This window comes from Microlunatus ginsengisoli, from assembly GCF_039537205.1.
Classification (GTDB): Bacteria; Actinomycetota; Actinomycetes; order Propionibacteriales; family Propionibacteriaceae; genus Microlunatus; species Microlunatus ginsengisoli.
In genome coordinates, this window is record NZ_BAABAB010000007.1 from 230,322 (window position 1) to 287,549 (window position 57,228).

General features: G+C 70.9%; 46 protein-coding genes. 24 read left to right on the forward strand and 22 right to left on the reverse strand.

The window, feature by feature from the left end; translation table 11 throughout:
- Both ABD747_RS06090 and ABD747_RS06095 read left to right on the forward strand, forming a co-directional pair.
- Positions 1–215, forward strand: a 215-nt coding sequence (locus tag ABD747_RS06090; RefSeq protein WP_344802413.1) for a hypothetical protein, incomplete at its 5' end; no start/stop codon positions are given.
- Positions 215–706 (forward strand): hypothetical protein, encoded by a 492-nt coding sequence (locus tag ABD747_RS06095; RefSeq protein ID WP_344802415.1) that lies wholly within the window; start codon positions 215–217, stop codon positions 704–706. The genes ABD747_RS06090 and ABD747_RS06095, both read left to right, overlap by 1 nt.
- 19 nt (positions 707–725) lie before the next feature.
- Here the strand turns inward: ABD747_RS06095 and ABD747_RS06100 are convergent, their stop codons facing one another.
- Genes ABD747_RS06100 through ABD747_RS06110 form a run of 3 tightly spaced genes read right to left on the reverse strand, consistent with a single transcriptional unit; the run spans position 726 to position 5,240 of the window.
- Positions 726–1,934 (reverse strand): alkaline phosphatase family protein, encoded by a 1,209-nt coding sequence (locus ABD747_RS06100; RefSeq protein WP_344802417.1) that lies wholly within the window; start codon positions 1,932–1,934, stop codon positions 726–728.
- Positions 1,931–2,509 (reverse strand): DUF5998 family protein, encoded by a 579-nt coding sequence (locus ABD747_RS06105; protein WP_344802419.1) that lies wholly within the window; start codon positions 2,507–2,509, stop codon positions 1,931–1,933. The genes ABD747_RS06100 and ABD747_RS06105 overlap by 4 nt, the downstream gene beginning before the upstream one ends.
- A gap of 10 nt (positions 2,510–2,519) precedes the next feature.
- Positions 2,520–5,240, reverse strand: coding sequence for a GNAT family N-acetyltransferase (locus tag ABD747_RS06110; protein WP_344802421.1), 2,721 nt, complete (start codon positions 5,238–5,240; stop codon positions 2,520–2,522).
- A gap of 83 nt (positions 5,241–5,323) precedes the next feature.
- Between ABD747_RS06110 and ABD747_RS06115 the strand changes: the two genes are divergently transcribed.
- A complete protein-coding gene (locus ABD747_RS06115) occupies positions 5,324–7,030 on the forward strand; it encodes an AMP-binding protein (protein WP_344802423.1) in 1,707 nt (568 codons plus the stop codon).
- A complete protein-coding gene (locus ABD747_RS06120) occupies positions 7,024–7,890 on the forward strand; it encodes a CHAD domain-containing protein (protein ID WP_344802425.1) in 867 nt (288 codons plus the stop codon). The genes ABD747_RS06115 and ABD747_RS06120 overlap by 7 nt, the downstream gene beginning before the upstream one ends.
- 19 nt (positions 7,891–7,909) lie before the next feature.
- Here the strand turns inward: ABD747_RS06120 and ABD747_RS06125 are convergent, their stop codons facing one another.
- From ABD747_RS06125 to ABD747_RS06135, 3 genes are all read right to left on the reverse strand, one after another.
- Positions 7,910–8,536, reverse strand: a complete 627-nt coding sequence (locus ABD747_RS06125) for a hypothetical protein (protein WP_344802427.1) — start codon at positions 8,534–8,536, stop codon at positions 7,910–7,912.
- Positions 8,533–8,709 carry a hypothetical protein gene (locus ABD747_RS06130; protein WP_344802429.1) on the reverse strand — a complete coding sequence of 59 codons (177 nt, stop codon included), beginning with the start codon at positions 8,707–8,709 and terminating at the stop codon, positions 8,533–8,535. Before ABD747_RS06130 ends, ABD747_RS06125 begins: the two co-directional genes overlap by 4 nt.
- 74 nt (positions 8,710–8,783) lie before the next feature.
- Positions 8,784–11,429 (reverse strand): CHAT domain-containing protein, encoded by a 2,646-nt coding sequence (locus ABD747_RS06135; RefSeq protein ID WP_344802514.1) that lies wholly within the window; start codon positions 11,427–11,429, stop codon positions 8,784–8,786.
- Positions 11,430–11,510: 81 nt separating this feature from the next.
- Here ABD747_RS06135 and ABD747_RS06140 point away from each other — a divergent pair, with 81 nt between their 5' ends.
- The 5 genes from ABD747_RS06140 to ABD747_RS06160 all read left to right on the forward strand — a co-directional run bounded on the left by ABD747_RS06140 (position 11,511) and on the right by ABD747_RS06160 (position 17,381).
- On the forward strand, positions 11,511–12,650 hold the full coding sequence (locus ABD747_RS06140; RefSeq protein ID WP_344802431.1) for a S8 family peptidase: 1,140 nt from the start codon (positions 11,511–11,513) through the stop codon (positions 12,648–12,650).
- Between the two features lie 10 nt (positions 12,651–12,660).
- Positions 12,661–13,233 (forward strand): RNA polymerase sigma factor, encoded by a 573-nt coding sequence (locus tag ABD747_RS06145; RefSeq protein WP_344802433.1) that lies wholly within the window; start codon positions 12,661–12,663, stop codon positions 13,231–13,233.
- Positions 13,234–13,237: 4 nt separating this feature from the next.
- Positions 13,238–13,705, forward strand: coding sequence for a hypothetical protein (locus ABD747_RS06150; RefSeq protein ID WP_344802435.1), 468 nt, complete (start codon positions 13,238–13,240; stop codon positions 13,703–13,705).
- A gap of 99 nt (positions 13,706–13,804) precedes the next feature.
- A complete protein-coding gene (locus ABD747_RS06155) occupies positions 13,805–14,872 on the forward strand; it encodes a VIT1/CCC1 transporter family protein (RefSeq protein ID WP_344802437.1) in 1,068 nt (355 codons plus the stop codon).
- Positions 14,873–15,017: 145 nt separating this feature from the next.
- Positions 15,018–17,381 carry a DNA gyrase/topoisomerase IV subunit A gene (locus ABD747_RS06160; protein ID WP_344802516.1) on the forward strand — a complete coding sequence of 788 codons (2,364 nt, stop codon included), beginning with the start codon at positions 15,018–15,020 and terminating at the stop codon, positions 17,379–17,381.
- Positions 17,382–17,628: 247 nt separating this feature from the next.
- On the opposite strand, the gene ABD747_RS06165 is transcribed toward ABD747_RS06160, so the two are convergent.
- Positions 17,629–18,954: a C40 family peptidase gene (locus ABD747_RS06165; RefSeq protein WP_344802439.1), complete on the reverse strand. Its 1,326-nt coding sequence runs from the start codon at positions 18,952–18,954 to the stop codon at positions 17,629–17,631.
- Positions 18,955–19,168: 214 nt separating this feature from the next.
- On the opposite strand from ABD747_RS06165, the gene ABD747_RS06170 reads away from it, so the two are divergent.
- Positions 19,169–19,687, forward strand: coding sequence for a beta-class carbonic anhydrase (locus ABD747_RS06170; protein WP_344802441.1), 519 nt, complete (start codon positions 19,169–19,171; stop codon positions 19,685–19,687).
- A 117-nt stretch (positions 19,688–19,804) separates the two neighbouring features.
- Positions 19,805–21,730: an LTA synthase family protein gene (locus ABD747_RS06175; protein WP_344802443.1), complete on the forward strand. Its 1,926-nt coding sequence runs from the start codon at positions 19,805–19,807 to the stop codon at positions 21,728–21,730.
- 16 nt (positions 21,731–21,746) lie between these two features.
- Here ABD747_RS06175 and ABD747_RS06180 read toward each other — a convergent pair whose 3' ends face one another.
- The 3 genes from ABD747_RS06180 to ABD747_RS06190 are packed head-to-tail and all read right to left on the reverse strand — an operon-like array spanning position 21,747 to position 24,907.
- Positions 21,747–22,646 (reverse strand): carbohydrate ABC transporter permease, encoded by a 900-nt coding sequence (locus ABD747_RS06180; RefSeq protein ID WP_344802445.1) that lies wholly within the window; start codon positions 22,644–22,646, stop codon positions 21,747–21,749.
- Positions 22,643–23,587, reverse strand: a complete 945-nt coding sequence (locus tag ABD747_RS06185; protein WP_344802447.1) for a carbohydrate ABC transporter permease — start codon at positions 23,585–23,587, stop codon at positions 22,643–22,645. The genes ABD747_RS06180 and ABD747_RS06185 overlap by 4 nt, the downstream gene beginning before the upstream one ends.
- Before the next feature lie 3 nt (positions 23,588–23,590).
- A complete protein-coding gene (locus tag ABD747_RS06190) occupies positions 23,591–24,907 on the reverse strand; it encodes an ABC transporter substrate-binding protein (protein WP_344802449.1) in 1,317 nt (438 codons plus the stop codon).
- A gap of 211 nt (positions 24,908–25,118) precedes the next feature.
- Between ABD747_RS06190 and ABD747_RS06195 the strand changes: the two genes are divergently transcribed.
- Positions 25,119–26,438, forward strand: a complete 1,320-nt coding sequence (locus ABD747_RS06195) for an ROK family protein (RefSeq protein WP_344802451.1) — start codon at positions 25,119–25,121, stop codon at positions 26,436–26,438.
- Between the two features lie 32 nt (positions 26,439–26,470).
- Here the strand turns inward: ABD747_RS06195 and ABD747_RS06200 are convergent, their stop codons facing one another.
- Complete coding sequence (locus tag ABD747_RS06200; RefSeq protein ID WP_344802453.1) at positions 26,471–28,024, reverse strand: APC family permease; 1,554 nt, start codon at positions 28,022–28,024, stop codon at positions 26,471–26,473.
- A 119-nt stretch (positions 28,025–28,143) separates the two neighbouring features.
- Between ABD747_RS06200 and ABD747_RS06205 the strand changes: the two genes are divergently transcribed.
- Together ABD747_RS06205 and ABD747_RS06210 are read left to right on the forward strand one after the other, a co-directional pair.
- Entirely contained in the window at positions 28,144–29,559 is a 1,416-nt protein-coding gene (locus ABD747_RS06205; RefSeq protein ID WP_344802455.1) for an NAD(P)/FAD-dependent oxidoreductase, read from the forward strand.
- Positions 29,560–29,606: 47 nt separating this feature from the next.
- Positions 29,607–30,965, forward strand: a complete 1,359-nt coding sequence (locus ABD747_RS06210; RefSeq protein ID WP_344802457.1) for a flavin monoamine oxidase family protein — start codon at positions 29,607–29,609, stop codon at positions 30,963–30,965.
- A gap of 128 nt (positions 30,966–31,093) precedes the next feature.
- Here the strand turns inward: ABD747_RS06210 and ABD747_RS06215 are convergent, their stop codons facing one another.
- Together ABD747_RS06215 and ABD747_RS06220 are read right to left on the reverse strand one after the other, a co-directional pair.
- The gene (locus tag ABD747_RS06215; protein ID WP_344802459.1) at positions 31,094–31,651 is read right to left on the reverse strand and encodes a TIGR03086 family metal-binding protein; all 558 of its coding nucleotides are present in this window, start codon (positions 31,649–31,651) and stop codon (positions 31,094–31,096) included.
- Positions 31,652–31,825: 174 nt separating this feature from the next.
- Positions 31,826–33,964 (reverse strand): DNA gyrase/topoisomerase IV subunit B, encoded by a 2,139-nt coding sequence (locus ABD747_RS06220; RefSeq protein ID WP_344802461.1) that lies wholly within the window; start codon positions 33,962–33,964, stop codon positions 31,826–31,828.
- 285 nt (positions 33,965–34,249) lie between these two features.
- Between ABD747_RS06220 and ABD747_RS06225 the strand changes: the two genes are divergently transcribed.
- The 5 genes from ABD747_RS06225 to ABD747_RS06245 all read left to right on the forward strand — a co-directional run bounded on the left by ABD747_RS06225 (position 34,250) and on the right by ABD747_RS06245 (position 39,567).
- Positions 34,250–34,450 carry a DUF7455 domain-containing protein gene (locus tag ABD747_RS06225; protein WP_344802463.1) on the forward strand — a complete coding sequence of 67 codons (201 nt, stop codon included), beginning with the start codon at positions 34,250–34,252 and terminating at the stop codon, positions 34,448–34,450.
- A 100-nt stretch (positions 34,451–34,550) separates the two neighbouring features.
- Positions 34,551–36,146, forward strand: a complete 1,596-nt coding sequence (locus ABD747_RS06230; RefSeq protein ID WP_344802465.1) for a cellulase family glycosylhydrolase — start codon at positions 34,551–34,553, stop codon at positions 36,144–36,146.
- An 87-nt stretch (positions 36,147–36,233) separates the two neighbouring features.
- The gene (locus ABD747_RS06235; RefSeq protein WP_344802467.1) at positions 36,234–36,821 is read left to right on the forward strand and encodes a TetR/AcrR family transcriptional regulator; all 588 of its coding nucleotides are present in this window, start codon (positions 36,234–36,236) and stop codon (positions 36,819–36,821) included.
- On the forward strand, positions 36,818–37,495 hold the full coding sequence (locus tag ABD747_RS06240) for a P-loop NTPase family protein (RefSeq protein WP_344802469.1): 678 nt from the start codon (positions 36,818–36,820) through the stop codon (positions 37,493–37,495). The genes ABD747_RS06235 and ABD747_RS06240 overlap by 4 nt, the downstream gene beginning before the upstream one ends.
- A gap of 2 nt (positions 37,496–37,497) precedes the next feature.
- The gene (locus ABD747_RS06245) at positions 37,498–39,567 is read left to right on the forward strand and encodes a YhgE/Pip domain-containing protein (protein ID WP_344802471.1); all 2,070 of its coding nucleotides are present in this window, start codon (positions 37,498–37,500) and stop codon (positions 39,565–39,567) included.
- 33 nt (positions 39,568–39,600) lie between these two features.
- Here the strand turns inward: ABD747_RS06245 and ABD747_RS06250 are convergent, their stop codons facing one another.
- The 3 genes from ABD747_RS06250 to ABD747_RS06260 all read right to left on the reverse strand — a co-directional run bounded on the left by ABD747_RS06250 (position 39,601) and on the right by ABD747_RS06260 (position 43,306).
- Complete coding sequence (locus ABD747_RS06250) at positions 39,601–40,974, reverse strand: RNA polymerase sigma factor (RefSeq protein WP_344802473.1); 1,374 nt, start codon at positions 40,972–40,974, stop codon at positions 39,601–39,603.
- 443 nt (positions 40,975–41,417) lie between these two features.
- Complete coding sequence (locus tag ABD747_RS06255) at positions 41,418–41,816, reverse strand: universal stress protein (RefSeq protein ID WP_344802475.1); 399 nt, start codon at positions 41,814–41,816, stop codon at positions 41,418–41,420.
- A 14-nt stretch (positions 41,817–41,830) separates the two neighbouring features.
- Positions 41,831–43,306: a glutamate--cysteine ligase gene (locus ABD747_RS06260; RefSeq protein WP_344802477.1), complete on the reverse strand. Its 1,476-nt coding sequence runs from the start codon at positions 43,304–43,306 to the stop codon at positions 41,831–41,833.
- Between the two features lie 94 nt (positions 43,307–43,400).
- Between ABD747_RS06260 and ABD747_RS06265 the strand changes: the two genes are divergently transcribed.
- Both ABD747_RS06265 and ABD747_RS06270 read left to right on the forward strand, forming a co-directional pair.
- Positions 43,401–45,566, forward strand: coding sequence for a S9 family peptidase (locus tag ABD747_RS06265; protein WP_344802479.1), 2,166 nt, complete (start codon positions 43,401–43,403; stop codon positions 45,564–45,566).
- Between the two features lie 172 nt (positions 45,567–45,738).
- On the forward strand, positions 45,739–46,692 hold the full coding sequence (locus ABD747_RS06270; RefSeq protein WP_344802481.1) for a sigma-70 family RNA polymerase sigma factor: 954 nt from the start codon (positions 45,739–45,741) through the stop codon (positions 46,690–46,692).
- Positions 46,693–46,758: 66 nt separating this feature from the next.
- Here ABD747_RS06270 and ABD747_RS06275 read toward each other — a convergent pair whose 3' ends face one another.
- Entirely contained in the window at positions 46,759–47,982 is a 1,224-nt protein-coding gene (locus ABD747_RS06275; RefSeq protein ID WP_344802482.1) for an alpha/beta fold hydrolase, read from the reverse strand.
- A 95-nt stretch (positions 47,983–48,077) separates the two neighbouring features.
- On the opposite strand from ABD747_RS06275, the gene ABD747_RS06280 reads away from it, so the two are divergent.
- Complete coding sequence (locus tag ABD747_RS06280; RefSeq protein ID WP_344802484.1) at positions 48,078–49,049, forward strand: GlxA family transcriptional regulator; 972 nt, start codon at positions 48,078–48,080, stop codon at positions 49,047–49,049.
- 10 nt (positions 49,050–49,059) lie between these two features.
- Here ABD747_RS06280 and ABD747_RS06285 read toward each other — a convergent pair whose 3' ends face one another.
- Positions 49,060–49,590, reverse strand: a complete 531-nt coding sequence (locus ABD747_RS06285; protein WP_344802486.1) for a putative immunity protein — start codon at positions 49,588–49,590, stop codon at positions 49,060–49,062.
- Positions 49,591–49,863: 273 nt separating this feature from the next.
- Complete coding sequence (locus ABD747_RS06290; protein ID WP_344802488.1) at positions 49,864–50,364, reverse strand: hypothetical protein; 501 nt, start codon at positions 50,362–50,364, stop codon at positions 49,864–49,866.
- Here ABD747_RS06290 and ABD747_RS06295 point away from each other — a divergent pair.
- Both ABD747_RS06295 and ABD747_RS06300 read left to right on the forward strand, forming a co-directional pair.
- Positions 50,339–53,773: a hypothetical protein gene (locus ABD747_RS06295; protein WP_344802490.1), complete on the forward strand. Its 3,435-nt coding sequence runs from the start codon at positions 50,339–50,341 to the stop codon at positions 53,771–53,773. The genes ABD747_RS06290 and ABD747_RS06295 overlap by 26 nt on opposite strands.
- An 8-nt stretch (positions 53,774–53,781) precedes the next feature.
- A complete protein-coding gene (locus ABD747_RS06300; RefSeq protein WP_344802492.1) occupies positions 53,782–54,195 on the forward strand; it encodes a DUF5655 domain-containing protein in 414 nt (137 codons plus the stop codon).
- Between the two features lie 75 nt (positions 54,196–54,270).
- Here ABD747_RS06300 and der read toward each other — a convergent pair whose 3' ends face one another.
- The 3 genes from der to cmk are packed head-to-tail and all read right to left on the reverse strand — an operon-like array spanning position 54,271 to position 57,016.
- Positions 54,271–55,641 carry a ribosome biogenesis GTPase Der gene (gene der / locus ABD747_RS06305; RefSeq protein ID WP_344802494.1) on the reverse strand — a complete coding sequence of 457 codons (1,371 nt, stop codon included), beginning with the start codon at positions 55,639–55,641 and terminating at the stop codon, positions 54,271–54,273.
- A 5-nt stretch (positions 55,642–55,646) separates the two neighbouring features.
- Positions 55,647–56,375, reverse strand: coding sequence for a lysophospholipid acyltransferase family protein (locus ABD747_RS06310; protein WP_344802496.1), 729 nt, complete (start codon positions 56,373–56,375; stop codon positions 55,647–55,649).
- Positions 56,372–57,016 carry a (d)CMP kinase gene (gene cmk / locus ABD747_RS06315; protein ID WP_344802518.1) on the reverse strand — a complete coding sequence of 215 codons (645 nt, stop codon included), beginning with the start codon at positions 57,014–57,016 and terminating at the stop codon, positions 56,372–56,374. Before cmk ends, ABD747_RS06310 begins: the two co-directional genes overlap by 4 nt.
- Between the last annotated feature and the right edge of the window lie 212 nt (positions 57,017–57,228).

A 57,228-nucleotide genomic window follows, 5' to 3' on the forward strand; every position in this document is an offset into this window, starting at 1 on the left:
CGGGCCAGACGGCGGCCTACATCGCCAGCGCGCGGCGTACCGTCGCCGAGGGCACGTTCCTGGGCGCCACATCGAACGAGGGAGCCATGTCGTACCTGTTCGCGCGTTCGGTCGCCGGTCCCGGCGGCGTGGTGACGAAGCTGGAGACCAGGGTCATCGTCCGCGAGAACTGGGCGCTGATCGCAACCCACGGCAAACCGCTCGGCGGCGGCTGATGGCCGGCGACGACGACGCGGAACGGAGCCCCGAGGACCGGCTGACCACGGTGGCAGCACTGCTGGATCGGGCTCGGACGGCCGACGAGCCGGCGCGGGCCGTGCAGGCGCTGGTCGAGATCGCCCAGGCGGCCGGCGCACTCGGCTGGGACCTGGACGGATCGGACGCCGAGCCGGTCGCGGCGACCCTGCGGGCGATGGCGACACGCGACCGGCAGCTGGTCGACTGGGCCGTGCTCACCGTCACCAACCTGCTCTACGACGACGATCCGGGCGAGGTCGTCGACGCGCTGCTGGCCCGGTCGGGCTACCAGCTGCTGCGCGATCTCGGCGACGATGCGGACAGCCGTCTCGACCCCGGGCATCTGGCCGACGTCGACGCCGAGCTGGCCGAGGTGGTCGAGGAGCGCGGCCTGGCCGCGCTGGTGGCGCAGCGGCGCCCCACCGCGATCCCGCACAGCCACAGCTGGTGGTTCGAGCCCGCCGACTGAGTTCAGGCACGACCCGCGCTCAGTCGCGGAACAGCGGCACCAGCATCTCGTCCGGGGTGAGCGAGCCGTGCATGCCGACCAGCGTGAGCTCGCGCGGGAACTGCCGGGTCATCACCGCCCACGGTGCGCGCATCGCCACCAGCAGGTGGCCGTAGCGCTCCGAGATCTCCGGGTCGACCGGACCGAACCAGCCCTCGTCGATCGCCTCGGCCCGGGTACGTACCCAGGCCCGGTCGCCGAGCAGGCCGCGCCAGCGCGCGGCGACGGCGTCCACCGGCTGGCCGCCGGCCTCGGCGTCGACGTACAGCTGCCGGAACCGGCCCTCGCCGGCGATCGCCGACACGCCGGCCATCAGGTCGGGTACGTCCTCGGCGACGATCTGCCGCTCCGCGGGCACGTCGACCATCCCGTGGTCGCCGGTGATCAGCAGCCGGACGTCGTCGTCCAGGGCGTCGCGCAGCCGCTCGCACAGCGCGTCGATCCGGCCGAGCTGGGCCAGCCAATCGGCGGATTCCCAGCCCTGGACGTGGCCGGTGTGGTCGAGCTCGCGCTCGTAGGCGTAGACGATGCTGCGCGAGCCGGCCAGCGCGGCCTCGGCGACCAGCGCGATCCGCTGCTCCTCGTCCCGCTCGTGCTCGAACGCGGCGAACGCGGGGCCGCGGAGTACGGCCTCGGTCAGCCCGCTGACGGCGAACCGTTCCAGCCCGACGGAGGTCACGCTGACGCCGGCCTCGACCGCGCGCTCGAAGAAGGTCGGCTTCGGCTGGTAGGCGCGGGCCACCAGGTCCGACTCCCAGGTCAGGGCGTTCAGGATCTCGCCGGTCTGCGGCACCCGGGAGGTGTAGCCGACCAGCCCGTGCAGGCCGGGCGGGAGCCCGGTGCCGAGGCTGGCCAGGCTGGTCGCCGTCGTGCTCGGCACGCCGGAGGTGATCGCCGTCGCGTCGCCCAGCAGCGAGGCGAGGTAGGGCGCCCGGCGCAGGTTCCGGCGGACCGCATGCCAGCCCAGGCCGTCCACCAGCACGACCACATAACGCCGGGCGTCCGGCAGGCCGAGGATGTCGTCGTGGTAGCCGGGCACGCCGAGCCGGGCGCCGACGCCCGGCATCAGCTCGGCCAGGGTCGAGGTTCCGTAGTCCGGCACGACCATCGGCGGCAGGGGCGAGCCGACCGGCAGGGGCGAGCCGACCGGCAGGGGCGACGCCACCATCTCCCCCGACGCCGGCGTCATACGTTGGCCGCTCGCTGCAGGGAGCCGCCGAAGCGGACCAGCCGAGCGACCCGCTCGGCGCCGTCGCCGCCGGTGCTCATCCGCACGGTCAGGTCGTCGCCGACCATCGTCCCGGTGAAACCGTGGTCGGCCTCGCACTGCGGGTCGCTGCAGCTCGCCGGCTCCAGATCCACCCGGCGCACCGCGCCCCAGCCAACCGTCAGCCACGCCTCGTCGGAGCCGGTGTCGCCGGTGCGAAAGCTCTGCGGCTGCCCGACCACCCGGGTGACCACCACGCTGTTGATCTTGGACAGGGCCACCGACTCGGTCGACGATGCGGCGAAGGTGCCGGACTGCGGCGGCTCGGCCGGCTGGTCGTCGGTGTGCCCCACGATCAGCCGGGTCGGGGTCAGCGCCAGCACGGTGATGTGGCGGTGGATCTCGTCGTGGTTGAAGGTGGGCTCGTGGTGCACGACGAAGTCGACCAGGTCCTCGCTGCCCAGGGCCAGCCGGATCGCGTCCTCGACGAGCTCAGGAAAGTACCCACACGCGTCGATCTCCGCGCGCAGCTCCCTGCGCGTCGCGTCCAGCCTCATGGGAGGAACCCTACAGACCCCGGGCGAGCGGATCGCGCTGCGCGCTGGTCGGCGCGATGGTCACCGTGCCGCCCAGCACGGCGATCCCGTTGACCGAGGCGATGCAGGGTCGCAACGACACCGACGCGAGCTGGGGCAGGTCGTCGGCGAGCTGGGCCATCCGGTGCAGCATGTCCTCGACCGCGCTCACGTCGATCCCGCGACTGCCGTGCCGGCCGAACAGCGCCGGCGCCGCCTTCAGGTCGCGCACCATGCCGGCCGCGTCGGCGGTCAGCAGCGGTGGAACCCGGTAGGCGACGTCGCCCAGCAGCTCGGTGGCGATGCCGTCCAGACCGACCGAGACGATCGGGCCGAACGCCGCATCCTCCCGGCTGGTCAGCGCCAGCGCGACGCCCGGCGGCGCCATCGCCTGCACCACCGGAGCCGCGCTCGCGGCCGCCGCGTCGGCGCCTCCCCCCGGCTGCCGGCTCACGCCCAACTGCTCGACCAGCCGGCCGAGATCGGCCCAGGCCTCGGCCATCTCGTCCTCGTCGTCGATGTTGCGATACACGCTCGCCTGGTCCGGCCGCCCGCGCACCGCGAGCGACGTCGCCTTCAGCACGACGTTCCAGCCGAGCCGTTGCGCGGCCGCCGTCGCCTCCTCCAGGGTCGCGACCGCGACACTCGGCACGACCTTCACGCCGTAGGTCCGCAGCAGTTCGGCGGTCTCGTCCGGCTCGAGCGTCCGGCCGTCCGGTTCGGCGCCCAGCCAGCTGTTCACCAGCTTCCGGGCGGCGGCCTGGTCCACCTCGAGCAGCGGGACGGCGCCGGCATCGCGGTCGCGCCAGTGGGCGTACGCCGTCAGTGCCGCCAGCGCGTGCACCGCGTCGACCGTGGCGTCGAAAGTGGGCAGCGAGCCCATCAGGTCCGGCCCGTGCCCGGCGTGCTCCGGCGTCTCGAAGTCCAGCAGCACCGCGATGACCGGTTTGCTCGCCCCGGCGGCGACGCCGGACAGCGCGGCCTGGGTCTGCTCGGTGCCACCGGTGTAGGCGTAGACCGCGGCGACCAGCACCGAGCCGCAGCGGTCGTCGTCCATGGCCGCCTGGGCCGCCGCGCGGAACTGCTGCGGATCCGCCGCCGGGTCCAGCAGCACCGCCTCGCCGTCCAGCAGCAGCCCGACGCCGGCGATGGTGTGCGACATCTGCACCGCCAAGGTGGGCGAGTTGGTGATCAGCCGGACCCGCGGCCCACGCGGCAGCGGCTGCCTGGACGCGATCTTGGCGATGTCGAACATCGCGCCGCGGCGGTGCACCACCATCACCCCGGCCTGCCGGAACAGCGAGTCGACCGCCTCGTCCGGGGCGTGTCCGAGGCCACCGCGGACGCCGTAGTGGGCCGCGCGGTGGGTGCGGCCGGGATCCAGCACGACGACCGGCTTGCGATTGGCCAGCCGGCGCGCGATCCGGGAGAACTTGCGCGGGTTGCCGATCGAGTCCAGGGCCAGCAGGCAGACCCGGGTGGCCTCGTCGTCCTCCCAGTACTGCATCACGTCGTTGGCGGTGATGTCGGCGTACTCCCCGCTGCTGATCACGCTCGACATCCCGATGTCGTGCCGGTTCGCGTAGTTGAGCAACCCGATCCCGACCGCAGCGGACTGGCAGTACAGGCCGACGCCCCCGGTCCGCGGCATCGGCCCGGGGGTGGCGTTCAGCGAGCAGTGGGGATCGGTGTTGATCACCCCGAGCGCGTCCGGGCCGAGGGCCCGGATGCCGTACGCCCGGGCCAGGTTGACCACCGTCCGGGCCGCGTCGATCGGCGAGTCGGTGCCGGTCAGCACCACCATCGCGTGCGCGCCCTTGTGCGCCGCGTCGATCACCACCCCGCCGAGCACCCGGGTCGGCACCGACACCACGGCCAGGTCGATCCGGCCCGGCACCGTCGCCACCGAGGCCGCGGTGCGGACCCCGACCACCTGCACGTCGTCGGTGCTGACCGCGGTGATGTCGCCCCGGAAGCCACCCTCGATCAGCGAGCTGATCAGGCCCTGCACCCGGGCGCCCGGACCGAGCACGACCAGCCGCTCCGCGGTCAGCAGCCGGCGCATCGAGGCGCTCTCGGCCCGGTGCTCGCGGCGCTCCATCACCCCGACCGAGGTGTCGGTCGGCAGGATCGGGAACTCGACGTGCAGCACGCCGTCGTCGAAGCCCTTGGACACCTTGTAGCCGGCGTCGGCGAAGACGGACGCCATCCGGGCGTTCTGCGGCAGCAGCTCGGCATAGAACCGGACGATGCCGCGCTCGCGCGCGGCCTCGGCGAGGTGCTCCAGCAGCAGCTGCGCGATCCCGCGGCCCTGGTGCGCGTCCTCGACCAGGAAGGCGACCTCGGCGTCGTCGCGGTAGGCCCGGTCGTAGCGGCCGACGGCGATCATCTGGGTCCCGACGGTGAGGATGAAGGCGACCCGGTCGACGTAGTCGACCTCGGTGAATCGCTTCACGTCGCGCTGGCTCAGCTTCGGATACGGCGCGAAGAACCGCAGGTACTTCGACTCCGGCGAGACCCGGTCGTAGAACTCGACCAGCATTGACGCGTCGTCGGGCCGGATCGGTCGCAGGTGCGCGACACCGCCGTCGGTGAGCAGGACGTCGGCCTCCCACTCGGTGGGATAGCCGGGCGGCAGGCTGTCTCGGGGAAGCACCGAGTCCAACGCGCTGCCGGCGGTGATCTCGGTCCGGTTCCCGGGGGCAGGCAGCACGAGGGCAAGCCTACGCATCCGCGCGGGCAGTGTTCGGCCGGTGACCACTAACCTGTGCCAGGAGACGATGCAGGAGGCCAGCAGTGAAGCTCAACCCCCATGTCCGGGCGGCCCGGGACTTCCTTCTCCGCTATCGGGACGACTACGACACGGCGTACGCGGGATTCGCGTGGCCCCAGCTGCCCCGCTACAACTTCGCGACGGAGTGGTTCGACGGCCTCGCCGAGGAGAACCCGGACGGGATCGCGCTCTGGCTGATCGAGCCTGACGGCGCCGAGACGAAACTCACCTTCGCCGGGCTGCGCGACCGCTCCCTCGCGGCCGCCCGGCTGCTCGCCGACGCCGGGCTGGGCCGAGGCGACCGGGCGCTGGTCGTGCTCGGCAACTGCGTCCCGCTCTGGGAGATCATGCTCGGTGCGATCCGGCTCGGCGTGGTGGTCATCCCGGCCACCCCCCAGCTGTCGCCGGCCGACCTGGCCGACCGGGTCGAGCGCGGGGCGGCCCGGCTGCTGGTGGCACACGGCGCCGACGCGGCGAAGTTCGCCGAGGTCGAGGTGGAGCTGGGCAAGATCGCGGTCGGCGAGGATGACGTACCGCCGGGGTGGCGGGGCTATGCCGAGGTGGACCGGTTCGGCGACGGCGACCCGCTGCCGGTCGGCGGGACCAAGGGCAGCGACCCGATGCTGCTCTACTTCACCTCCGGCACGACCGCCCTGCCCAAACTGGTCGAGCACACCCACACGTCCTATCCGATCGGTCACCTGTCGACCATGTACTGGATGGGCCTGCAGCCGGGCGACGTCCACCTGAACATCTCCTCGCCGGGCTGGGCCAAGCACGCCTGGAGCAACTTCTTCGCCCCCTGGCTGGCCGGGGCGACGGTGCTGGTCTACAACTTCGCCCGGTTCGACGCCGGGGCACTGCTGGACGTCCTGCAGCGCGCCCGGGTGACCACGTTCTGCGCGCCGCCGACGGTCTGGCGGATGCTGATCCAGGCCGATCTGGGTTCGGCGAGGGTCGAGATCCGGGAGGCGCTGTCGGCGGGCGAGCCGCTGAACCCGGAGGTGATCGAGCAGGTCCGGGCGGCCTGGGGCGTGACGATCCGGGACGGCTACGGACAGACCGAGACCAGTGCCCAGGTCGGCAACCCGCCGGGCGCGGCGATCAAGCTCGGCTCGATGGGCCGGCCGCTGCCCGGCTATCGCGTGGTCCTGGTCGATCCCGCCAGCGGTGAGGTCGGGACCGACGAGGGCGAGCTGTGCCTGGAACTGGAGCCCAGGCGACCGGTGCCGTTGATGACCGGCTACAAGTCCGACGCGGACACCTTCGATCCCGAGCTGAACGAGCACGCCTTCGCGGGCAACCGCTATCACACCGGCGACGTGGTCGGACTCGACGCCGACGGCTATCTCACCTACGTCGGCCGCGCCGACGACGTGTTCAAGGCCAGCGACTACCGGATCAGCCCGTTCGAGCTGGAGTCGGTGCTGATCGAGCATCCCGCGGTGGCCGAGGCCGCGGTCGTGCCGGCGCCGGACCCGATCCGGCTGGCCGTGCCCAAGGCGTACGTCGTGCTGAGCGCCGGGCACGAGCCCGACGCCGACACCGCCCGGTCGATCCTGGCCTATGCCCGCGAGCACCTGGCGCCGTACAAACGGGTGCGCCGGATCGAGTTCGGTGAGCTACCGAAGACCATTAGTGGGAAGATCCGGCGAGTAGAGTTGCGGGCCCTGGAGGACGACGACCGGACCGGCGCGCGCGAGTTCAAGGAGACCGACTTCGAATGGTGAAGGCCGAGCCACCCACCCTGCGCGGCCTGGTGAGCGCGTACGTCGTCGAGCAGGTGACCGTGATCGTCGAGGCGCCGGCCCAGCTGCGCGCGCACGAGCCGGTGATCCACCCGACCCGCGTCGCCGTCCGCCGGCTGCGCAGCACTCTCCGGGTGTTTCCCGACCTCTTCGACGACGCGGCGGCGGCTCCGCTCGAGAGCGAGCTGGTCTGGTGGGCCGGCCTGCTCGGCGAGGTGCGCGACCTGGACATCTTGGAGAAGCGGCTCACCGAGGCCGTGGCGGCGCTGCCCCCCGAGCTCGTGGTCGGCCCGATCAGCTCGGCCCTCCAGCGCGAGATCGGGCTCCGGCGCAAGGCGGCCTGGACCGAGGTCGAGACCGCGCTGGACGGCGACCGCTATCGCGCCCTGTCCGCGGTGCTGCACGGCTGGCGTGCCGACATCCCGTTCACGCCGGCCGCGGACCGTCGCGGCAAGGCCGTCGAGCGCTACGTCGAGCGGGCGGACAAGAAGGTGGAGAAGCGGCTGGCCGCGGCCGGCAAGGCGTATGCCGCCGGCGACCCGGAGGCCGACCATCTCGCCCATGCCGCTCGCAAGGCCGGCAAGCGGCACCGCTATGCGGCCGAGCTGGCCGAGCCCCTGTGGGGCAAGAAGGCCCGCAAGGTGGTCAGCCACCGCAAGGACCTGCAGGACGTGCTCGGCAACCACCAGGACGCGGTGGTCAGCGAGGCCTTCCTGCGCGACTTCGGCATCCGGGTCGGGGCCCGTCGCGACCACAACGGCTTCACCTACGGGGTGCTGTTCGCCCAGGAACGGGCCGAACTCGCCCGGCTCCCCGAGCAGCTCGCCCCGTTCCTGGCCTGACTCTCCCCCGCCAGGTCACTCAGCCCCGGACGCCGGGAATGTCTCCCGCCGGCGGCATGTCGCCGGCCCAGCCGGCATAGACCAGACCCCAGCGCTTCTGGATGTTGTCGATCTTGGTCTCGCTGACCATGCCGCGCTTGGGGAAGTCGGTGGTCCGGATCCGTCCGTTGCCGACCGAGAGCGCGATGTGGCCGAACTTGCTGCCGCCCGGCCGCGGGTGCCAGAAGACCGGTACGCCCGCCGGCGGGTTCTTGTCGCCCGGATGCTTCTGCTTGCTGGCGTCCCAGGCCGCCGCGGCGAACGGGATCCCGTGCACGCCGCCGAGCCACTCCTGGACGTAGCTCAGGCACATCCCGACCTTGCAGGTCAGCTGCCGCCGGGCGGCAGCGACCGACGCCTTGGGGCTGCGCAACCGCTTGTCCGAGGCGGCTCCGGCCGGCGCCAGGAAGTCCACCGAGTACCACTTGTTGATGGCCCGGGCCCAGCGTCGGTCGCCGCTGAGCTGGCGGACCTTGAACCGGAAGCCCCGCGGGCGGAGGATCTGCCGACCCTTGTCGTCCTTGGCGATCGGACCGCCGGGTGAGGTCCGTGCCCGGAGTCCCCCGTGTGCCGTCGTCTCGACGACCTGACCTACGTGGATGCTCATCCCTCCACCGCCTGGTCGTCGTCGGTGTCGGAGACGTCGGAGACGTCGATGTCGGCGTCCTCGTCCAGGTCCGGCTCACCGATGTCGGCCGGATCGTCGCTCTCGGGGGCGGGATACTCCTCCTCGAACTCGATCTCGTCGTCCGTCGGCGCGGCAACCCCAACTGCTGTCATGATCAACTCCTTCGTGAGTCGAGTGAACCGATGTTGGCGGTCGGATGCACGGCGATGCGGCGTGATACAGCCAGTCAGACGCCGAAGCAGACGAAACCGGCGGCAGCGGCCAGCTGTTCACCACCCAGCGGCAGCAACGCGGCCTGCGCGGCGGCCAGCGCCTCGGCTGCGGGCAGGCCGGCAGCCAGCCGCTCGTGCAATGCGATCATCACCGGCACGGTGGGCGCGTCCGGAACGGACAGCACCGAAGCGATCAACTGGGTCGTGCCGCGTTCCAGGAACGCCACCGCGAGCCCGATCAGCTCGTCACCCGCCCGGACCGCCGATCGTCCGCTGTCGCAGGACGCCAGCACGAGGGTGTCCGGCACCCGCGGCAACCGCTCGACGTCGAAGATCATCAGCGGCCCGTCGACGAGCTCGAGATGGGAGAAGAGCGGATTCTCCGCCGACAGCCGGCCATGGGTCGCCAGGTGAACGAGCTCCGCTCCGCCCAGTGCCGATCTGACCGCCTCCACGGTGGAGGCCTGGCCGACCAGCGCAGAGCACCGATCGGCGTGGAGCCGCGCGACCGCCAGCGCCTCCTGGTGTGCGGCACTCAACCGCGGACCGGCCACGACGACCACCGCCGGAGCGGAGGTGCGGTCCACCGGCACGAATCGAGCCGCCGCAGCCCGCCAGAGGGTGGCGGACGGCGAGACAGTGACCGCACGCCCGACGCACGACGGCAGCAGCGCCCACGGCACGCTGTGCAGGGGCCCGGTGGGGACGATCACCAGTGGCCGGCCGGCCGTCTCGGGCGGCCCGCCGAGCAGGGTCGTGTCGAGCTGGCCGGCCGCCGAGGCGAGCAGCTGCGCCGAGGCGTCCCGAACCGGACCGTGCGCCGGCCGGGCGTGGCGACGGAAGGCGAACTCGAGCCGATCCACCAGGTCGGCGACGATGCGGGTCGGGGCGACCGGCCGGATCGACAGCCGCCGGTCCACCACGGTCAACGCGTGAATCTGCCCCTGCCACTGCACGAACCCCACCAGCGCACGCCGGCCGAGCACGTCGGCCAGCTCGGCGAGCCGGACCGGGCCGCGCACGGCCGCCGATCCGCCCGCCAGGTATCGCGCCCGGTCGCGGATCCTGCGCTCCAGCTGGGCCTGTCGGGCCACCAGCTCCGGCTGGCCCGGTCCCGGGTCCGCGGCCGTCTTGGTGACCGACCGCAATTCGGCGAGTGCTGCGGCCAGCTCGGGGTCGTCCGGCGGCTGCACCGGCGCGGTCAGCAGCCGGCTCGCGCGGGCCCGCTCGGACCACTCCAGGAGGCGCCCGGCACGGCGCGACCGGAACGACACCCTCAGGCCCAGATCGACGAGATCGCTGCGATGCACGGCCGCATGGACCCGCAGATCGCTCGCCCCCATGGTGGCGGCATGCTCGTCCAGGATGCGCAGGCCGGCCCGGGCGGCGCGGAGCGACCCGGTGTCATCGCCGGCCGCCTCGGCGGCCAGTGCCCGCGCGTACCAGCCGCGGGCCCGGAGCAGCGCCGGGCCACGCGAGGTGGCGGCAGCGGCGGCCTCGTCCAGCCGCGCGCGTACCGGCGCCGACTCCGCCCCCCGCCGCCGGGTTCCGATCTCGACCGCAACCAGGGACGCGTCGAGTGCGGCGCCCGGCCAGCCCGCCGCCCGAAGCGACCCGACCATCGCGTCCAGCGTTCGATCCGCGACCCGAGGTCGTTCACCGGCGCGCAGCTGGGCGCGGAGCCGGCCGAGCCGTGCCAGCTCGCGCCACTCCGGCCGGGACTGGGCGCGGAACCGGTCGAACGCGGCGCCGGCGTGATCGGCCGACAGCCGCACCCGGCCGGTCAGCAGCGCGGCTTGGGCGAGCAGGAGCTGGACCTCGGGCACCTTGAGCCCGCGCCCTTCCCGGTTGTAGGCCACGATCGCCCGGGTGGCGGCCTCTTCGGCCTCGGCGACCAGCCCGACCGTGAGCAGCAGCTGCGCCCGATCCTGATGGAGGGTGCCGAGCTGGGCCCCGTGCGCGCCGATGATGGCCTCGGCCCGGTCCAGCTGGCGCAGCGCGGCGGGTACGTCGCCGCGCAGCGTATCCAGCGCGCCCAGGTTGTTCGCGATCAGCCCGATGGTGAGCCGACGGTCCAGCTCGGTGGCGAGGGTCGCCGCCTCGAGCAGGTCCCGCTCGGCGGCACCGAAGGCGTACCGGTCGGAGTGGACCAGCGCGCGGTTGATCAGCATCCGTTGCACGCCGAGCTTGTCGTCGTGCCGGCGGAGCACGCGGAGGGCGCGCTCGTAGTCGTCGAGCGAATCGTCCAGCCGGCCCATGATGTGCAGCACGATGGCGCGCTGGGCTCGGGCTCGGGCGGCCGGAACGCCGTCGAGCTGCGGAATCGCCGCCTCGACCTCCCGCAGCGCGGCCCGCGGACGACCCTGCTGCACGAGCGCGAACGCGAGCTTGGAGCGGGCCTCGCCGACCAGCTCGGGCGCACCGGCGCGCTCGCCCAGGAGCGCTGCCCGGCGCAGGTGGCGGGCGGCGTCGTCGAGCTCGCCGACATGGAGCAGCGCGTGGCCCCAGGCTCGCTCGCCGATCGACGCCGCCGCGGGCTCACCGGCCCGGGCGGCCGCGCGGACGACCTGCCGGGCGGCGGTGATGCCCGAGCCGGGATCGCGATCGACCATGGCGAGGGCTGCGTCGGCCCGGGCTCGCAGGGCCGGAATCGGCTGCATCACGCGACGTTCCTCGTGCTCCGGATGAACAGATGGTCGAGCTGGCAGACAGCGCGACCGTCCTGAGAGGAGTATGAAGCAATGCCCGATGCCGACCCCGGATCCGTGCGACCGCAGCCCGACGACCTCGTCGTCGATCTGGCCGACCTCGAGGGCGTCAGACCGTTGCTCGCCCAACTCGCCGTCGATTTCGTCGAGACCAGCAACGACCACCTCGGTCTGGCACGACTGTCGGAGCTCATGCTGGCCGGGGACGACCCCGCGAACCCTCGCCACCCGATCGACGCCGACGGGCTGGCCTCGATCCTGCGCCGGCGCGCCGCGGCCGCTCGCGACGGCTGGCTGCCCCAGATCGCCGTGAACCGGACGGCGGACGCCATCATCGGCGACGGGGTGGTCGGGCTGAAGTCGCACAAGCCGATGGACTTCGGCGATCCGGCGGTCCCGGGCCCGTCGGTGATGGTCCCGCCTGCGCCCACGGGGTCACTGGGCGCGGGGGTCACGGTGGGTGTGGTCGACACCAAGCCGGCCGCCGCCGGCGCCTCGCCGGTGGGATTCAGGTCCGGCCACGGCACGTTCGTCCGGAGCCTGATCAGACGGCAGGCCCCGGGTGCCACGATTCGACTCGAGGGGGTCATCGATGCCACTCCCGGGCGGGCGCGTTCCTGGGAGGTGGCCGAGGCCATCGCGCGGCTGACCACGGGGGACGACGCCGTGGACGTGCTGAACCTCTCCCTCGGGACGTACTCGACGGTGGGCGGGCCGCCGCTGGCGATCGCGCGCGCCGTCGAACGCGTCGCCGACGGCGTGCTCGTCGTGGCCGCGGCCGGCAATCACGGCGACCTGCCGGGCCTGGTCGACGGCCGGACGAAGGACTCGGCCTGCTGGCCGGCCGCGATGCACCAGGTCGTCGCCGTCGGCGCGGTCGACGGGGACGGGGTCCGCCCGCCGTGGAGCCCGAACGCGGGCTGGATCGCGTGCACGGCGCCGGGAGTCGCGATCGTCGCGGACTATCTCCAGGGCGTGGTCACCATGAGCGACGGCTCCATCGTCGAGTTCACCGGGCACGCGGTGTGGAGCGGGACGTCGTTCGCGGCAGCGACCGTCTCGGGTGCGCTGGCCGCGGCGATGTCGGGGCCCGGCCGGCGGACCCCACGGCAGGCCCTGGACGCGCTGCTCGAGAGCTCCGACCTGGTCCGGCCGTTCGCGGTCACACCCTAGGATCCCGCGCATGCGCGACGATCCGGAGGTCATCGACCTGGTGCGGCGTGCCCGCGACGGCGACACCGCGGCCTGGGACGGGATCGTCGAGCGGTACACCGCGTTGCTCTGGGGCATCTGTCGCCGCTACGGCCTGAGCGGCAGTGACGCCGACGACGTCGCCGCCAGCGTCTGGCTGCGCCTGGTCGAGCGGCTGGAGACCCTGCGCGAGCCGGCCGCGCTGCCCGGGTGGCTGGTGGTCACCACCCAGCACGAGTGCCTGCAGGTGCTCCGGGGCCGCAAGCGCCAGCTGTTGTCCGACGACCCGGAACTCAACGCACGGCGCCCGAGCGAGACCGTCTCACCGGAGATGGAGGCCGGCCTGGTCGTGGAGGAGCGACACCACGCGCTGCGGCTGGCGTTCGCCGAGCTGCCGGAGCGCTGCCGCGAGCTGCTGCGCCTGCTCTTCTCCGACCCACCGCCCTCGTACGCCGAGATCGCCGAGCGGCTCGGCATCCAGATCGGTGCCATCGGACCGAACCGGGGACGATGCCTGAACCGCCTGCGCCGGACGTCGGCAATGGCCCGGCTCGCGTTGGAGTGATGTGATGCCCGATCAGCCCGAGTGGTATGCCGAGGACGAACGACTGCTGGCCGAGCTGGGAACGGCGGTCCGGACCGGGGACGAGGTGCCCGCGTCGTTCACCAGGGTCGGCAAGGGGGCGATCGTTTGGCGGACCGTCGACGCCGAGCTCGCGGCCCTGCAGTTCGACAGCGCTGCCCCGGCCGCCGGGCCGACCGGACTCCGCTCGGCCGAGAGCGGGCCGCGGGAACTGAGCTTCACGGCTCCCCGGCTGGCGATCGAGCTGGAGATCCACCCCGACGCGGTCCGCGGCCAGCTGGTCCCGCCGGGTCCCGGTCTCGTCCTGGTCCGGCTCGCGGAAGGGCCCGGGCCGACGGCCGAGGCGGACGAGGTCGGTTGGTTCCTCGTCGCGCCCCGGCCGGAGGGCCGCTTCCGGCTGCAGGTGCGCACGCCGGACGCGAGCATCCTCACCGACTGGATCGACCAGCCCTGATCCGGAAAACTGTGCCGTAGCTGCAGCGACACGCCGACGGAGACTGTCGTACCTGCACAGTTGCCGGAGTTGGCCCCCATGGAAACGAGCGAGCCGCTAGTGACGATCACTGCCCCCACCGGTCGCGAGCTGCGCCGGTGGCGCCGCTACCTGGCCGAGGAGCGCGCCGAGGCGCAGACCTACCGTGCGCTCGCCGCGCGCCGGACCGGCGAGGAGCGGGAGATCCTGCTCGGCCTGGCCGAGGCCGAGGGCCGGCACGCCCAGCACTGGATCGACCTGCTCGGCGACCAGGTCGGTCGGCCGGCGCGGGTCGACCTGAGCACCAGGATCCTCATCTTCTTGGCCAAGCACTTCGGCTCGGTCTTCGTGCTGGCGTTGGCCCAGCGGGCGGAGGACCGCTCGCCGTACGCGACGGACGCCCACGCCACCGATGCGATGGCGGCCGACGAGATGATCCACGCCGAGGTGGTCCGCGGGCTGGCCGAGCGGGGCCGCAACCGCCTCTCCGGCACGTTCCGGGCGGCGGTGTTCGGGGCCAACGACGGCCTGGTCAGCAACCTGGCCCTGGTCCTGGGCATCGCGGCCAGCGGCGTCTCCAACCACACCATCCTGCTCACCGGCCTGGCCGGACTGCTCGCCGGGGCGTTGTCGATGGGAGCCGGGGAGTACGTCTCGGTCAGGTCCCAGCGCGAGCTGCTGGAGGCATCCACGCCGAGCCCGGAGGCCGGGGCGGCCGTCCCGGCCCTGGACGTGGACGCGAACGAGCTGGCGCTGGTCTATCGGGCTCGTGGGATGACCCCGGTCGAGGCGGACGTGCGGGCGGCCGAGGTGCTGGCCGGCGCGGCGCTCGCCGAGGCCCGGCTGGACGGGGTGGACGAGCACGAGGCGGTCGGCAACGGCTTGTCCGCCGCCTTGTCCAGCTTCTGCTTCTTCGCCTCCGGGGCGATCATCCCGGTGCTGCCGTTCCTGTTCGGTATGTCGGGCTATCCAGCCATCGCCGTCTCGGCCGTGCTGGTCGGGCTGGCCCTGCTGGGCACCGGCGCCGTCGTCGGGCTGCTGTCCGGGGCACCGCCGCTGAAGCGGGCGCTGCGCCAGCTGGCCATCGGCTACGGTGCCGCCGCGGTCACGTACGTCCTCGGCCTGCTCTTCGGCGCGTCGGGAGGCTGACCCCACCCCGACTTGTCAGACTCTCTGCACTACATATGGTGCTGAGGTCTGATCACTCGGGGAGAAGGAGGAGGTAGTGGCGCGGAGCGCACCACCGGACGACGACTTCACCGAGCACATCGTCGACGTCGACGTCACCTCGGAGATGCAGACCAGCTTCTTGGAGTACGCCTACTCCGTCATCTACTCCCGCGCGCTACCCGACGCCAGGGACGGGCTGAAGCCGGTGCAGCGCCGGATCCTGTACTCGATGCAGGAGATGCGCGTGCTGCCCGACCGGGCCCACGTCAAGTGCGCCCGGGTGGTCGGCCAGGTGATGGGTCTCTACCACCCGCACGGTGACACCGCGATCTACGACGCGCTGGTTCGCACCGCCCAACCCTGGTCGATGCGGCTGACCCTGGTCGACGGTCACGGCAACTTCGGCTCGCTCGACTCCGGCCCGGCGGCCATGCGCTACACCGAGTGCCGGATGGCCCCCGCAGCCCTGGCGATGACCGACGGCCTGGACCAGGAGACCGTCGACTTCAAGCCGAATTACGACGGCAAGGACGTCGAGCCGATCGTGCTGCCGGCGGCCTTCCCCAACTTCCTGGTCAACGGGGCCACCGGGATCGCGGTCGGGATGGCGACGAACTGCCCGCCGCACAACCTGGTCGAGGTGATCCAGGCGCTGCGGCACCTGATCCGGCACCCGGACGCGAGCATCGACGAGCTGATGCGGTACGTCCCCGGGCCGGACCTGCCGACCGGCGGCAAGATCATCGGGCTGGACGGGATCAAGGACGCCTACCACACCGGTCGCGGCTCGTTCCGGATCCGGGCGACCGCCCGGATCGAGCAGGTGCACCCGCGGCGCAAGGGCATCGTGGTGACCGACCTGCCCTATCTGGTCGGTCCGGAGCGGGTGATCGAGCAGATCAAGAACGCCGTCCAGGCTCGCAAGCTGCAAGGCATCGCCGACGTGAAGGACCTGACCGACCTCGCCAACGGCACCCGGCTGGTGATCGAGGTGAAGAACGGCTTCAACCCCGACGCGATCTTGGAGCAGCTCTACAAGCTGACCAAGATGGAGGACTCGTTCTCCATCAACTGTGTAGCTCTGGTGGAGGGTCAGCCCCGTACCCTCACCCTGAAGGACGCGTTGACGGTCTATCTGGACCACCGCTTCGATGTCACCCGACGGCGCACCCAGTTCCTGCTGACCAAGGCCACCGATCGGCTGCACCTGGTCGACGGCCTGCTGATCGCCATCGTCGACATCGACGACGTGATCGCGATCATCCGCGGCTCCGACGACGCGGCGTCGGCCCGGGCCCGACTGATCGAGGTGTTCGAGCTGACCGAGGTCCAGGCCAACTACATCCTGGACATGCAGCTGCGCCGGCTGACCCGGTTCTCCACCATCGAGCTGGAGGCGGAGCGCGACCGGCTGCGTGACGAGATCGCTGCCCTTCGGCAGATCCTGGACGACGACGAGCAGCTGCGCAGCCTGGTCGGCAACGAGCTGGCCGAGATGGCGCAGAGCCACGGCACCCCGCGCCGGACCATCCTGCTGGCCGCCAGCGGGGTCGCGACCACCGCCGCCTCCGCTCCGCTGGAGGTGGCCGACGACCCGTGCTGGGTGCTGCTCTCCTCCGCCGGCCTGCTGGCCCGCACCGGCACCGACGACCCGCTGCCGACCGGCGGGCCACGGGCCAACCACGACGTGATCGTCTCCCGGGTCCGCGGCACCGCCCGTGGCGATCTCGGCCTGGTGACCAGCGCCGGCCGGCTGATCCGGATCAACGCTCTCGATCTCCCGACGGTGCCGAGCACCGCCAACGCGCCCAATCTGCAGGGCGGCACACACCTGTCCGAGCTGGTCACCCTGGAGCGCGACGAGCGGGTGCTGGCGCTGACCACCCTCGCCGCGGACTCGCTCGGACTCGCGCTGGGCACGTCGCAGGGCGTGGTGAAGCGGGTCAACCCGGAGGTGCTGGGAAGGGACTCCTGGGAGGTGATCCGGCTCGATCCCGGCGACGTGGTGGTCGGTGCGGTCGAGCTGACCACCGCCGAGCAGGAGCTGGTGTTCGTCAGCAACGACGCCCAGCTGCTGCACTTCCCCGCCGCCGCGGTCCGTCCCCAGGGCCGCTCCGGCGGCGGGATGGCCGGGATCAAGCTGTCGGTCGGCGCCCGGGTGGTGTTCTTCGGGTCGGTCCCCGCTCAGGGGTCGGTCGTGGTCTCGGTCGCCGGCTCGTCGAAGGCGCTGCCGGGCACCGACGCCGGCAGCGTCAAGGTGACCCCGTTCGAGGAGTATCCGGGCAAGGGCCGGGCCACCGGCGGCGTACGGTGCCAGCGCTTTCTCAAGGGCGAGGACACCCTGCTGCTCGGCTGGGTCGGACCGGCCCCCGCGCTGGCCGCCGCGGCCAGCGGCTCACCGGTCGAGCTGCCCGCGCCGGACCCTCGCCGTGATGCCTCCGGCGTGCCGGCCGGCCAACCCATCGCCGCCGTCGGCAGCCGCGCCTGAGCGATAACCGGGCATTGCGCTCGCCTCCGCGCAACGTCGGCGCAGGCCGAGTCCGCGCCGACAGGGACCTGGGCATGCTCGCTTGGCACTCCGCTGCGCTGGCATCCACGCGGCCCGCTGCGGTTCGACTCCCCTTCGCTCGGCCAACGGCGACTCCGCTCACCGTCGCCGGCTAGCGGAGTCGCTGTTGGATGAGCGAAGTGGAGGGAGGGGCCTCGCCGTCAGCTCGAGCGGAGCAATCGGGCGCTCAAACCCGACCGAAGTAGGACGGCGAGATCCAGTAGTAGACGCTCTGCACCTCCACCGATCGGCCCGGTCGCGGTGCCTGGATCATCTTGCCGTTGCCGATGTAGAGGGCGACGTGGTAGATCGAGCTCGGCGAGCTGCCCCAGAACAGCAGGTCGCCGGGCCGGAGGTCCCCGGACGAGATGTGCTGGGTGGCGAAGTACTGCGACGCGGCCAGCCGGGGAATGCCGCGGCCGGCGGCCTCCCAGGCGCGCATCGTCAGCCCCGAGCAGTCGTACGATCCCGGTCCGGTCGCGCCGAACACGTACGGCTTGCCGATCTGGCTGCGGGCGAAGGCGATGGCGTGCTGCGCGGCGGACCGCGAGTAGCCGTGATGGGCGATCGGGGCCGCGACCCGGCGCGGGGCGGACGAGTGGGACGGCCGGGACGGGCTGGGTCGGGACGCGTGTGAGCGGGCGGCCGCCCTGGCCTTGCGTGCCCGCTCGGCCGCAGCTGCCGCCCGGGCCCGAGCGGCGGCTGCCGCCCTCGCCTCGGCGGCCCGCCGAGCAGCCTCCCGGCGCTTCATCGCGGCCTCGGCGGCCCGCCGCTTGGCCTCGGCGCGTGCCCTCGCCAGCGCCTCCAGCCCTGCCTGCCGCTGGCGAACCAGGGAGACGGTGACCTGCTCCGCCCGGGCCAGCTCGACCAGCAGTTGGTCACGCCGGCTCGCGTAGTCCGAGACCGTCTGCTGGGCGAGATCCGCGGCCCGCTCGGCGGCCGCCTTGGAGTCGGCGGCCTCCTTCGCCGCCTGCTGGACGGCCGCCTCGGCGGTGGTCGCCGCCTGCTGCCGGGCGGCGGCGACCTGCTGGGCCTTGACCAGCTTGCGCTTCAGCCCGTCCAGGCTGGCCGACACCGTGTTGAACACCGACGCCTGGTCGATCAGGTCCTGCGGGGTGGCGCCGTTCAGCAGGCTGGCCCACTGCAGCAGCCCGGCGTCGCCCTGGACCTGGCTGCGGACGAGGGCACCGACCGCGCGCTGGGCGGTCGCGACCTCGGCCTGCGCTGCCCGGTTGGCCGCCTGTGCCTTCCGCAGCGTGGCGCGGGCTGCGTCGAGCTTCAGCAGGGCGGCGTCATAGGCCTGCCCGGCCGTCGCCATCGCGATCTGAGTGCGGTCGAGATCGGCCTGGGCATCGGCCAGCTCGGCCTTGATCGCACCAGCCTGTTGCGCCTTGGTCGCGGCGGCCTGCCGCGCCTGGGCGATCTGGCCGGTCGAGGGAATGACCGGATCGGCCACGGCCGGCGCCTGCGCGGTCAGCGACACGCAGAGGCCGACCACAAGGGCGACGCCCACCGATCGGCACCGCATCCCACGATTCACAGCAGCAACATAAGTGCAGTTTGGTCACAAATGGAACACAAATCTCAAGAATTGCGCGAATTACAAGCGTGTCGTCTTGACAGACGAACATCTGGCGCACTCGAACTACACCCGTGTGATTCTGCTCGGGCGGTGCCGATCCGGACGTCCGAACACCGGCGTAACACGGCGGCCCTACGCTGGCGGCGTGACCGAAGACGCTGCCACCGACGTCCATGCCTTCGACGATCTGCTGGCCAAGAACCGCGAGTTCGCCGCGCACTTCGACCAGGAGGGGTTCGACGGCGTCGCCCATGCCGGCGTGCTGATGGTGACGTGCATGGACTCCCGGATCGTTCCCCTGGAGATGGTCGGTCTCACCTTCGGGGATGCCAAGATCATCCGCACCCCGGGCGGCCGGGTGACCGACTCCGCACTGGCCGGTTGCGTCGCCGGCGTTCACCTGCTCCGGGTCGACCGGATCATGGTGGTCCCGCACAGCCGGTGTGCGATGGCGGCCGCTGACGACGACGTGATCATCGAGAAGATCCGCCAGGCCAGCGGCGCGGACGCCTCCTGGGTCCGGTTCGGAGCCTCGGCCGACCAACGCCGCACCCTGCAGCGCGATGTCGAGAAGCTCCGGCACCATCCGCTGGTGGGCGACCGGGCCACCGTCGGTGGCTTTTACTACGACGTCGACACCGGCTTGTTGGAGCGCTGGGTGTGACCGGCAGGGACCCGTTCGGGCGGCTGGGCCTGAACGGACGGTAAGTCCGGCTCCGCAAGTTATCCAATCTTGACCGACAACGTTTTCTCGGTGAACACGAGTTGATAACTTCGTGACATGCCGCCCCGCCCCGCCCGCTTCCGGCATGCGATGGCAGGGTTCTCCCGGAGCGACCGGATCCGCCTGGTCACCGTCGTGGTTTCCCTGCTGACCTATCTGCTGACCCTCAAGCTGCTCAGGATCGCGAGCCGCACGGATGCCACCGGCGTGCTCGGGTTGCTCGACCTCGTTCGATCCGACATCGCCGTAGCTGCCGCGATCGGTGCCGGCGCCGTGGCTGTCGTCGGGCTCGCCCGTCCGGGTCGGGGCCGGCAGATCGCCTTCGCGCTGGTCGGACTCGTGGTCGCGGCGATCGCGGTCGTGGAGACGATCGCGCACCTGTTCTACGTCGAGACCGGGTCCGCGCTGGACCTGGCCGTCGTCAACGCCGCCTGGAGCACCCGGAGCGAGATCGGCGACCTCGTCGACTCGCAACTGTCCACCGCCTACATCGCCTGGCTCGCCCTCGTCGGCGTCTGGTTCCTGCTCGGTCCACCGCTGGTCGCGGTGCTGATCGGGCGGCCGTGGCGGACCGGACGGGACGAGCCGCCACGGTCGCAGCCGGCTGCGGCCCGGCAGCGGCTCGGCCTGGTCGCGGCAATGCTCGGTGTGGTCCTGCTCGGCCTCGCCGGCCTGCCCACCGCGAACGGCACCAGCTTCGGTCGCGACCCGCTGCTGAACGCAGCGCTCTCCCCCCTCGAGGCGCGCCGCTATGCCCATGCCGCCGATGCCTCGGCCGCCGACCCGCCGATCGACACCCGGCTGGTCCGGACCGGCAACGGCAAGCCGCGCAACGTCGCGCTGATCTTCCTCGAGTCGGTCCGGGACATCTCGACCACGCTGGCCGACCCCGATCTGTCCACCACGCCCTACCTGGCCCGGCTGGCCAAGACCAGCCTGGTCGCGGAGAACGCGTACACCGTCGTGCCGCACACGTCGAAGGCGCTGACGGCCGGGAACTGCGGCGTCGTCCCGCCGCTGGACATGAATGTGACCGAGGCCAAGGAGCACGGCATCAACGGGCGCTGCCTGCCCGAGCTGCTGACCGAGCAGGGCTACGCGAGCGCGTTCTTCCAGTCCGCTACCGAGCACTACGACGACCGGCGCGAGCTGGTTCGCAACTTCGGCTACGACTCGTTCTACCCGGTCGACGTGCTGGACAAGACGGGCTATGTCGAGGCGAACTACTTCGGCTGGGAGGATGACATCCTGCTCGGCCCGAGCAAGCGCTGGCTGACCGCCCACCGCAGCGAGCCGTTCGTCACCGGCTATCTGACGGTGACCAGCCACCACGACTACAAGGTGCCGACCACGATCGACAGCGAGCACCTCAGTGACGACCCGGAGCTCAACCGGTATCTCAACACGGTCCGCTACGGCGACCGGTTCGTGGCTCGGCTGATCCAGCAGTACAAGGATCTCGGGCTCTACGACAACACCGTTTTCGTGATCATGGCCGACCACGGCGAGGGGTTCGGTGAGCACGGCCTGCGCCAGCACGACAACACGATCTACACCGAGGGCGTCAAGATCCCGCTGATCGTGCACGATCCGCGGCACCCGAAGGCCCGCCGGGTCGAGCAGCCCGTTCAGCTCACCTCGGTGCTGCCGACAGTGGTCGACGCGCTCGGGTTCCGGGTCAGTGGCGGCAGCTATCCCGGCGAGTCGCTGCTCCAGCTGGCCGGCTCGGATCCGCCACCGGCCCCACCGGTCCGGCTCGCCTGCTATGTGGACAACCGCTGCCTGGCCTCGATCGAGGGCAGCCAGAAGTACGTCTTCCACTTCGGTCAGCAGCCGGACGAGTTCTTCGACCTGGCGACCGACCCGGGCGAGCGGCACAACATCATCAGCGCCCAGAATCCGGACACCATCGCTGCGCTGCGGGCCGACCTGCTGGCCTGGCGGGCCGAGGTCCGGGCACAGACGGCGCACCGCCGCCGCTAGCCCGGACCTCGGCGCCCTAGCCCTTGATGCCGGTCTCGGCCACGCCCTGGACGAGATAGCGCTGCAGGAACACGAACACCAAGACCAGCGGCGCGATCGAGACGGCTGCGGCCAGGAACAGCTCGTGCAGGTTGATCGTCTGCGCGGTCAGGAAGGTGGACAGCGCGACCTGCACCGTCCACATCGAGGAGTCCTGACCGATCACCAGCGGCCACAGGAACGCGTTCCAGCTCGCGATGAAGGTGATCACCGCGATCGCCGCGAAGAAGGCGCCGGAGTTCGGCACCACCACTCGCCAGAAGGCACCGAAGTAGCCCAGCCCGTCGACCCGGGCCGCCTCCTCCAGGCTGCGCGGGAACGCCAGGAAGTACTGCCGGAACAAGAAGGTGGTGAACCCGGAGAAGAGCACCGGCACGATGATCCCCTGCAGGGTGTCCACCCAGCGCAGCTGCGAGACGATGATGAACGACGGGATGAAGGTCACCGCCGGGGGGATCATCAGCGTCACCAAGATGGCGTAGAAGATCGGCGTGGCGTAGCGATACGGGATCCGCGCCAGCCCGTAGCCGGCCATCGAGCAGATCAGCAGCTGGCCGGCGGTCTGAACCACGGCGATGATCGCCGAGTTCGCCAGGCTGCGCAGCAGGTTCACCGCCGGGTCGCTGAACAGCTCGGTGAAGTTCTCCCAGTGGATCGTGCTCGGGAACAGCGTCCAGGTCGCCGAGGTGATCTCGAGGTCGCTGGCCAGCGCGTTCCGCACGATCAGATAGAACGGCAGCAAGAACAGCACCGCCGCGACGATCAGCGCGAGGTAGCGCAGGATGTCCACCACGACCGAGCCGGGCGTACGCCGCCGGTGCCGGCGCCGCGGCGCCGGCTGCGTCCGGTCGGCGACCGGCGCGGTGACCGTACTCACTCCGCTCTCCCGAAGCCGAAGATGCGGCCCTGGGCCAGAGTGACGATCATGATCAGCAGCGCCAGGATGACCGCACCCGCGGTGCCGTGGCCGAAGTCCTGATTGCCCTGCGCGGTGTAGTACAGATACACCAGCGGCGGCCGGGCGAACGAGGAGTTCCCCAGCAGGTTGAAGAACTCGTCGAACGCCTGGTAGGCGTTGATCAACAACAGCAGTAGCACCGCGACCGAGGTAGCGCGCAGCTGCGGCAGGGTGATGTAGCGGAAGGTCTGCCAGGCGTTGCGGGCGCCGTCCACGGCGGCGGCCTCGTACAACTCCGGCGAGATCCGCTGCAGGCCAGCCAAGAACAAGATCATGTAGAAGCCGATCTGGAGCCAGAGCCGGACGGTCACGATCACCAGCCAGTACCAGGGTGGGTCGGTGGTGGCCAGCCAGGCGATGTTGTCGACACCGAACACGCCGATCACCTTGTTCGCCAGGCCGAAGCGCACGCCGTTGAAGATCGACAGCTTCCAGATCAGCGAGGCGACGACGTAGGAACAGGCGGTCGGCAGGAAGAACACCGACCGGAAGAAGGCCCGCATGAACCTGATCCCGTTCAGCAGCAGGGCGAGGCCGAGGGACAGCGCGAAGGTCAGCGGCACGATGAACGCGGCGAACACGGTGAAGGTGATCAGACTGTCCAGGAACGGTCCCGGCTGGAGCAGGTCCAGGTAGTTCTGCAGACCGACCCAGTCCCCCGGCCGGACGGTGTTCTGCGCCCGCGAGAAGCTGAGCACGACCGACCAGACGATCGGTACGTAGACGAAGATCACCAGTCCGGCGAGGAACGGGCCGACGAACAGCCAGAAGGCCCCGGTCACACCGGCGAGACCATGGCGGCGCCGCCGGGTCGGCGGCGCCGCGGCGACCGCCGACTCCGTAACGGAGGGAGCGGACACGGCTCAGCCGAACAGGCGCTGGAGCTCGGCGTCGACGGTCTTCTCGGCCTTGGCCAAGTTCTCGTCGATGTCGCCACCCTTGCGCACGATCGCCGTGGCCGCATCGGCGTACGCGTTGCCCATCTTCGGGGTCCAGGCCGGGTTGGCCGCCACGGCGTCTTCGTTGAAGATCTTCAGCGCGTCCGCAGCCGGACCGGACTGCAGCTTCTCCGCCTTCGCCGCCAGCGACTTGCGCGGCGGGATGTGGAAGCCGTAGCTGAGGTTGAAGTCCTCCTGGTCCTTGGTGTTGTCCACCCACAGCCACTTCACGAACGCCTTGGCCGCATCGACGTCGGTCGCCTTGGCACTGACCATCGCGCCCCAGCCGCCGGCGAACGTGGACGGCTTGCCGACGCTGGCGCTGAACTTCGGCCAGGCAACCACCCCGAAGTCGTCACCGATCGCCTTCTGGATACCGGGCATCGCCCACAGGCCGCACCACTGCATGGCGGCGAGTCCCTGGGTGAAGGACGACGGGTCCCACCAGTCCGTCGGTGCGCCGAGCAGCAACGACTTGCTCAAGAAGAGCTCGCGCATCTTCTCGAAGGACTGCTTCACCTCGGGCGTGGTGAAGCCGGGCTTGTTGTCGGCGGTCAGGTAGTCGCTGCCGACGGTCCACAGGATCGGGCCGAGCAGCGATCCGCCGCCGAACGACGGAGTGACCCCCGCGTCGTTGCCGATGAACAGACCCTTCTGATCCTTGGTGGTGAGCGCCTTCGAGGCGGCGATCAGCTCGTCGACCGTCGTCGGCGGCTGCACGCCCGCCTTGTCCAGCACGCTCTTTCGGTAGTAGAGCACACCCATGTCGTCGACCATCTTGACCTGGTAGATCTTTCCGTCGACGGTGGAGGACTTCAGATCGGCGTCGGTGTAGTCGCTCTTCACGTCCGCGAGGATGTCGTCGAGCGCGACCACCTGACCGCTCTTCACCTGGTCGATGTTCACGCTGGACTCGAACACGTCCGGACCGGAACTGGACAGCAGGCCGCTGTTCAGCTTCGAGGTGTAGTCACCGGGGGTCCACTGCACCTTCACCGTGGCGTCGGGGTATTCCTTCGCGTACCGCTCGACCGCCTGCTGGGTGCCCGCCTCGCCGTATTGGTGGTACCACTGGTTGATCGTCGGCTTCCCGCCGCTCGCACCGCCGCCGCCACCCTGGTCGCCGGAAAGCCCCGAACTCCCACCGCCGCACGCCGAGAGCAGCGGCGCGGTGCCGATCGCGGTAGCGGTCAGACCCAGGCCGGCGAGGATCTGTCGCCGGCTGAACGTGCGATTGGACATGTCACTCCTTCGTGATCGTCGTGGCGAGGTCGCCGCGCCCGGGTGCGCAACCCGCAGCCGCCCCTCCATCGCAACGTAATCGCTTCCTCTTGGGCTTGTCAAAAGGTCTGCAGCGAGTCGTAACACAATTTTCGTTCACTGCTTTTTTCGCCTGAAACCACTATGGTGAGGCTTATTCTTGCCCCTGGGAGAAGGATCGAGGGCCGAGACGATGAGCCCTGCACGGCCGGGCCCTGCACCAAGCGGTGGTGCACCAAGGAGTGCTCCACCGAGAGGTGCTGCACCGAGGAACCCTGCACCCGACACGCTCGTCATCCGGCGCCAGACGGCGCGAGACATCCGCAACACCAGTAGATTCGCAGTTCTGCGCGGCATCTACACCCTCGGCACGCCGACGCGTCAAGAACTCGTCGCACTGACCGGGCTCAGCTTCGCAACGGTCGCCAACGTCGTCACGGAACTGATCCGGGTCGGCATGCTGGTGGAGGCCGAACGCGAGCAGTCCAACGGTGGTCGCCCCCGGGCCCGGCTGCGGGTGCCCGCGGAGCGCGGCGTGCTGATCGGCGTGGACGTCGCCGAGACGTACGTCCACGTGGACGCGTTCGACGCGGCGCTGACCCGGCTCTCCAGGCACCAGCGTGACCTCGTCGATCGGTCCGAGCCGGGCTACGTGCTCGGTGAGGTCGCCGACTGCATCCGCGAGGCGATCGTGGCGAACCCACGCCAGGTCCTGGGAGTCGGCGTGAGCATGCCCGGGCAGGTCGAGCCGTCGGCCGGAGTGTCGGTGTTCGCACCCAACTGGCGCTGGGCCGACGTACCGGTGCAGCGGATGCTGCGCGACCTGCTGCCCGTGCCGATCAACGTCGACAACCCGCTCAAGGCGACCACCGTGGCCGAGCTCTGGTTCGGCGCCGGCCGGGGCGTCTACGACCTCGTCACCGTGAATCTCGGCACCGGGGTCGGCGCCGGGATCGCGTTCGGCGGCGAGCTGATCAGAGGCGTCAGCAACAACGCCGGTGAGTGGGGTCACACCACGCTGATCATGGACGGCCGCCGGTGCCGCTGCGGTCGGCGCGGCTGTGTCGAGGCGTACGTCGGTGTGCCTGGCATCATCGCCACCCTGACCGAGGAGTTCCCCGAGCATCGCTACGGCGGCGACGACCAGCAGCGGTTCGTCGCGAACGTCCGTGCCGGGCTCGAGGCGGGCGATCCCGAGGCCGGCTGGCTGATCGAGCGGCTGTCGCACCAGCTCGGCGAGGCGCTGGCGAACCTGGTGAACCTGCTCAATCCCGAGCGGATCATCCTCACCAGCTGGACCGCGACGGCGCTGGGCGCGTGGCTGCTGCCACCGACCGCGTCACGGATGCTGGCTCAGAGCATCGCCGGCTCGGCGACCGCCAGCCAGCTCGTGGTGAGCGAGATCGGCGAGAACCCGGTCGGTCTCGGGATGGCCACCCTGGCTCTCGAGCACTACCTGGAGGAGGTCGGCTTGCCGGCCCGCCGCGGCTTCTCGGCCCGCAGCGACGGCTGAGCTCGGCCGCGGGCGCGCGGCCGCGCTAGCTCCTACTCGGGCGCGAGCACCGGGGTGTCGTGATGGAGGGACTCACCCCGGAAGAACGGCTTCTGCTCACCGCGCCGGGCGATCAGGAACATCACCGGGATGCCGAGCACGATCGAGCCGATGCCGAGCAGGAAGACACTGCCGACCTCGACCTCGGTGCCCGGAATCGTCCAGCCACCCAGATAGCCGTAGTCCGGCGACCACATGTCGATGGCGCTCTTGACCAACGCGAACAGCAGCATCAGACCGCCGATCAGCGGCAGGATCCCCTTCACCCACAGGTCCTTGCCGCCCTGGGCGACGTCCTTGCGGAAATACCACACGCAGGCGAACGCGGTGATGCCGTAGTAGAACGAGATCTGCAGTCCGATGGCCAACAGCACGTCGCCGTAGGCGTTCTCGCCGAGCAGGCTGAGCAGGACGTACAGCACGATCGCGACGCCACCGATGAAGAGCGTCGACACCGTCGGAGTCTTGTACTTGCGGTGGATCTTCGCGAACTGGGTCGGGAGCGCCTTGTAGACGCCCATCGCGAGGGTGCCGCGCGCCGCGGGCAGGATCGTGGTCTGGGTGGACGCGACGGCGGACACGAGAACGGCGAGGATCACGATCCAGCTCCACTGACCGAGCACCGGCTCGGCGATGGCGCGGAACACGTCGTCGGCGTTGTCGGGGTTGCCGAGCCCGATGCCGTCGGTGCCGACGCCGGCGTAGGAGACCGCGGCGACCGTCGTCAGCAGATACGTCGCGAGCAGGATCAAGGTGGCCGCCACGGCCGCCCGGCCGGGCGTCTTCTCCTTCTCCGCGGTCTCCTCGTTCAGGGACAGGATGGTGTCCCAGCCCCAGTAGATGAAGACCATCAACAGCATGCCCTCGGTCATCGCCCCGAACCCGCCGCCGCCCTCGGCGAAGAAGTTCAGCGGGTTGAACCAGCCTGCCTCGACCGGGATCGCGGTCGGCGGCGGGTGCGGACCGGCGACGGCGATCAGGGCGACCACGACGAGCACGGCGAGAGCGACGTACTGGATGCCGACCAGCACGTTCTGCAGCCAGTTGGCGATCTCGATGCCGCGGTAGGAGACCCAGCACATCACCGCGATGAAGATCACCCCGAGCGTGGTGACGTAGAGCGGGTTGTCGGCGAGCGAGTCGGCCCCGAACAGCAGGAACGTGTACTGGGCGGCGATCTGCGCCAGGTTGGCCAGCACGATGATGCCGGCCAGGGTGAGGACGTAGCCGCTGAACCAGCCGGACCTCGGCCCGAATGCCTTGGTGACCCAGGTGAAGGTGGTGCCGCAGTCCGGGATGACCCGGTTCAGCTCGCGGTAGGCGAACGCCGTGAGCAGCATCGGGATGAAGCCGAGCATCACGGCGACCGGGGCCAGCACGCCGTCCGCGGCGACGACGTACCCCAGGGTGGCGGCCAGCGAGTAGGCCGGTGCGACCGACGCCAACCCGATCATCAGCGTGCCGGTGAAGGTGAGCGCGCCCTCGTTCAGGCCCTTGTGCTCGGACAGGTCGTGTGAGGCAGGTACCTCGTGGCCAGCATGACTCATCGCGCCTCGATTCTGACGGCAAGTCACGGCGCCGACGCACCGCTACGTCGAAGGCTAGGACCAAACCGACCGCACGACATCCATTTACGGCAAAAGTCGCCGACGATACAGTCTCGATCATGCCGACCGGCCGCTGGACGTCGCGCGCGATGCTATCGCTGGCCGAAGCCGAGCCGGCGGTCTTCTGGCTCGACGATCTTCCCGCGGAGCCGCTACTGCCCGCGCTGACCGGAGCGGTCGAGGCGGACCTGGTGGTGGTCGGCGGCGGCTACACCGGATTGTGGACCGCGCTCCAGGCCAAGGAGGACGATCCCGACCGCGATGTCGTGCTGGTCGAGGCGCGGACCATCGGCTGGGCCGCGTCCGGCCGGAACGGCGGCTTTTGCGCGTCCAGCCTGACCCATGGCGAGGCCAACGGGATCGACCGGTTCCCCGACGAGTTCGCCACCCTGGAACGGCTCGGCCGGGAGAACCTCGACGGCATCGCCGACACCATCACCCGGCACCGGATCGACGCGGAGTTCGAGCGCACCGGCGAGCTGGACATCGCGGTCGAGGACTGGCAGCTGGAGGACCTGCGCGCGTTCGCCGGGCTGCTCGCCGAGCACGGCAGCGACCCGGTCCTGCTCGACCGGGAACAGACCCAGGCACTGGTCCACTCGCCGACGTACCTCGGCAGCCGGTGGGACGCCGACGGCGTCGCGCTGGTCCACCCCGCCAAGCTGGCCCGCGGGCTGGGGCGGGCCTGCCAGGAGCTCGGGGTGCGGGTCTTCGAGCACACCGAGGTCAGCTCGATCGCCACCGACGGCGACGGCCTGAGGCTGCGTTGCCCGTTCGGCACGGTCCGCGCCGGACAGGTCGCGCTGGCGACGAACGCGTTCACCGGCCTGTTGCGCCGGCTGGGCAACTACATCGTGCCGGTGTACGACTATGCGCTGGTCACCGAACCGCTGTCGGCGGAGCAGCGCCGGTCGATCGGCTGGGAGGGCCGGCAGGGCCTGGCCGATCTCGGCAACCAGTTCCACTACTACCGGCTCACCGCGGACAACCGGATCCTGTGGGGCGGGTACGACGTGATCTATCACTTCGGCAACCAGATCCGCGCCGAGCACGACCAGCGGCTGGACACCTTCGCGGCGCTCGCCGAGCAGTTCTTCGACACCTTTCCCCAGCTGGAGGGGCTGCGCTTCAGCCACCGCTGGGGCGGGGTGATCGACACCTGCAGCCGGTTCACGACGTTCTGGGGCAAGGCGTACGGCGGGCGGCTGGCCTATGCCGCGGGCTACACCGGGCTCGGGGTGGGGGCCAGCCGATTCGGCGCCCGGGTGATGCTCGACCTGCTGGACGGTGCGGACAACGAGCGGAGCCGGCTGGAGATGGTGCGCAGCAAGCCGCTGCCGTTCCCGCCGGAACCGTTCCGCTATGCCGGCATCCAGCTCACCCGGCGGGCGATCGACCGAGCCGACCGGAACGGTGGGCGGCGCAACCTGTGGCTGCGGGCGCTGGACAAGGTGGGGCTGGGGTTCGAGTCGTAGCGCATCGTGCCCCTCGAGGCAGGTAGGGCTCGTCGGAGGAGGTAGGTGTGGTGGCACGCGAGGCCGACGTGATCGTCGTCGGGGCGGGACTGTCCGGGCTGGCCGCGGCGCGCGCGGTGCTCGACGCGGGGCACGAGCCGTTGGTGGTGGAGGCCGACGACCGGGTCGGCGGCCGGATCCTCACCGAGGACGTGGACGGCGTCCCGCTCGAGCTCGGTGCCCAGTGGATCGGCGACACCCACCACCGGATGGAGGCGCTGGCCGGCGAGCTGGGGGTCGGCATCTACGACCAGTTCGAGGACGGCGAGACGACGTACGAGTTCGCGGGTGAGGTGCTGCGCGGAGAGGCGTTCCACGCGAAGTACGCCGACGAGCTGGCGGGTCTGGAACGGGTGTTGCGCGAGCTGGACCGGATGGCCGAAACCGTTCCAGTCGAGGCTCCCTGGACGGCACCGCGGGCCGACGAGTGGGACCGGATCACCGTTGGTCAGTGGCTGGACGGCCAGGGGCTCGGGCCGGTGGCACGGACACTGCAGGAGATCTGCACGGTAGGGATCCTCGCGATGCCGACGGTTGAGGTGTCGCTGCTCTGCCTGCTGCAGAACATCGCGGTCTGCGGGGTGACCGCCGAGCTGCTGGCCGAATCCGAGGGCGGTGCCCAGACCAAGCGGTTCGTCGGCGGTACGTCGCTGATCCCACAGCGGCTCGCGGAGACCCTCGGCGACCGGATCGTGCTGAACTCCCCCGTGCTGACCATCGACCACTCGGCCGATCGGGTCGTGGTCGGCTGCCGCGGCGGGTTCAGCGCGGTCGGCCGGCAGGTGATCGTGGCGCTCGCGCCGACGCTGGCCGGGCGGATCATGTACGACCCGCCGCTGCCCGGCGTCCGCGACCAGCTCACCCAGCGGATGCCGCAGGCGTCGGCACACAAGTCCTTCGTGCTGTACGACGAGCCGTTCTGGCGTGACGAGGGACTGAACGCGCAGCTGATCTCCGAGATCGGGCCCGCTCGGATGTCGAACGACTCCTGCCTGCCGGACGCATCGGCCGGGCCGGGGATCATCCTGTGCTTCCTGGAGGGCGAGTCGGCCCGGGTGGCCGGACGCTGGCCCGCCGAGCAACGGGCCGCCGCGTTGCGCGACGAGCTCGGTCGGCACTTCGGACCGCGGGCCGCCGCCCCGGTCCGGATCGTGGAGGGCGAGTGGGCGAGCCGGCAGTGGACCCGGGGGTGCTACAACGCCAACACCGGGCCGTGCGGGCTGATCCACTTCGGCTCCGCACTGTCGGCGCCGATCGGTCCGATCAAGTGGGCGGCGACCGAGACGGCGAACGCCTGGGCCGGCTACATGGAGGGCGCCGTCGAGGCCGGGCGGCGGGCGGCCGCGGAGTGCCTCGCCGACCTCTGACGGGCGGTCACTCGACGTGCCCTGAGCCCTTCGACAAGCTCAGGACAGGCTTTGTCGAAGCGCGACGTGCCCTGAGCCCTTGGACAAGCTCAGGACAGGCTTTGTCGAAGGGCGCTCGGCCCCAGCCCTCACTGCGACGGAGACCAGCGCGGATCGCGACCGGTGCGGGCGACCGTCCGGGCCAGCCGGTCGGCGTCCGCCGGCGCCTCGGCGACAGGACCGAACGGTCCCTGGCCTGACTCGATCGGGCCGGCGAATCGCTCGAAGAACCGATCCACCTGGTCGAGCGTGTCGTCGCGGACGTCGATCGGCTGGCCCGTCGCGCTCGCCAGGTCCCAGCCGTGCACGGTCAGCTCCTCGACGGCGACCAGCGCGTTGTCGGCGGCGTCCATCTCGATCCCGCCGGCCGAGGTCTTGCCCTGCCAGGCCGACTCCACGGCCCAGGCGTCGGCCAGCTCGCCGAGCTGCCGCGGGATCGCCGCCCGCCAGTCGTCGACGAGGCGCTGCGGCGGCCGGGTCGGTTGCTTGCGTGCATTGTCGGTGAACACGGTCGCGAACTGGTGGATGTGCGCAAGAAGGGCGGCCACGGTCCAGTCGGAACACGGCGTGGGCCGGGTCAGCTGGTCGTCGCCGACCGCGGACACCAGTCGGCTCATCTCCTGCGTCGCGGGCGCCAGGTCGTACACCAGAGGACTCCTCTCCGAAGACTGCTCGATGCGTACCGACCGTCGGCGGGTGCCGAACTCACCGGCACTGCGCCCGAGAATCCGACCCTCGCCGCCCTGAACGCGCATCGTCCAGGCTGAGCCGACCCCCGACGCAAGCATCGAGGTGCGGATTTTCGGGTTCGTCGGTAGCGCTCAGGCGTCGATCGCGGCCTCGTCCAGGGCGTACGCACCGTCCACGATGAACTCCTTGCGCGGGCCCACGTCGTTGCCCATCAGCATCTCGAAGGTGGTCTCGGCGAGCAGGCCGTCGTCGACGGTCACCCGGCGAAGCGTGCGGTGCCGCGGGTCCATCGTGGTCTCCGCCAGCTGGGAGGCGTCCATCTCCCCCAGCCCCTTGTAGCGTTGCGGCTCCTTGAAACCCCAGCCCTTCTTGGTCAGCTCGGCGGCCTTGCGCTGGTACTCGGCGTCGGAGTACGTGTAGATGTACTTGTCCTGCCCCTTGCGCGGGTTGGTCAGCTCGAACCGGTGCAGCGGCGGCACCGCCGAGAACACCCGGCCGGCCTGCACCATCGGCCGCATGTAGCGGAACATCAAGGTCAGCAGCAGCGTCCGGATGTGAGCGCCGTCGGAGTCGGCGTCCGCCATGAAGATGATCTTGCCGTAGCGGGCCGCCTCGACCTCGAAGGTCCGTCCGGAGCCGGCTCCGATCACCTGGATGATCGCGGCGCACTCGGCGTTCTTCAGCATGTCGCCGATCGAGGCCTTCTGGACGTTCAGGATCTTGCCGCGGATCGGCAGCAGCGCCTGGAACTCGGAGTTGCGGGCCAGTTTCGCGGTGCCCATGGCCGAGTCGCCCTCGACGATGAACAGCTCGGTCCGGTCAACGTCGGTGCTCCGGCAGTCGGCCAGCTTCGGCGGCAGCGAGGAGGACTCCAGCGCGTTCTTGCGGCGCTGGGCCTCCCGGTGCTGGCGCGCCGCGACCCGGGCCCGGGACGCCCCGACCACCTTCTCCATCACCTGCCGGGCCTGCGCCTTGACGGCCGCCTTGGACGAGGTGAGGAACGCGGTCAGCTCGCGGTCCACGATCCTGGTGACCAGCCGGGAGACCGCCGGGGTGCCCAGCACCTCCTTGGTCTGGCCCTCGAACTGCGGCTCGGCCAGCCGGACGGTGACGACCGCCGTCATCCCCTCCAAGACGTCGTCCTTGACCACCTCCTCGCCCGCCTTGAGCAGCCGGGTGCCTTCGAGCGCCGAGGTGAACGACCTGGTCAGAGCCCGTTCGAAACCGGCGACGTGGGTGCCGCCCTTCGGCGTGGCGATGATGTTCACGAAGGACTGGACGTGATGGTCGTATCCGTTCCCCCAGCGGACCGCGATGTCCACGTCGAGATCGCGATCCACATCCGTCGGGGTCATGTGCCCGTCGTCGTCGAGCATCGGCACGGTCTCGGTGAACCGGTCCTGCCCCTGCAGCCGGAGCACATCGGTGACCGGTTCGTCGGTGGCCAGATAGTCCACGAACTCGGTGATCCCACCCTCGTGCAGGAACGTCTCCTCCGTGACCTCGGCGGTCCGCGCGTCGGTCACCGAGATGGCCAGACCGGGCACCAGGAAGCTGGTCTGCCTGGCCCGCGCCTGCAGGTCGGCGAGCGACAGCTGGGCGTCCGGCAGGAAGATCTGTCGGTCCGGCCAGTACGTCACCCGGGTCCCGGTCACCCCCTTGCCGACCCGGCCGACCTTGCGCAGCCCACTGCCGGGCGTGAACTTCGCGCGCGGCCCGGGACCGTCGTACGTCCCCGGCTCGCCGCGGCGGAACGACATCGCCCAGGTTGCCCCGTTGCGGTCGACCTCGACATCGAGCCGGGACGACAGCGCGTTCACCACCGATGAGCCGACGCCGTGCAGACCGCCGGTCGCGTTGTACGACCCGCCGCCGAACTTGCCGCCGGCGTGCAGCTTGGTGAAGACGACCTCCACGCCGGACAAGCCGGTCCGCGGCTCGATGTCCACCGGGATGCCGCGGGCCCGGTCGAGCACGCTGATCGAGCCGTCCTTGGCGAGCGTCACGTCGATCCGGGTGCCGAAGCCACCGAGCGCCTCGTCCACGGCGTTGTCGATGATCTCCCACAGGCAATGCATCAGGCCGCGGGTGTCGGTCGAGCCGATGTACATCGCCGGTCGTTTGCGGACCGCCTCCAGCCCCTCGAGGACCAGCAGGTGCCGGGCCTCGTACTCGCGGGACTCGTTGGCGGGCTTCGGCGTCGGCACGCTGTGCAGATTACCGCCGCAGGCCTGCCCGGCCGCGGATTCGGGCAGCGAACACGGGCGCATGCGCCTTGCTCGATTGGGTAGCGTATCCAGTACTGGAGAGCAAGGGCGCCTCCAGCACCGGAATGAGTCACCGAGCTCGGCCTGCCGACCGCGGCGTGGCCAAGATCACAACGATCGAACGACGACCTCACCGTTGTCGTTACACAAGAGACATGCACCCGAGATGTCGAACCGGAACAATCGACCCCAAGATCGTTGTTTAGTAGCAGTGTGGGATCCGGTATCTCCGGGTCGCATGTTCGACTCAGAACGGATGAAGATCGACCAAACGAAAGTGAGGCCATCGTGAGCACCAGTGTCATCAAGGACGCCGCAGCCCTGAGTGCGGCCGATCGATGCGATCGTTGCGGAGCACAGGCGTACGTCCGTGTCACCATGGCCAGCGGGTTCGAGCTCCTCTTCTGCGCCCACCACGGCAAGGAGCACGCCGACAAGCTCAAGCAGGTCGCGCTGAAGATCCACGACGAAACCGAGAAGATCACCTGAGCGGTTCGACCGCAGCAACTGCCGATCTTCTCCGTCGCGAGGCCCTCCGGACTTTCTCCGGAGGGCCTCGTCGTTCTCGCCCGGTCCGTACGATGACCGAGTGTCTCGTCCCTTCCGCCCGCTCGCCGCGCTCGGCCTGCTCGTCGGCCTGCTGCTCGGCATGCTCGGCGTGAGCGCGATCCCGGCCCAGGCCGGACCCACCGGCTCCGGCTGGCTGCACACCGACGGCGGCCGGATCGTCGACGACCAGGACCGGACGTACGTCGTCAAGGGCGTCAACTGGTTCGGTCTGGAGACGCCGAACTGCGCCCCGCACGGGCTGTGGCAGATCGGCCTGGACGCCGGCCTGGCCCAGATCGCCTCGTTCGGCTTCAACACGATCCGGCTCCCGTTCAGCAACGAGTGCCTGGCCTCGCAGCAGCCGGTCAGCGGGATCGACGGCAGGTTGAACCCGGACCTGGTGGGCGAGACCCCGCTGCAGGTGATGGACGCGGTCGTCGCCGGCGCCCGCCGGCACGGGCTGCGGGTCGTCCTCGACCGGCACCGGCCGGACTCCGGCTCGCAGTCGGAGCTGTGGTACACCTCGGCCTGGTCGGAGCAGCGCTGGATCGCCGACTGGCAGGCGTTGGCCCGCCGTTACGCCGACGATCCGACGGTGATCGGGGCCGACCTCCACAACGAGCCCCACGGCCGGGCCTGCTTGGGCTGCGGCGATCCGTCCCGGGACTGGGCGGCCGCGGCCACCCGGGCGGGCAACGCCGTGCTGGCGGTCAACCCGCGGCTGCTGATCCTGGTCGAGGGGGTCGAGCAGCAGAGGGCTGGAGGCACCTGGTGGGGCGGCGGCCTGGCCGACGCCCGGACCCACCCGATCCGGCTCGACGTCGAGCACCGGCTGGTCTACTCCCCACACGACTACCCTGCCTCGATCTATCCGCACAGCTGGTTCGCCGACCCTCGATACCCGGCCAACCTGGACGACGTCTGGACCGCGAACTGGGGCTACCTGGCGCGCGACCAGATCGCGCCGGTGCTGCTGGGCGAGTTCGGGACGAAGCTGCAGACCGACGCCGACCGGGCCTGGCTCGGGCGGCTGGTCGACTATCTCGGGGCGAACCGGATGAGCTTCGCCTACTGGTCCTTCAACCCCAACAGCGGCGACACCGGCGGCCTCGTCGCGGACGACTGGACGACCCCGCAGCGCGAGAAGCTGGCCGCGCTGGCGCCGCTGCTGGGCGGCGGCACGTCGACGGGCAGCCCGTCGCCGGCACCGTCCGGGCCCGTGCCCACCCCGCCCGTGTCGCCGAATCCGACACCCACGCACTCCCCGACCCCGACGCCCTCTCTGATCCCGACGCCGACCCCGAGCCAGCCGTCCTCCCCCTCGACCGCGCCGACCGCCCCCGGCTCGACGTCCGCCAGCTGGCAGCTGAGCTCGTCCTGGAACGGTGGCTACGTCGCCCAGCTGCAGGTGGGCTCGACGACGGCGCGCAACGGCTGGCGGGTGAGCTGGCCGGATCCGGCGGCAACGTCGATCGCCAACAGCTGGGGCCTGCGCTGCGCGGTGGCCGGCGGCGTGATCAGCTGTGACGGCGCCGACTGGGCGGCATCCATCACCGCCGGCCAGACCGTGTACGTCGGGCTCCAGGTCAACTCCCCCGGCCCGGCACCGACGAATCCGTCGCTCACGCTGAACTAACGTCGAGTAGTAGCGCGCGCCGGGTCTCGATACCCCGGGTATCGAATTGTCGGAGACTTCGATACCATCGGTATCGAAGGGAGTCCGATGACCGTCACCAGCACGCGCCCGCCGCGGGAAACCGTTCGAGCCGGCATTCTCGCCGCCGCTGAGCACGCCTTTCTCGCCCACGGCTACGTCCGCAGCAGCCTGAGCGAGATCGCGGCTGCCGCCGGGTTCACCAAGGGCGCCGTGTACTCCAACTTCGGCGGCAAGCCGGAGTTGCTCAGCGCGGTCTGCGCGGCGCACATCGAGGCGATCGCGGCCTCGGTGATCGGCACGCTGAGCGCGACCGACTCGATCGATCTCGGCGCCCGGGCCCTGGCCGATCAGCTCACCGGCTCGTCGGCATGGCCCGAGCTCTGGGTCGAGTTCCGCGGCCTGGCCGCGCACGACGAGGGCGTACGCGCTGCCTACGGCGAGCTGCGGTCGCGGCTCCGCGGCGATCTGGAGCGGCAGCTGCGGGACAACGCCGAGCGGCTCACGCTGCCGCCGGACACCGACTTCGCCGTCGCCGCGACCCTGCTGCTCACCGTTGCGAACGGGCTGGCGCTGGAGCACGCCGCGGCACCCGCCGCGATGCCGCGCGAGCTGATCGAACGCTGCCTGGCGCAGCTGATCGGAGGCCTGCGGTGACCGACGAGCGCGAGCCGCTGGTGGTCGCCGACGGGCTGAGCCTGCGCACCAAGCAGGGTCCGGTCTTCGCCGATCTGCACTTCACCTGGCCCGGTCTCGGTCCGGTGGCGGTGACCGGTCCGGCCGGCTCCGGCCGCTCGTCTGTGCTGCTCGCGGTCGGCGGGCGGATGCGCGGGCTGACCGGTCGGCTGTCCGTGGCCGGGATCGACGCGATCCGGCGTCCGGCCGAGGTCCGTGCGATCACGTCGGTCGCCCGGATCGCCGACCTGGTCCGGCTGGAGAGCCGCCTCCGGGTCGCCGAGTGCATCACCGAGCGTGCGCTGATCGACGCGGTCGCGCCGCAGCGGGCCGAGGTCGGGTTCGGCCGGCTCGAGTCGACGCTCGGCGTCGCCTTCCCCCGTCAAGCGCTGGTGGACGACCTGCCCGCGCTCGAGCAGACCGTGCTGGCGGTCGTGCTGGCGACCCTGCGACCGGCTCGGTTGGTGCTGCTGGACGATGCCGACGCCCGGATCGATCTGGCCGACCAGCAGCGGCTGTTCGAGGCCCTGCGCACGATCTGTGCCACCCTCGACACCGCGATCGCCTTCGGCACCACCGAGACCGCCGCGCTGCCCGCCGATCTCGCGCGGCTCGACCTGACCCGCCCCGACTCCGTCACGGCACCGAAGGACTGATCGTGCGTCTGCCCGTCCCCGCCTCCCGGCTCGCCCGCTATGAGCTCCGCCGGTTCCGCGGCCCGCTGCCGAAGGTCGCCCTGGTCTTCGTACTGATCATCCCCCTGCTCTACGGCGCGATCTATCTGACCGCCAACTGGGACCCGTACGGCCGGCTCGACCGGCTGCCGGTCGCGGTGGTGAACGAGGACCAGCCCGTGACGTACGACGGCAAGCAGGTGCACGCCGGCCAGGACTTCGTCGACAACCTGATCGCCGAGAAGGACTTCGGGTACGCGGTGGTCGACGAAGACGAGGCGCTGCGCGGGCTGCGCGATGGCGACTACTACCTCGCGATCACCGTGCCCGAGTCGTTCTCCGCGCACCTGATCAGCGGCGCCGGGAAGGACCCGCAGCGGGCCCAGATCATGCTGCGCCGCAACGACGCGAACGGCTTCGTGATCGGCTCGATCACGGCGCGGGCCCAGGACAGCATCGCCCGAGCGGTGGACGAGTCCGCGGTGGCGAGCTATTTCGACGCCGTCTTCGCAAACCTCACGACCATCAGGTCCGGCCTCCAGGACGCGGCCGAGGGAGCGGGTCGGTTGAGCGACGGAGCCAGCTCGGCGGACGACGGCGCGGCCAAGCTGGCCGACGGTGCGAAGTCCGCGGCGTCCGGCTCGGCCACGCTGGCCGGCGGCGCACAGGACCTGGGCGCCGGACTTCGTACGCTGAAGTCGGGATCGGCCGACCTGGCCACCGGCGCCGGCAAGGTGGCCGACGGGACCCAGCAGCTCGACGACACCGTCGTCCCGGTGCTGACCGACCTGCAGAAGAAGCTGCCGCAGATCCAGAGCCACGCCAAGGAGGCCGGCAACGCGCTGGACGACGTGACCGCCGGGCTCGCCGACCGCTCCGGCTCCGTGAGCGCCGACCTCTCGGCGGCGTCGGCCGCGCTCGAGCAACTGAAGAAGGACAATCCCGAGCTCGCCGACGACGAGAACTTCAAGCGGGTTCAAGCCCGCGTCGACAGCGCCGCAGCGCGATCCGACGAGATCGCCGACACCGCCCGTGACGCAGCCGGCGACGTGCACGCGATCAACCAGAAGGTCCAGGCCACCGGCGACCTCAGCACGCCGGTCGCTCAGGCGAAGGACAAGCTCGTCGCGCTCAACGACGGCGCTCATCAGGTCGCCAGCGGTGCGAAGAAGCTGTCCGGCGGCATCTCCGATGCCTCGGCCGGGGCGGACAAGGTGGCCACCGGTGCCGACACGCTGCACTCCGGGCTCACCCAGCTGAGCAGCGGGGCGGATGCCCTGCACGCCGGCACCACGAAGCTCGCCGCCGGCGCGAAGGAACTGCACGACAAGCTCGCGGCCGCGGTGAAACGGATCCCGGTGCTCAGCCAGGATCAGCAGGACGACGCGGTCCAGGTGCTGTCCTCCCCCGCCGAGGTGACGATGCACGTCGACAACCCGGCCGGAGTCTACGGCCGGGGGCTGGCGCCGATGTTCTTCTCGATCGCCATCTGGGTGTTCGGGATCTCGGTGTTCCTCGTCGTCCGGCCGATCAGTGGCCGGGCGCTCGCCGGGCGCGCCCGGCCCTGGCGGCTGGCACTCACCGGCTGGCTACCGATCGGGATCTTCGCGGTGCTCGGCGCGCTGCTGATGCTCGGCGTGGTCTGGCTGTTCCTCGGCCTCGCCCCGGTGCACCCGCTGATGATCATCGGGATGACGGCGCTCGGTGCGCTGTGCTTCTCCGCGATCGCGCATCTGCTGCGGTCCGCACTCGGCACGCCCGGCTCGTCGATCCTGCTGGTTTGGCTGATCCTGCAGCTGACCTCGGCCGGCGGAACGTACCCGGCACCGATCCTGCCGGCGTTCTTCCAGGCCATCGCACCGTTCATGCCGATGACCTACCTGATCGACGCCTACCGGATCGTGATCTCCGGCGGCGAACCGGGCCACCTGGCCCGGGACGCGGCCATCCTCCTGGTGGGCACCGCGCTGGCCCTGCTGCTCGGCGTGCTAGTCGTGCGACGGCGCCAGCAATTCGGCCATCGCGACCTGCACCCGCCGCTGGTCAGCCCGTGAGACCCCGCCCGTCAGGACGGGGTCGGGATCGGTTCAGTCCAGGTAGTCGCGGAGCACCTGGGACCGCGACGGGTGACGCAGCTTCGACATCGTCTTGGACTCGATCTGCCGGATCCGCTCGCGGGTGACGCCGTAGACCTTGCCGATCTCGTCGAGCGTCTTCGGCTGGCCGTCGGTCAGCCCGAAGCGCATCGAGACCACGCCGGCCTCACGCTCGGACAGCGTGTCGAGGACGTCGTGCAGCTGCTCCTGCAGCAGGGTGAAGCTGACCGCGTCGGCCGGCACGACCGCCTCGGAGTCCTCGATCAGGTCGCCGAACTCGGAGTCGCCGTCCTCGCCGAGCGGGGTGTGCAGCGAGATCGGCTCGCGGCCGTACTTCTGCACCTCGACGACCTTCTCCGGAGTCATGTCGAGCTCGCGGGCGAGCTCTTCCGGGGTGGGCTCGCGACCGAGGTCCTGCAGCATCTGCCGCTGCACCCGGGCCAGCTTGTTGATCACCTCGACCATGTGCACCGGGATCCGGATGGTGCGGGCCTGGTCGGCCATCGCGCGGGTGATCGCCTGCCGGATCCACCAGGTGGCATACGTCGAGAACTTGTAGCCCTTGGTGTAGTCGAACTTCTCGACCGCCCGGATCAGGCCGAGGTTGCCCTCCTGGATCAGGTCCAGGAACAGCATGCCGCGGCCGGTGTAGCGCTTGGCCAGGCTGACCACGAGCCGGAGGTTCGCCTCGAGCAGGTGATTCTTGGCCCGCCGGCCGTCCTCGGCGATCCACTCGAAGTCCTCGAGCTCGTCGCCCTTGATGGTGGCGGTCTCGTCGTTCAGCTTCTCGTCGGCGAACAGGCCGGCCTCGATCCGCTTGGCGAGCTCGACCTCCTGCTCCGCGTTCAGCAGCGCGACCTTGCCGATCTGCTTCAGGTAGTCCTTGACCGGGTCGGCGGTCGCACCGGCCGCCATCACCTGCTGCTCGGGCTCGTCGGCGTCGTCGGCCTCGGAGAGGGTGAAGCCCTCGTCCTCGGTCAGCTCGCCCTCGAGCTTGGCCTCCTCGGCCGGCTCGAACGTCGACTCGTCGACGTCGTCCAGGGTTCGCTTCTTGCCGACGGTGACGACGACCTCTTCGCTCTCGACGTCGACCACGACCTCGGCCTCGAGGTCGATCTCCTCCTCGGCCAGGTCCTCCGGCGCATCGGCCTCCGTGGCCTCGAGGTCGGAGTCGGCCGACTCGTCATCGGTGGTCTTCTTGGCCTGGTCCCCCACCAGCTCCAGCGAGTCCTTCTCGGCAGTGCCGCGCTTGCTGGATCGGGCGGCGGCCTTGCGGGCCGGCTTCTTGGCCGTAGCGACGCGAGCGGTGCTTTCGCCGGCGGGCTGGGCTGTCGCGGACGCATGAACTCTCGAGGGGGGTGTCACTCAGCAGCCTCTCAGGAACGCTCGTTTTTCGGGCAGGCGGCGCCCATCGGATGTCAATAGGTGCTCCTACCCGTATTCTGGCACGGAACCCCAAATCGACCCCGAATCCTGTCCGAGTTGGACGATCGGATCGTGAGACGGCGTGGTCGGACGGGCGCCTTACCGCGATCCACCGTACGCGCACCCGCCGAATTCTGAAGCTTCCTCAGCCATCGAGGCGTAGAGTCTCAGGTGGTTTGCGGGCGCTCGGCGCGTCTCCCCGCCCCCGAGCCGGCATCTTCGCTCGCTGTACACCCACCTCGCTCGTGAAGCGAGACGCGCGAAGCAGGTGGAACACGAGCGAAGATGCGGTGAGGGCGTGGCGCCGTCCGGGGCCAGCGCCGCCGTGCTCGAAAAAGCCGCGCTCAGGAGATGCCGGGCTCAGGAGATGCCGGGCTCAGAAATCAGGAGGGCTTGACCGCGAGCACCGGGCAGGCGGCGTCGAGCAGCACGCGCTGGGCGTTGCTGCCGAGCAGCAGCTTGCCGACCGGTGACCGCTTGCGCAGGCCGATCACGATGAATTCGGCGGCGCTGGTGCTGGCCGCCGCGATCAGCTCCTCGGCCGGGTCGAGGGCGTCGGACGTCGCCTGGATCTCGTACGGCACGCCGGAGCCGGCCAGCTCGGTGGACAGGTCGTCCAGTTCCTCGGAGGAGGAGGTGTGGACCACGATCAGCGAGCTGCCGCGGAGCTTCGCCTCGGTCACCGCCCGCTGCAGCGCCGCCCGGCCCTCCGGCTTGGAGGAGTAGCCGACCACGATCGTCGACGTGGCAGGTGCCGTGGGAATCTCGGGTGCAGTGTCCACGATCGTTTCCGCCATCAGATCGTCTCCCAGCTGTGAGCGGGTTCGTTGGTGTGCATCAGCTCCAGATAGGTGGCGAGCATCCCGCGCAGCGCTTCGTCGCGTGACTCCCCCGCCGCTTCCCGCCTGGATACCTCCGCAGTCTGCCACGTTGCACCGTTGGCTGCACGCAGACAGCGAGACTCGATGATGCCTAGTAGACGGCCGGTTTCGGCCTCCGGGACACCCCATAGGCCCAGGCCGGTCGCCGCCATTGGTAGGAGCTTACGGATCACCAGCTCGGTGACCGGCACCTGTCCGACCCGTGGCCAGTACACGTCGGCGTCGATGCCCCGGCGGACGCCCGAATAGAAGTTGTCGGTGGCCGCCTGGAACGACATCTGGGTCCAGATCGGCCGGTCCTCGCTGGCCAGCGCCCGCACCAGACCGGCGAAGAAGGCGGTGTTGGCCATCACGTCGACCACGGTCGGTCCGGCCGGCAGCACCCGGTTCTCCACCCGCAGGTGCGGCTGGCCGCCGCTGATGTCGTAGACCGGGCGGTTCCAGCGATAGATCGTGCCGTTGTGCAGCCGGAGCTCCTCCAGCTTGGGCACCCCACCGGCATCCAGCACCGCGATCGGGTCCTCGTCGCTGATGATCGGCAGCAGGGCCGGAAAATAGAGCGAGTTCTCCTCGAACAGGTCGAAGATCGAGGTGATCCAGCGCTCGCCGAACCACACCCGCGGACGTACGCCCTGGGCCTTGAACTCCTCGGAGCGGGTGTCGGTGGTCTGCTCGAACAGCGGGATCCGAGACTCCGCAACGAGTTCCTTGCCGAACAGGTACGGCGAGTTGGCGCCGACCGCGACCTGGATGCCGGCGATGGCCTGGGCCGCGTTCCAGTACGGGGCGAAGTCGTCGGGGCTGACCTGGAGGTGGACCTGGGTCGAGGTGCAGGCCGCCTCCGGCATGATCGTGTCGGAGATCATGTGCAGCCGCTCGACCCCGTCGATGCTGATCTCCAGATCTTCGCCGCGCGCGGCGAAGATCTGTTCGTCCAGCAACGAGTAGCGCGCGTTCTCGCTGACGCTGGCCAGGGTCACGTGCTCGGGTCGCAGCGTGGGCAGGATGCCGACCATGGCCAGCTGGCAGCCGATCCCGGAGGCCCGCTCCTCCGCGTGGTTCAGCGCCGTCCGGACCGACTCCTCGAACGAGCTCAGCCCGTTGTCGGACAGCGCGCGCGGGGCGACGTTGATCTCGATGTTGAACTTGCCCAGCTCGGTGACGAACTGGGGGTCGGCGATCACCTCGAGCACCTCGGCGTTGCGCATCGCCGGCTCGCAGTCGGTGTCGACCAGGTTGAGCTCGATCTCCAGGCCGGTCATCGGCCGGTCGAAGTCGAACGTCGACTGGGTCAGCATCCGTGCCAGCGCGTCCAGCCCGGTGCGGACCTTCTGCCGGTGCCGGGTCCGATCCTCGCGGGTGAACGGCCCCGCCTCAACCTTCTCGCCCATGGCGCCTATCCTGTCCCATTCCGACCCGGTCGGACACCCGGGCCGATCGGTCCCGGGCACGCAGTGTCGGCGGCGTTTCCTAGGATGACCCCCGATGTCCAGCCATGACGCGACCACGCCGCCCATCGCCGAACGCCGCCCGGTCGAGCGGATGCACCACGGCGACACCTTCGTCGACCCGTACGAGTGGCTGCGGTCCAAGCAGGACCCGGCGGTGATCGACTACCTCGGCGCGGAGAACAGCTGGACCGAGCGGCGCACCGCGCACCTGCGCGAGCTGGCCGACGCGATCTTCGGTGAGATCAAGGCCCGCACCCAGGAAACCGACCTGAGCGTGCCGACGTATCGCAGCCACAGTTCCGGATCGGACGGGGACGGCCGCGCGTTCTGGTACTACGTCCGCACGGTCGAAGGTGCGGAATACCCGATCTACTGCCGGGCCGCCGCCGCCGCGGGCGAGCGTACGCCGCCGGAGGTCTCCGGCGAGATCGCCGGGGAGGAGGTGCTGCTGGACGGCAACGTGGAGGCCGCCGGCACCGACTTCTTCTCGATCGGGGCGTTCGCGGTCTCGCCGAACGGGGACCTGCTCGCCTACTCCACCGACACCAGTGGTGCCGAGCGGTTCACCCTCCGGGTGAAGGACCTGACCACCGGCGCACCGCTGCCGGATGTGATCGAGGACACCGCGTACGGCGTCGCCTGGGCCGGCGACGGCTACCTGTTCTACACCCGGGCCGACGAGGCCTGGCGTCCCTACGTCGTGCTCCGGCACGCGCTCGGCACCGACCCGGACGCCGATGCGGTGGTGCTGACCGAGGACGACGAGCGGTTCTGGCTCGGCGTCGAGACCAGCCGCGACCGGCGCTGGATCGTGTTCGGCGCGGGCAGCAAGGTGACCTCGGAGGCTCGGCTGCTCAGCGTGGACGATCCTGAGGGCGAGCCGCGGATCGTGGCGCCGCGCCGGCAGGGGGTGGAATACGAGGTGGAGCCGGCCGGCGACCGGCTGCTGATCGTGCACAACGACGGTGCGCTGGACTTCGAGCTGGCCTGGGCGCCGCTGGACGCGACCGGTCACGAGCAGTGGTCCCCGGTCGTGCCGCACACCCCCGGCGTCCGCATCGTCGGCGTGCACGCGTACGCCCGGCACGCGGTCGTGTCGCTGCGCCGCGACGGACTGACCGGGCTGCACGTGCTGCCGCGGTCGGCCGAGTCGGCCACCGGGTTCGGGCCGGGTGCCGACATCGCGTTCGACGAGCCGATCTATCTGGTCGACGCGATCGGCGGCGCGGAATACGACACCGATACCGTGCGGCTCGGCTACGAGTCGATGGTCACCCCGGAATCGGTCTACGACTACGGACTGGACACCGGCGAGCTCGTGCTGCGCAAGCAGACCCCGGTGCTGGACGATCCGACCTGGGGGCCGTACGACCCGGCGAACTACGTCCAGGAGCGCGGCTGGGCCCGGGCCGACGACGGCACGCAGGTGCCGGTCTCGATCGTGCGGCGCGCGGACGTGGCCCGCGACGGCTCGGCACCCGCGCTGCTCTACGGCTACGGGTCGTACGAGATCCCGATCGATCCGAGCTTCTCCATCCCCCGGCTGTCGCTGCTCGATCGCGGCATCGTCTTCGCGATCGCCCACGTCCGCGGCGGCGGCGAGCTCGGTCGCGGCTGGTACGAGGACGGCAAGCTGCTGGCCAAGCGGAACACCTTCACCGATTTCGTGGCCTGCGCCCGCTGGCTGGTGGCCGAGGGGTACACCTCGTCGGACCGGTTGGCGGCCCGCGGGGGCAGCGCCGGCGGGCTGCTGATGGGCGCGGTGGCGAACCTGGCTCCGGACGCGTTCCGGGCGATCCACGCCCAGGTCCCGTTCGTGGACGCGCTGACCACGATCCTGGATCCCGAGCTGCCGCTCACGGTGATCGAGTGGGAGGAGTGGGGCGACCCGCTGCACGACCCCGAGGCCTATGCGTACATGAAGTCCTACAGCCCGTACGAGAACGTGCGGGCGATGGCCTACCCCGCGATCCTGGCGACCACCAGCCTGAACGACACCAGGGTGTTCTACGTCGAGCCGGCGAAGTGGATCGCCGCACTGCGCATGCTGGCGAGCAACGGCGACGACCGGCCGATCCTGCTGAAGACCGAGATGGTGGCCGGCCACGGCGGCGTCAGCGGCCGATACCAGAGCTGGAAAGAGACCGCCTTCGAATACGCTTGGATCATCGATCAGATCGCACCCGAGGCGATCCGGTAGTGACGATCGGGTAACATCCTGCATCCGAATCGGCAACTGGCGCCGAACAGTGCCCTGACCGGGGCAATCAGGGAAGACCCTGGGTGGTCTCAGGGGATCTTCAGGGCCTGCGAGGAATCCTTTTCATCCCTGTTTACGTTCCTACCTGTGTAAGGCAACGAAAAGGGGAAACGTGGTAGCAATCTCGGCTCGTTCGCGAGTCAATGACGGTATTGATGGCAAGGATGCGGTCGGGCTCTACCTGGACGGCATCGCCAAGACTCCTCTGCTCACCGCCGAGGAGGAGGTCGAGCTGGCCAAGACCATCGAGGTCGGCCTCTATGCGAGCAAGATCCTGTCCGGCGAGGTGACCAGTGCCGAGCGGGGCAAGAAGGCGAAGCGCCCCACCATCGACGAACTCGAGTTCCTGGTGGCCGACGGTGAGCGCGCGATGCAGCGGTTCGTCACGGCCAACCTGCGCCTGGTGGTCTCCGTCGCCCGCAAGTACGGCCGGTCCCAGATGCCGCTGCTGGACCTGGTCCAGGAGGGCAACACCGGCCTGATCAGGGCGGTGGAGAAGTTCGACTACACCAAGGGCTTCAAGTTCTCGACCTATGGCACCTGGTGGGTGCGGCAGTCGATCAGCCGCGGGATCGCCCAGCAGGGCAGGATCGTCCGGCTGCCGGTGCACGTCGCCGAGCAGGTCAACCAGGTCGGCGCGGTCCGTCGCACCCTGGAGCGCCGGCTCGGTCGCGACCCGGAGATCACCGAGATCGCCGACGAGATGGGTCTGGAGGCCGACCGCGTGCTCGACCTGATGCGCTACGGCCGCGATCACGTCAGCCTGGACGCCCCGGTCGAGGAGGGCGGTGACACCGCGCTCGGCGACCTGATCGCCCGGGAGCCGATGCCGGGTCCGGACGAGGTCTTCCTGGACGCCGAGGAGCACGCCCGGCTGGAGGCCATGCTGGATCAGCTGGACGAGCGCTCGGCGGACGTCGTCCGTCGTCGCTACGGCCTGATCGACGGTCGGCAGGCGAAGCTCTCCGACATCGGTGCGCTGTGGGGCATCACCGCGGAGCGGGTCCGCCAGATCGAGCGGCACGCGATCGCCAAGCTGCGGAGCCAGTCGGTTCTCGCCGCCTGAGCCACCTTCCCCACTCCCCGGCGTGGGCGGTCCGGATTCGTCCGGGCCGCCCACGTGGCGTTTCGGCTACCGCAGCGACGACCGGTGGTCGCGCACGGCGGCGACGACATCCCGCACGGCCTGACTCGCGGCGGCCGAGTCGACGCGATCATCGACCAGGGACTCGTGGGTTGCGCCCGGCGCGACCCGGTGGACCGCATGGGTCGACAGGGTGGCCAGACGGTCCTGGGCCGACCGCCAGGTCGCGTCGTGGCCGGTGCCGGCGGTCAGCACCAGAAGCGGCTTGTCGCCGAAGTCCGTCAGCGCCGACGCCTGCCGGGTGGACGCGGAGCCCGCGACGAACTCCCGCAGGGTGCTGGCCAACTGCGATCCGGCCCCGAGCTGCGCGAGCGCCGGTGCCACCGCGGCGATGCGGTGGATCGCGGTCGGTGGCTCGGCGGTTGCCGGCCGGGTGAGCCCGGATCGGGGTGCGGTCGAGTCCAGCAGCACCAGGCCGGCGACCTGCTCGGGGAACCGGGCGGCGAAGTCCAACACGTACAGCCCACCGAAGGAGTGACCGGCCAGCACGAAGGGCCCGGCGACCCCGGCGGCGGCCAGCAGGGTGTGCAGGTCGGCCGCGATCTGGTCGGCATCCTGGGGCCCGTCCGGCGGATCGCTCCAGCCGCGACCGGCGCGGTCGTACACACAGACCGTGGTGTCGCGCGCGACGACCGGCGCGATCCACCTCAGATCGGCCGACGATCCGCCCAGGCCGGGTTCCAGCACGACGGCCGGGCTACCGGAGCCGGTGCAGTGCAGGTGCAGCCGGTGCCCGCCGACGTCGACCAGCCGTCCCGGCGCGAGATCGGCCCGGACGTCTCGTGCCTCCAGGATCGCCTCGTGACCGGCGCCGGCCGCCGCCAGGGCCAGCGCGGCCACGACCGGATAGAGCAGCCACCGCGTACCTCGGCTCGGCACCTGGCGCCGGATCTGCGGGACCATCCAGCCGACCAGCACCAGCAGCGCCGCCGGCCAAACCCACCCGAACACCGCCTGCACGGCGGCAGACCCCGTCATCGAGACGATCCCGGACATCAGCAGGAAGGCGGCTGGTGCCGCCGCCCACCGCTGCGGCCGGCCGGTCGACCGGGCCAACAGCATCACCAGCAGGGCCCAGCCGGACGCGAGGCCGATCAGGACCGCCCCCGTCAGAATGTGCCGATCCGGCGGCAAGATCGGTGCGACCACCAGCGTGACGGCGGCGGCACATCCGGCGAGCAGCGCGGTGGCGGTGAGCGGTGTGGGAGACATGTCTCCAGCCTGGCTCTCCGGCCGCGTGGCGCCCCAGTGTCGGACAAGACGCATCCTTGACGATCTCGGCCATGACGCCGTCGTAGAGTGAGGTCGTGACTCGGCCCGTGAGTGCGCGCGTCATGCTGGTCACCTTCGAGTCGGCCCAGATCCTCGACGTGACCGGTCCGGCCGAGGTGTTCTCCACCGCTTCCCGATATCTGAGCGGTGTCGCCTACGAGGTCGCCGTGGCCAGTGTCGGCGGCGGGATGGTCGGCTCGAGCAGCGGCATCGCCTTCGCCACCCTCGACATCGCCGGGTGTCGCACCCCGCCGGACACGTTGATCGTCGCCGGCGGCCGGGACATGGCCGAGGTGGTCGCGGACCGGGACCTGCTGTCGGAGGTGAATCGCCTCGCGGGCGGCGCCCGGCGGGTCGCGTCGGTGTGCTCGGGTGCGTTCGTGCTGGCCGCCGCGGGCCTGCTCGACGGCCGCCGCGCCGCCACTCACTGGGCCGAGTGCGACCTGTTGCGGCGGACGTACCCGCGGGTGTCGGTCGACGGCGACGCCATCTACGTTCGCGACGGAAACGTGTGGACCTCAGCCGGAGTGACCGCCGGCATCGATCTCGCCCTTGCCCTGGTCGCCGACGACCACGGCCGGCAGGCCGCGGCCAGAGTCGCTCGTCAACTCGTGGTGTACCTGCGCCGATCCGGCGGGCAGGCCCAGTTCTCGACGGTGCTCGAGGCTCAGCACGCCGACAGCGAGCCGATCCGCGACCTGGTCGCGTGGCTGCCCGATCACCTCGGCGACGATCTCACCGTCGGCGCGCTCGCCCACCGAACCCACCTCTCGGCTCGCCAGTTCAGCCGGGTGTTCAGGGCCGAGACCGGCAGCACGCCGGCGGAGCATGTCGAGGCCGTCCGGACCGAGGCCGCCTGCCGGTTGCTGGAGACCACCCAGGCACCGATCGACGAGATCGCCCGCCGGTGCGGCTTCGGCAATCCCGAGACCATGAATCGCACCTTCCGGCGACGGCTGGACACCACCCCCGGGCAGCATCGCCAGCACTTCGGCGCGCCCTGCTGACGGGCTCTGGTCAACCGGCCGGCTCGAACACCGACCAGCAGATGGCGTTCCGCAGCCGCTGGTCGTCCAGCACGAGCGCCCGGATCGGCTCCGGCAGCCGCGCGCGCTGCCACCGGCACTCGGCCCGGCCGGCGGACGCGCTCTCCGGCGCCGGCGCCGCGGCCCGGGCAGCCTTGATCGCGTACGCAGCCGCACCCAGCTCGTGCGCCGCGACGTGAGCCACGACCGCGGCCTGACCGGCCGCGTACGCGGCGTGCCGCGCGGCCCCGTGGAGGTCGCGGGCCGCCCCCATGGCGTGCCCGCCGGCCGCCCGGGCCTGCATCATCCGGACCTCACCGCGGACCCAGGCGCGGGCGCTGTCGATCGCCTGCCGGGGGCGGTCGTCGTCCGGCCGGGCCCGCTCGAACAGCGGCAGCACGTGCTCGGCACAGTCCGCCGCCCAGAGCGCCAGCAGGTGATGGTCGGCATCGGTGAGCGTTCCGCCGCGGCGGATCGTCACGAACCGGGGGTCGCGGACCTCGGGCAGGATCACGATCCCCACCTCCTCGATCCGGTCAGAGCACCCCGGCCGCGCCTGCCGCCGGGTTCGGTGCCCGCCTCGCGCAAGGCCGGAATCAAACAAAAACGCTTCGGCGCTGTATCCGGCCGACGTTAGCGTGATCCGTACTTCCAGTGGCCAAGGGTAGGACGTCCGCGGAGGAACAGACATGCGCGTACGGCACGGTCGGCAGCGACCGCAATCGGCGCTGCCGGTGCTGGTGGCCGCGGCAATCGCGGTGATCAACGTGCTCGCCTTCGCGCCGGCGCCGGTCGCCTACTCCGACCCGACGCCCGCAGCGTCGGACCGGCAGACATCGGACGCGCATCCTTCATCGGCTCCCACGACGGCCAGCCCGTCCCCGCGCGCAACCGCGAGCCCGCAGCCCTCATCGGCTCCGGCCCCCTCAGCGAGCAGCGCGCCGCCGCGCACGACACCGACCAGATCACCGTCGCACTCCCGCCCGAGCCCGACATCGAGCCCGAGTCCATCGGCGTCACACTCCAGCCCGAGCGCCACCTCGAGCCCGAGCCCATCGGCGTCACACTCCAGCCCGAGCAGCTCGCCGTCGCCGTCCGGCGAAACCAGTTCGCCGTCACCGGCCGGCGAGAGCAGCTCTCCGTCGCCGGCGACCTCGACCGCACCTGCCAGCCCGAGCGCATCGACGACGTCACGGAATCCCGACGCGACGGCCACGGCGACCAGCGAGTCCGCGCGGCGCGCTGAGGTCGCCGCGGAGTCGGTGGACCCGGTGGAGACCTCCGTCGGCGTCTCCACCTATCTGGCGCCGTCGAGACCCGAGGCGGCGCCGGTCCCCTGGGGTGGTTGGACGTTCAAGCTCACGGGTTCCACGGGCGTGACGCTCGATCCGACGTCGCTGACCACCGGCAGCTTTCCGGACCCCGACCTGGTGTTCTCCGACGTCAGCTTCGACGGCCAGGCCGATTCGGCGACCGTGACGTTCACTCCGGTGCCCCGAAACGGCTACGTTCTGGCGCAGCAGAGCGGGGCGAACGCGTCCTGCTACAGCCGCCCGGCCGACGGCAGGTCTCCGTCGGAAAGCGTTCAGGTGACCAATGTCGGAGACACGGGGTTCAGCATCCCGGTGCTGACCGAGCTCGTCGATTGTTCGGTCTACTACCGCCAGCTCCCCGGACCACCCCGGCTGACACTGATCGACGACGTCGTCAACGACGACGGCGGCGCTGCGCACGCGAGCGATTGGACGCTCTATGCCAACGGCCCCATCCGGGTCGGCGGCCACCTGGGCGACTCCACCGTCACCAACGTGAAGCTGATCGCCGGCACCTACGTCCTCGACGAGAGCGGTCCGCCGGGCTACAACTCCGGCGCGTGGTCGTGTCGTGGCGGCACCATGACGAACGGCTGGACGCTGGTCCTGAAGGACGGGGACGGCGCCGTCTGCACCATCACCAACGACGACCGGCCCACCCGGCTGACCCTGGTCGACACGACGACCAACGACAACGGCGGGACCGCCCGCCCGGCCGACTGGACCCTGACGGCCACCGGACCCACTACGATCACCGGGCGCACCGGCGACTCGTCGGTGACCGACGCCGCCGTGAAGGCCGGCACCTACACCCTGGATGCGAGCGGCCCATCCGGCTACACCGGCACCTGGTCGTGCAGCTCGCACCGTCTGAACGGATCGACCCTGGTGCTCGACACCGGAGACGACGAAACCTGCACGCTCGCCAGCGACGACCAGGCCGCCCACCTGACCCTCGTCGACCAGGTGACCAACGACAACGGCGGCACCGCCCGGCCGGCCGACTGGACCCTGACCGCCACCGGACCCACCACGATCAGCGGCCACACCGGCGATCCCGCCGTCACCGGCGCGGCAGTGGACGCCGGTAGCTACACCCTGAGCGAGACCGGCCCAGCCGGCTATGCCGGAAGCTGGTCGTGCACCCCGGACACGTTGACCGGTTCGACCGTGGTGGTCGCCAACGGAGCCGACGTCACCTGCACCGCCACCAATGACGACCGGGCCGCCCATCTGACCCTGATCGCGCACGTCGTCAACGACGACGGCGGTACGGCCCGGCCGGCCGACTGGACCCTGAGCGCGACCGGCCCGACCGCCGTCACCGGCCGCAGCGGCGACCCGGCGGTGACCGATGTCGAGGTGGATCCCGGGTCGTACCGGCTCGCCGAAGCCGGCGGGCCCGCCGGCTATGCCCATTCGGACTGGGTGTGCAGCGGCGGCATCCAGGAGGTGCCGGGCGCTCCAGTCCTGCTCGGCGGTGGCGAGAGCGCCATCTGCACCATCACCGACGACGACCGGCCCGCGCGTCTGACGCTGATCTCGCGGGTCGTCAACGGCGGTTCCGGAGGCACGGCCACACCCGATCAGTGGACGCTGGCCGCCACCGGCGCGACCTCCATCGGTGGCCGCGCCAACTCGGCGGCCGTCACCGATCGGACGATCGACGCGGGAAGCTACCTGCTGTCCGAGTCCGGCGGCCCGCGCGGCTACGTCGCCGGCGCGTGGTCGTGCAGCGGTGGAACCGTGACGCGAAACCGGCTCGCGGCGGTCAACGGCGCCGCGGTCGTGTGCACGGTGACCAACTCGGCCCAAGAGCCGGCCCTCACCCTGATCAAGGTGGTTCGCGGCGGAGCCGGCGGGACGGCGGCATCCCCGTCCGCGTGGCAGCTCGGCGCAGCCGGCCCGCGCACGATCGGCGGGGTCAGCGGCAGCGCTGCGGTCACTCGCGTGCCGCTGCCCATCGGAACGTACGATCTGACCGAGTCCGGCCCCAGCGGGTTCCGCAGCTCCGGATGGGTGTGCGTGGGTGCGACGGGATCCGCACCCGCCGGTGCCGTCAGCCTGAGCCTCGGCGACCGCGCCGTCTGCACCTCCACCAGCACCGCGACTCGGCCGACCCTGACCCTGGTCGGCGGGGTCGACAACGGGCTGTCCGGCGGCACGGCGGAGCCCACCGACTGGATCCTCACCGCCTCCAATCGCTCGGACCGGATCCGGGGAGTCACCGGCAGCCCGGCGGTCACCCGGGCGCCTGCGGAGGTGGGGACGTACGCGCTCGCAGAGAGCGGTCCGCCGGGTTACGCCAGGTCGGGCTGGGTCTGCGTCGGCGCCGCCGGCTCCACCGCCACGAGTGTGACCCTCGCCCTCGGTGACCACGCCACCTGCACCGTCGGCAACACCGCACGCCAGCCCCGGCTGACCCTGCTCGCGGACGTGACCAACGACGACCAAGGCACCTCGACGGGCGCCGACTGGATCCTCGTCGCCACCGGACCCACTCCGGGTGTCAGCGGCCAGGGCGGAGTGACTGCGCTGCCGGTTTCGGCCGGCGCCTACCGCCTGACCGAGTCCGGGCCCGAGGGCTACACGCTGCGCGCCTGGTCCTGCGACGGCGCGACGCGCCACGGCACGAGCGTGGTCGTGGCCCTCGGCGGCGACGTGACCTGCGTCGCGCACCTCGACGACAAGCCGGCCGAGCCGACCCTCACGCTGTCCCCGGACCTGACCTCCACCCACGTCGGATCGAGGTTCGGCGTGACCGCCCAGGTCCGGCGGGCCGGACAGCCCGCAGCCGACGTCGTGGTCCACTTCGTCAGCCGGCTGCCGGGTCAGGAGGACAAGACCGGATCGGATCGCACCGACGCAGCGGGCAGGGCCGGCTACCACTTCACCCGAACGGTCGCCGGCGCGGACATCGTGACCGCGACAGCGCGAGTGGGCGGACGCACCCTGGTCGCCAGGATCCACCACCGTTGGACGGCCACTCCGGCGAAGATCCCGGAGACCAGCCCCACGGTGCGGCCGCAAGGAGCAGCGCGACCCGGTGGCAGCCTCCAGCTCAGCGGGACGGGTTGCCGTCCCGGCGGCGTCGTGGACATCGACCTGCGCAATGCCGACGGGCTGACCGTGCGGCTCGGGACGACGACCGCCGCCGCCGACGGCTCCTTCTACCTCAACACCTCCGTGCCGACCGTCCCGCTCGGGCGCTACACGCTGCACACGAGCTGCGGCAAGCCGTCCGGGGACCCGACCGTCGACATCAGCGGTCCGGAGTCGACCCTTGCCGTGACCGGCATCGCGGCTGCGGGCGCCACCACGGGCTCGTTGTTGGTCTTCTTCCTGTTGCTGGTCAAGGGCATCATCTCCTTCATGCCCAACCGGTTCCGCTGAGGCGGCTCATGCAGCGCTGGATCTGTCCCGACTGCGAGCGCGAGTTCGGTGCGCGTCACCAGGCGCACACCTGCGCCCCGGGTATCGGCGTCGCCGAGCTGCTCGGCCGGCACCCCGGCTGGATCGGCGAGATCTATGCCGCGGTGATCGACACGGTGCGGGCCCTCGGCCCGGTGCACGAGGACGCGGTGAACGTCGGCGTCTTCTTGAAGGCGCAGCGCACCTTCGCCGAGTTCCGGCCCCGGGTCCGCTCCGTGTTGCTGTGGATCATGCTGCCCGACGAGCACCCGATCCCGGCGGTCGGCCGGATCGTCCGGGCCGGGTCGAACTACGCCCACCGGCTGGTGCTGACCGATGCCGCCCAGGTCGACGACGACGTACGCACCCTGCTGGAGCTGGCCTACGACGTCGCCGCGGACTGACGGGCCGAACCCGAGCGGCCACACCTTGGCCGTGCGGTAGCCGTCGTCGCGAGCGGCAGATCTTCGTACGGCGCCTCAGCGGTTTGCGCCGCGCTTCTCCCGTGCCCTGACCTGCACGTGCACGGGAGTTCCGGTGAAGCCGAACTCCTCCCGCAACCGGCGCTCGACGAACCGCAGGTACTGGTCCTCCAGCTGACCGGAGGTGAACAGCACGAACGTCGGCGGCCCGGCGTGTGCCTGGGTGCCGAACAGGACCCGCGGCTGCTTGCCGCCGCGCACCGGATGGGGGTGGGCAGCCGCGATCCGGCCCAGGAAGGCGTTCAGCTTGCCGGTCGAGATCCGTTGCTCCCAGCCCCCCAGCGCCTCTTCGATCGCCGGGCCGAGCCGGTCGACATGCCGTCCCGTCCGGGCCGAGATGTTCACCTTGGCGGCCCAGCCGAACCCGGTCAGGTCGCGCTCGATCTCCCGGTCCAGATAGCGGCGCCGCTCGTCGTCGGTCAGGTCCCACTTGTTGAACGCGATCACCAGCGCTCGCCCGGCCTCCTCGACGCTGCTCATGATCCGCAGGTCTTGCTCGGTCATCGGCTGGCCGGCGTCCACCACGACCACGCAGACCTCGGCCCGCTCGATCGCCGCGTGGGTCCGCAGGCTGGCGTAGTACTCGTGACCGGACGCCTCTTTCACCCGCCGCCGGATGCCCGCGGTGTCGATGAAGCGGTACGTCCGCCCGTCCACCTCGACCAGCTCGTCGACCGGGTCGACGGTGGTGCCGGCGACATCGTCGACCACCACCCGCTGCTGCCGCGCCAACCGGTTCAGCAGGCTCGACTTGCCGACGTTCGGCTTGCCGACGATGGCGACGCGGCGGGGCCCGGCCGGTGGGTCGAAGTCCTCCGGCGGCGCCTCCGGCAGCGCGGCCAGGATCGCGTCCAGCAGGTCTCCGCTGCCTCGGCCGTGCAGCGCCGACACCGGATACGGCTCCCCCAGGCCGAGGTTCCACAGCGCCGCGGCCTCCCCCTCGGTCCGCAGGTCGTCGACCTTGTTGGCGGCCAGCACGACCGGCTTTCCGGCCCGGCGCAGCACCTGGACGACGGACTCGTCGACGTCCTGGATGCCGACGGTGGCATCGACCACGAACAGCACCGCGTCGGCGGTCCCGATCGCCAGTTCGGCCTGCTCGGTGACCTGGGCGGCCATCCCCTTCGCGTCCGGCGCCCAGCCGCCGGTGTCGACCACCACGAAGTCGCGACCGTTCCAGACCGCGTCATAGGACACCCGATCGCGGGTGACACCCGGGACGTCTTGGACCACCGCCTCGCGCCGGCCGATGATCCGGTTGACCAGGGTCGACTTGCCGACGTTGGGCCGGCCGACGACCGCGACAACCGGCACGGTGCGATCGGCACCGGCCCCGTCGAACTCGTCGAGGTGATCGATCTCGGTCATGTGTCTCACTGTCGCTGGCGGATCGTGGTCGGCCGGGGTGGCCCCGGCAAGGTTAGCCCGGTGCGCGCCTGCGCCTCGACCACGTGCTCGGCGAGAATCCTCCGCAGCCGCTCGGTGTGCTCGGCGACCAGCGCCTTCGGCCGGGGCCAGGGCAGCCGCGGCACGGTGAACGGGCGGCCGTAGACGACGTGCACGGCGGCGCCCCGGTGCGGAGTCTCGTCCCGGTCCTGCCCGGGGTCGCGCGTGCCGATCAGCGCCACCGGCACGATCGGCGCGCCGGTGACCATGGCGAGATACACGGCGCCACCCTTCGCCCAGTGCACCTCGCCGGTCCCTCGGACGCCCTCGGGAAAGACGACCAGCACGCCGTCGTCGCGCAGCACCCGGATGGCGCGGCGGATCGCGGTCGGGTCCACCGCATGCCGGTCGATCGGGATCTGGCCGAACCGGGTGAGCAGCCAGCCGACCGCGCCGCCGTCGTACATCTCCTTCTTCACCAGGGCGAACGACGGCCGCTCGGTGACCGCGGCCAGCAGCGGGCCGTCCAGCACCCCGACATGGTTGGTGGCCAGCACGACCGGTCCGGACCGGGGGACGTACGCCTGGTCGTGCACGCCGACCCGCCAGTACGTCCGCAGCGCGGCCGCGACCGCCGGCCTCGCCAGCCGGAACGGCAGCGTGCCGGCAGGACTCAGCCGATCGGTGTGAGGCGTCCCTGGACTGATCCCGATCACGGGGCCAGCGCGCAGATCGCCTCGATCACCTGAGCCAGGCTCTGTTCGGTCGAGTCGATCACCGTCACCCCCGGAGCGGCCTCGGTGAAGCGCGCCACGGTCGAGTCGTCCCGGTCGCGCCGGATCACCTGATCGGTGACGGCGGCCTGGTCGACCTCGCCGCCGAGCTCGGCCTGCCGTCGGGCCACCCGGGCGGCCGGATCGGCGACCAGCAGCACGCGTACGTCGGCGTCGGGCGCCACGACCGTGGTGATGTCGCGCCCCTCGGCGACGATCCCGCGCTCGGCGGCGCGGATCATCCGCTGCTGCTCGGCCACCAGGTGCTCCCGGACGGCCAAATTGGTGGCTACCGAGCTCACGGCCGCCGACACCTCGGGCTCACGGATCGCCCGGGTCACGTCGTGTCCGTTGATGGCGATCCGCGGAGACCGCGGATCGACGCTGATGTCGAAGGTGGCGCCGCTGACCAGGGCCGCGACCGCGTCGGTGTCGGTCCGGTCGACGCCGAGGTGCAGAGCGAGCCAGGTCACCGCCCGATACATCGCCCCGGTGTCGAGGAAGTCGAGCCCGAGCCGCGACGCCACCCCGCGCGCCGTGCTCGACTTGCCCGAGCCGCTCGGCCCGTCGATCGCCACCACCAGCGGCACAGTCGACCCCGCCTCTCCTCCGCCGATACGCCGTCGGCCAGCCTAGCGGGACGCGCGCGCGCAGCTTGCGGAGCAGGACCTGCTGACTATGCCCGACCCGCATCGACGCTGCGCGCCGGCGAGTGCAGGAGCGCGCGGTGAAACACGCCTAATGGGGGTGTAACAGGTGCCGGTGCGGCAGTCTGTTGCCCAGATCCCGTCGGCGG

Coding starts and splice junctions, on each gene's coding strand:
- ABD747_RS06120 (WP_344802425.1), top strand. CDS start 7,024: ATGGTGAAGGCCGAGCCACCCACCCTGCGCGGCCTGGTGAGCGCGTAC.
- ABD747_RS06160 (WP_344802516.1), top strand. CDS start 15,018: ATGCAGACCAGCTTCTTGGAGTACGCCTACTCCGTCATCTACTCCCGC.
- ABD747_RS06235 (WP_344802467.1), top strand. CDS start 36,234: ATGACCGTCACCAGCACGCGCCCGCCGCGGGAAACCGTTCGAGCCGGC.
- ABD747_RS06095 (WP_344802415.1), top strand. CDS start 215: ATGGCCGGCGACGACGACGCGGAACGGAGCCCCGAGGACCGGCTGACC.
- ABD747_RS06100 (WP_344802417.1), bottom strand. CDS start 1,934: ATGACGCCGGCGTCGGGGGAGATGGTGGCGTCGCCCCTGCCGGTCGGC.
- ABD747_RS06205 (WP_344802455.1), top strand. CDS start 28,144: ATGCCGACCGGCCGCTGGACGTCGCGCGCGATGCTATCGCTGGCCGAA.
- ABD747_RS06140 (WP_344802431.1), top strand. CDS start 11,511: ATGCCCGATGCCGACCCCGGATCCGTGCGACCGCAGCCCGACGACCTC.
- ABD747_RS06145 (WP_344802433.1), top strand. CDS start 12,661: ATGCGCGACGATCCGGAGGTCATCGACCTGGTGCGGCGTGCCCGCGAC.
- ABD747_RS06275 (WP_344802482.1), bottom strand. CDS start 47,982: ATGTCTCCCACACCGCTCACCGCCACCGCGCTGCTCGCCGGATGTGCC.
- ABD747_RS06200 (WP_344802453.1), bottom strand. CDS start 28,024: ATGAGTCATGCTGGCCACGAGGTACCTGCCTCACACGACCTGTCCGAG.
- ABD747_RS06190 (WP_344802449.1), bottom strand. CDS start 24,907: ATGTCCAATCGCACGTTCAGCCGGCGACAGATCCTCGCCGGCCTGGGT.
- ABD747_RS06150 (WP_344802435.1), top strand. CDS start 13,238: ATGCCCGATCAGCCCGAGTGGTATGCCGAGGACGAACGACTGCTGGCC.
- ABD747_RS06260 (WP_344802477.1), bottom strand. CDS start 43,306: ATGGGCGAGAAGGTTGAGGCGGGGCCGTTCACCCGCGAGGATCGGACC.
- ABD747_RS06125 (WP_344802427.1), bottom strand. CDS start 8,536: ATGAGCATCCACGTAGGTCAGGTCGTCGAGACGACGGCACACGGGGGA.
- der (WP_344802494.1), bottom strand. CDS start 55,641: ATGACCGAGATCGATCACCTCGACGAGTTCGACGGGGCCGGTGCCGAT.
- ABD747_RS06300 (WP_344802492.1), top strand. CDS start 53,782: ATGCAGCGCTGGATCTGTCCCGACTGCGAGCGCGAGTTCGGTGCGCGT.
- ABD747_RS06220 (WP_344802461.1), bottom strand. CDS start 33,964: ATGCGCCCGTGTTCGCTGCCCGAATCCGCGGCCGGGCAGGCCTGCGGC.
- ABD747_RS06195 (WP_344802451.1), top strand. CDS start 25,119: ATGAGCCCTGCACGGCCGGGCCCTGCACCAAGCGGTGGTGCACCAAGG.
- ABD747_RS06135 (WP_344802514.1), bottom strand. CDS start 11,429: ATGCAGCCGATTCCGGCCCTGCGAGCCCGGGCCGACGCAGCCCTCGCC.
- ABD747_RS06175 (WP_344802443.1), top strand. CDS start 19,805: ATGCCGCCCCGCCCCGCCCGCTTCCGGCATGCGATGGCAGGGTTCTCC.
- ABD747_RS06130 (WP_344802429.1), bottom strand. CDS start 8,709: ATGACAGCAGTTGGGGTTGCCGCGCCGACGGACGACGAGATCGAGTTC.
- ABD747_RS06265 (WP_344802479.1), top strand. CDS start 43,401: ATGTCCAGCCATGACGCGACCACGCCGCCCATCGCCGAACGCCGCCCG.
- ABD747_RS06105 (WP_344802419.1), bottom strand. CDS start 2,509: ATGAGGCTGGACGCGACGCGCAGGGAGCTGCGCGCGGAGATCGACGCG.